Source organism: Geobacillus sp. YF-1, assembly GCF_052692335.1.
On the sequence record NZ_CP199850.1, the window covers coordinates 1,309,488 to 1,367,158 of the forward strand.

The window sequence follows — 57,671 nt, forward strand, 5'->3', positions numbered from 1 at the left end:
ATCACGAGCTGTACGAATACGTCCAACCCATACGTCCTTGTGGCGGCTGGTTTGGTGGCGAAAAAAGCGGTCGAAAAAGGCTTGCAAGTGCCGAAATACGTGAAAACGTCGCTTGCGCCGGGCTCGAAAGTCGTCACCGGCTACTTGCGTGACTCGGGTTTGCTGCCGTATCTCCAGCAGCTCGGCTTCAACATCGTCGGCTACGGTTGCACCACATGTATCGGCAACTCCGGCCCGCTTGCGCCGGAGCTGGAAAAAGCGCTCGCGGAAAGCGATTTGCTTGTCACAAGCGTTCTGTCCGGCAACCGGAACTTTGAAGGCCGCATCCATCCGCTAGTGAAAGGCAACTATTTGGCGTCGCCGCCGCTGGTCGTCGCCTATGCGCTCGCCGGCACGGTCGACATCGATCTGCTCAACGAGCCGATCGGCAAAGACAAAGACGGCAATGACGTTTACTTCCGCGACATTTGGCCGTCGATGGAAGAAGTGAAAGACGTCGTCAAACGGGCGGTCGATCCGGAACTGTTCCGCAAAGAATATGAGCGCGTGTTCGACGGCAATCCGCGCTGGAACGCCATCGAAACGACGGATGAGCCGCTTTACCAATGGGACGAAAACTCGACGTACATCCAAAATCCGCCGTTCTTTGAAGGGCTGTCCCCGGATGTGCGCCAAGTCGAACCGCTTACCGGCTTGCGCGTCGTCGGCAAATTCGGCGATTCGGTCACGACCGACCATATTTCACCAGCCGGTTCGATCGGCAAAAACACGCCAGCCGGCCAATATTTGATCTCGAAAGGCGTCGAGCCGAAAGACTTCAACTCGTACGGTTCGCGGCGCGGCAACCATGAAGTGATGATGCGCGGCACGTTCGCCAACATCCGCATCCGCAACCAAATCGCGCCGGGCACGGAAGGCGGCTACACGACGTACTGGCCGACCGGTGAAGTGATGTCGATTTATGACGCGTGCATGAAATACAAACAGGACGGCACCGGGCTTGTCGTCGTCGCCGGCAAAGACTACGGCATGGGCAGCTCGCGCGACTGGGCGGCGAAAGGGACGTTCTTGCTCGGCATCAAGACGGTCATCGCCGAAAGCTTTGAGCGCATCCACCGCTCGAACCTTGTGTTGATGGGCGTTCTGCCGCTGCAATTCAAAGAAGGCGAAAACGCGGAAACGCTCGGCTTGACGGGCAAAGAAGTGTTTGACATTCACATCGATGAAAACGTCAAACCGCGCGATCTTGTCAAAGTGACGGCGACGAACCCAGAGACGGGTGAGAAAAAAGAGTTTGACGTGATCGTCCGCTTTGACAGCGAAGTCGAAATCGACTACTACCGCCACGGCGGCATTTTGCAAATGGTGCTGCGCGAAAAACTGGCGAAAGTAAAGCAATAACGACAAAAAGCAGGCTTCCGCATCGGGAAGCCTGCTTTATTTTGTGTTCCGCTTTTTCGCCGCGTTTTCGAGCTTGCTTTTTGGATCCGGGGTGAACGTTCCGTCTTGGCCAAAGCCTTGCGGGTTGACGCCCGGCGCCTTCGAGCCGCGATTGCGGCCGCCGTTTTTGGTCATCGCTTTCACCTCCGCTCACGGATAGTATGACCGCTTTCGGCCAAACTATATGCAAAGGAGGAAAAGAGCTGTCCCGCTTTTCATACAGGACAGCGTCTGCCGCCCTTGCTATAGATGTTCCAGTTTGCCGGGTATTCAGTGAAGCGAGAAGATTTCTTCGATATGGTCCTGCTATGAGGAGATGTTCCGCTTTGCCCGCCACCGTTTCCCCCATAAGCGCACGCTAGGCAGTTCGGCAAGCACCATGCCGGCCAAAATGGCGAAGCCGCCGAGCCAAGCGGATGGCGACAGCCGTTCCCCCGCCCAAAGATACGCCGTCAAAGCGGCGAACACCGGCTCCATGGCGAAAATGAGAGCGACATGGGCGGGCGTCGTATGTTTTTGCACCGCCGTCTGGATCAAAAAAGCGGCGGTCGTTGCCAGCAGCGATGTCACGGTGAGCGCTCCCCATACTTCCGGGCGGCGGAGCACAGCAACATTCCACATCTGCGAGGCGTCTTCCAACAAAAAAGCAAACAAGAAACAAAGCAAGGCCACCGTAAAAATTTGCACCATCGTCAACACTTGGGTGGAATAGCGAGAGGAATACCGACCTGTCACAATAATGTGCATGGCAAACGAAATGGCGCACAAAAAGACGAACAGATCCCCGCGGTTGAACGACAGCTCGGCTCCGCCCGTCAACCAGTACAGTCCGAAGGCAGCAAGAACCGCTCCAACGGTCGCATTGACCGTCGGCTTTTCTTTTCCCAACACAAAGGAAAAAAGCGGCACAAGCACGACGCTCAACCCTGTAATAAACCCTGCTTTGGACGACGTCGTATAGAGAAGCCCCACCGTTTGAAAGGCGTAGCCAGCAAACAGCCAGAGGCCCATCCAAGCTCCGGCGCCGACCGCGCGCCATGACCAATTTCGCAGCAGCGGGCGAGACATGATGGCCATCCAGCCGAGCAGCAACAAGCCGGCCAAGCCGAAGCGAACCGCGTTGAACGACAACGGCTGCAAAAAAGAGATGGCGTTTTGGACGACAACGAATGTCGCTCCCCAGACGAAAGTCACGGCCAATAAACTAAGATCAGCGACGGTTTGCTGCTTCAATTGGATTCCCTCCTTATTTTTGGCTTGGCGATAAGCAATTGCTAGCCGCTAGTGTATCATAAATACGCCGAAAAAAACATACTTTTTTGGAACAGAGCGATCGAGGCGGAAAACGATGAACAGACGGGAACGAGTGTGGTAAAATAAAAAGCAGCCTCAATCATCGTGATGCGAAAGGGTGGCAGAACGTTGGAGGTGCAAATTCATTGGACGTACGTCACGCCTAACAAACAGGCGGTGCGGTTGACTTCGGAATGGCTCGAGGCGAAAGACGCGCTCGCCGTCGCGGGCGATTTTGAAAAAACCGGGCGGACGAAGGCGCTCGAGTTCATGGATCGAAACGGCACGGCATGGTCGAAAAAGGAGCTTGGCAAACTTCTTGAAGAAATCGCGGCCGAACCGCATGAAGTCGTCGTTTATTTCGACGGCGGGTTCGATCATCAAACTTCCCAAGGTGGTGTCGGCGCGGTCGTGTATTACAAGCAAAACGACCAGCGCTACCGGCTGCGCGCCAACCGCCGCCTCAGCGAAATCAAATCGAACAACGAGGCCGAATATGCGGCGTTTTGGTTTGTGATGCAGCTGCTTGAGGAGCTTGGCGTCCATCATTTGCCGGTGACGTTTCGCGGCGATTCCCACGTCGTCTTGAAGCAGCTGTCGGGCGACTGGCCTTGCTTTGAAGACGATTACAACGCTTGGCTCGACCGTATCGAGGCAAAACTGCGCGAGCTTCACATCGACCCGTTGTATGAACCGATTTCCCGCAAGCAAAATAAAGAGGCGGACGCGCTCGCCCGCCAAGCGCTTGCCGGGCAGCTGATCACAAGCCGGATGGAATTGACAGAGAAAGGGTAAGGTTCGATGGGAAAGAAGCGAAACCGACGGAAAGAAATATTGGAACAAATCGCTCAGCTTGAAGAAATGTACTGCGATGGCTGTTTTTTAAAGAGCACGTTCCGCAAAGAGTACGGAAAAACGTACGCCCAGTCGTTTTGCATTCAGCGCTGCACGGTAGGAGAACAGATGCGGCAGTACGGGGAAATGCTGCTTTCCGCCCCGCCCCGTCCGCGTCAATAGGGCGACGGAACGGCACCGCGGCCATGGCCTTGAGGACGGCTGGCGCATGCGGACCTGGCCGAACCGCGGACAAAGAAACGTTGCCCTTGATGCCCGGACGCAACAAGGAGCTGACCCAAAAGGTTGTCTGCCTTCAAGATCGGCACAACCGATCGTGCGGCAGAAGCAGTCAGCACGTATATCGAGCAACGAAAGAGGGGATCCCGCTCCTTTTGGGACCCCCATTCGATTCGGATTATGACTGCGCCTCGCGCAGCTGATGTTCGGCGCGGGCCAGCCGCTGTTCGCAGCGGGCGAGAACATCATCGTCTGTGCCCGTTGCTTCTTGGCGAGCGCGAGCTAGCTGATGGCGGGCGTTTTGCACCGCTCGTTCGGCGTGCTGAATCATCTCGGGGTCGAGCTGCATCGTGGCGTGGCCGACCATGTTTTCCGCCGTCTCCACGAACAGTTCCACTTGTTTCAAATCGTTGTAGCCTGTATGTATGTGGGCATCATGATTCGCCATATCAACACCTCCCTTTGCTATTGTTTGCCTCTTGACTGAATCTATGCATCGAAATGGAAAAAGGCACCTTGACTGTGCAAGGTGCCTTTCGTTTCCGCTCCCGTTCTTTCGTCTATGTCAACGAAGCCTTATAATTTGACAACGTTCGCTGCTTGCGGTCCGCGGTTTCCTTGGACGATCTCAAACGAAACTTCTTGGCCTTCTTCTAACGTTTTGAACCCTTCACCTTGGATGGCTGTGAAGTGTACGAATACGTCCGAACCGCCTTCCACTTCGATGAAACCGTAACCTTTTTCATTGTTAAACCATTTTACTTTACCACGTTGCATAATGCTGAATTCCTCCTAATACTTTTAGCCTGATCGGCTAACCTTGAGATTTTATCAAATAACAAAATATACTCCACAGCAACCCAAGGTGCGCCTTCATGCTGAATGCCTGAAATATATTCTGTTATGTGATGACTTAACTATACACTACCGGGCGTCACCGCGTCAAGCAAAAGAAAGGAAATTTCCGAAAAAAATTGTTTCACCATCGCCAAACAGGCATGTTGCCTAGAAGGCCGGTGAAAAACGGTTGTTTCTTTTGAGCAATGGGGGATCGTTTGAAAGGTGATCGTGATGCGACGAGGCTTTTCTATTTGAAAAACGGGTTTGATAAACGGCTTGTCCGCTTAAATCACCGGTCTCCTAGAGATCACCGTCCTTCTAAGAGGCCGGTGATTTAAGGAGAAATACTGCTCTCCGACAGTGTTCCCAAACCAAAAAACGTTGCAACGTCATCATTTCATTCCTCGTGACTTCTCCCCAATCGAGCCAATTGGTTGTTTTTCACCAGTCATCTAAGGAAAAAGTCATGAACGGGGAAAAAAAGCCATACATTGGAATAGGAACGGCGAAAAGGGGGAGAAGCGGATGTACCGCGGGAAAATCGCGGGTCAAGAAGTGATCGTCCGACTGGGCAGCCGGGTCAGCCGCCGCTATTTCAGCGACAACAAAATTTACCACATGGTTCTTTCGTATGGAGAATCAGCGTTTCGCAAAGGGCAAGACACATTTTGCATCTATCACGACCGCGTGGGCTTGATCGTGGCTGAAGTGGAGCAGCAAGAGGTTCCCGTGATCCGGATCGACTATATTATCGAAACCGAAAACGTGTACGAATAGTTGATTGACAATTGAAAGCGAATGCGGTAATCTTAAATGTAAGCGGTAACAAGAAACGTGTTCGCTTGTTTTCGCCTTGGGACAGACGTGGCCGCATCGGCGGGGGCGTCTGTTTATTTTTTCGTTTAGCTGAAACGGGCGGCGGTTTTTTTCGTAATATTGAATGTGACAAGAGAGGCAAAACGAGGTGACAACGATGCTGTTGCGCAAAATGATGTCAAAAGTCGGAGTCGGGTCGGCGCACGTCGACTTGATCTTAGATAAATCGTTATGGAGACAGGGAGATAGGATTCAAGGAATCGTCCACATTTACGGCGGAACGGTGGAACAAAGGATCGAGCGGCTCGATGTGGAGCTTGTGCAAAAAACAATCGAAAACGGCAAGGAGCTCGATGACATTGTCGCCGTCATTCCGGCCGCCGGTGCGTTTTCGATCAAGCCGAACGAGAAAAAGGAAATTCCGTTTTCTTACGTGATTCCGGAAACCTTGCCGCCATCGCGCCCCGGCCGGTCGTACCGGTTCATCACCCGCCTTCAGATCGAAGACGCGGTCGATACGCTCGACTTCGATTATGTGCAAATTTTAGCAAAAAAATAGGTTGACAGCGTTTTCAAACAATGGTATTCTCAAAGTAAGTTAATATTCTGTTGTGGCGGAGAAACGGAGACCCACACATGTTCCTCGTTGATTAGCGGGGAAGTGTGTGGGTCTTTGTGTTTTTCGCCCAACCAATCCCTTCCGGAAGGGTGGCAAAGCAGGAAATGAACCGAAACATAACGAAAGAAAAGGGGGAAGAAGACGGATGTCGGCATTTTTGGGAGAATTCGTTGGGACGGCGTTGCTGATCATTTTCGGCGCCGGCGTGTGTGCAGGGGTTAATTTGAAGAAATCGTACGCGGCCAACTCCGGTTGGATCGTCATTACGATGGGATGGGGAATGGCGGTGGCGATGGCCGCTTATGCGGTCGGCAAGTACAGCGGCGCCCATCTGAATCCGGCGTTGACGGTGGCGTTGGCGCTCAGCGGCGATTTTCCGTGGAAAGATGTCCCTGGCTATGTGTTGGCACAAGTGCTCGGCGCTATGATTGGAGCTGCCATCATCTATCTCCACTATTGGCCACATTGGAAAGAAACGGACGATCCGGGCGTCAAGCTTGGCGTGTTTGCCACCGGGCCGGCCGTGCCGAATCCGGCAGCCAATTTGTTGAGTGAAATCATCGGCACATTTGTGCTTGTGCTGGCGATTTTGGCCATTGGCGCCAACAAATTCGCCGATGGGCTCAATCCGTTTGTCGTTGGCTTTTTGATTGTGGCGATTGGGCTGTCGCTCGGCGGTACGACCGGCTACGCCATTAATCCGGCGCGCGATTTTGGTCCGCGGCTAGCTCACTTTTTGCTGCCGATTCCGGGAAAAGGGTCGTCGAACTGGTCATATGCGTGGGTGCCGATTGTCGGGCCGCTGCTTGGCGGCGCGTTAGGCAGCTTGGTGTATAAAGCCGTGTTCTTAGGAAAACCGACCGGCGCCTTATGGGGAGTGCTGGCGGCCACGGCCGTCGTGTTGGCCGGAGTGAAACTGACAGCCGGAAAGGCGTCGAACGCCGCAAGCCGCTATTCTTCTTAACCATTTTTGCTGGCGCGAAGGAAACGAAGTGGATCGAAAACGACCAAGAAAAGGGGAGGACGAGACTATGGATCAATACATTTTATCCATCGACCAAGGCACAACGAGCTCGCGCGCGATTTTGTTCAATCAAAAGGGCGAAATCGTCCATATGGCGCAAAAAGAGTTTACCCAATATTTTCCGCAACCCGGCTGGGTCGAACATAACGCGAACGAAATTTGGGGTTCGGTGCTTGCCGTCATTGCCAGCGTTTTGTCCGAGGCGCAAGTGAAGCCGGAACAAGTGGCGGCGATCGGTATTACGAACCAGCGGGAAACGACCGTTGTTTGGGAAAAAGAGAGCGGCAACCCGATTTACAACGCCATCGTCTGGCAATCGCGGCAGACGGCGGGCATTTGCGACGAGTTGAAAGCGAAAGGGTATGATCCGCTGTTTCGCGAAAAAACGGGACTGCTCATTGACGCTTATTTTTCGGGAACGAAAGTGAAATGGATTTTGGACCATGTCGAGGGGGCGCGCGAACGGGCGGAGCGCGGCGAGCTGTTGTTTGGCACGATCGATACGTGGCTCATTTGGAAGCTATCCGGCGGCCGCGCCCATGTGACCGACTACTCGAACGCGTCGCGCACCTTGATGTTCAACATTCATACGCTCGAATGGGATGACGAACTGCTGGCGATTTTAAACGTGCCCAAGGCGATGCTTCCTGAAGTGCGGCCATCCTCGCAAGTATACGCGAAAACCGTTCCATACCATTTCTTTGGCGTCGAAGTGCCGATCGCCGGAGCGGCGGGCGACCAGCAGGCGGCCTTGTTCGGCCAAGCGTGCTTTGCGGAAGGGATGGCGAAAAATACGTACGGCACCGGCTGCTTTATGTTGATGAATACGGGGGAAAAAGCGGTCCAGTCGAAACACGGGCTGCTGACGACGATCGCCTGGGGCATCGATGGCAAAGTCGAATATGCGCTTGAAGGCAGCATCTTTGTCGCCGGTTCGGCCATTCAATGGCTGCGCGACGGCTTGCGGGTGATCAAAACGGCGGCCGACAGCGAGACGTACGCGGAAAAAGTCGAGTCCACGGACGGGGTGTACGTCGTTCCAGCGTTCGTCGGCCTCGGCACGCCGTATTGGGACAGCGAGGTGCGCGGGGCGGTGTTCGGCCTCACGCGCGGCACGACGAAAGAGCATTTCATCCGCGCGACATTGGAATCGCTCGCTTACCAGACGAAAGACGTGCTCGCCGCCATGGAAGCCGATTCCGGCCTCCCGCTGACCACGCTGCGCGTTGACGGCGGGGCGGTCAAAAACAACTTGCTCATGCAGTTTCAAAGCGATTTGCTCGCTGTGCCGGTCGAGCGGCCGGTCATTAACGAGACGACGGCGCTCGGAGCGGCGTATTTGGCCGGGCTGGCGGTCGGCTATTGGGACAGCCGCGAAAAGATTACCGCTCAGTGGCAGCTCGAACGCCGCTTTGAGCCGAAGATGGACGACGCTAAGCGGACCGCGCTCTATGAGGGCTGGAAAAAAGCGGTGCGGGCGGCGATGGCGTTTAAATAAACAAACGAAAATCGGACGTAAAGGGGAGGAGCGCGGCCCGTTGGCTCCTTTCCCGCTGTTCTGTCCATTGATGAGGCGGATGGTTCCTTCACGGAGCATCCGCCTCTTGATTGTCCAACGGATGGGAGCGAACACGAACCGTTGCCTCTAGTGGCGTTGTCGATCAGGCAGAAGATTGGGAAGGTATCAAACAGGCAGAAGATTGGGAAGGTATCAAAAAAATTACTAGAAAATGTTGAATTTGCGAAAAAATATGATAGAATAATATCAAAATATTATACATAATCTAAAATTTAGCAAAACTAACTAAAGGGAGAAGGACACATTGGCAAAGCAAACGTTGTTGGAAATTGAGGGGCTGCGAGTCTCTTTTCGCATCGGTGATGACTATTATGCGGCGGTCGACGACGTTTCGCTGGCGATCGGGGAGAACGAAATCGTCGCTCTCGTCGGGGAGTCGGGGTGCGGCAAAAGCGCGCTCGCGTTGTCGATCATGGGTCTCCACCCGCCCGAAAAGACAAAAATTGAGGGGCGCCTGCACTTTAAAGGGACAAACTTGCTGTCGCTCTCCGTTGCCGAACTCAACCGCATTCGCGGCAAAGAAATCGGGATGATTTTTCAGGATCCGTTAACGGCGCTCAATCCGCTCATGACGGTCGGCCGGCAGATCGAAGAAAGCATGGACTACCATCTGCGGTTGTCAGCAGCCGAGAAAAAGAAGCGAACGATCGACTTGCTTCGCAAAGTCGGCATTCCGGAACCGGAAAAGGTGTACCACCGTTATCCGCACGAGTTGTCCGGGGGGATGCGGCAGCGGGTCGTGATTGCGATCGCCATCGCCTGCGAGCCCGCCCTGCTCATCGCCGATGAACCGACAACGGCGCTTGATGTGACGATTCAGGCGCAGATCATGGGGCTGCTCAAAGAGCTGCAGCGACAAATGAAAACGAGCGTTATTTTAATCACGCATGATTTGGGGGTGGTGGCGGAAATGGCCGACCGCGTCGCCGTCATGTACGCAGGGGAAATCGTCGAATTGGCCGATGTCGATGCCATTTTTCACCGTCCGCTCCATCCGTATACCCGCTCGTTGCTGCAGTCGATCCCGTCCGCCCAAACAAAAAAGGAACGGCTCCATGTCATCCAAGGGATCGTTCCGCCGTTGCATAAACTGCCGCGGCATGGATGTCGTTTCCAATCGCGCATCGGCTGGATCGGAGCCGACAAGCATGAGGCGGAGCCGAAACTGCGCGAAGTGGAGCCGGGCCATTGGGTGCGCTGTACATGTTATGAACATTTTTATTTCCCTGATGATCAAACGGTAGGTGGAATCGATTATGGCGCTTCTTAACATTCAGCATCTGAAGGTGTATTATCCCGTGCGCGGCGGGTTTTTTCGCCGGGTGGTCGACCACGTGCGCGCGGTCGATGATGTCAGTTTTTCGCTGCACAAAGGGGAAACGTACGGGCTCGTCGGCGAGTCCGGCTGCGGCAAGACGACGACAGGGCGCACGATCATCGGTTTGATCCGCGCCACGGCCGGGGAAGTGCTGTTTGAAGGAACGGATTTGACAAAGCTTCGCCGCCGCGAGTTTCATCCGTATCGGAAAGATATCCAGATGATTTTCCAAGATCCGTATTCTTCGCTCAATCCGCGCAAACGTGTGCTCGATATTGTCGCCGAGCCGCTTCGCAATTTTGAACGCCTGTCCCCGCAAGAGGAGCGGCAGAAGGTGCAATACGTCTTAGAGCGGGTCGGCTTGAGCGCGGAGTCGATTTACAAATATCCGCATGAATTTTCCGGCGGACAGCGCCAACGCATCGGCATTGCGCGGGCGCTCACGCTCAATCCGAAGCTCATCATCGCCGATGAGCCGGTGTCGGCGCTTGATGTGTCGGTGCAGGCGCAAGTGTTGAATTTCATGAAAGAAATCCAGCAGGAGTACGGGCTGACGTATTTGTTCATCAGCCATGATTTAGGGATCATCCGGCATATGTGTGACCGCATCGGCATTATGTACCGCGGCCGGCTCGTGGAGGAAGGGACGAGCGAGGAAATTTTCACGAATCCGCAGCATATTTATACGAAACGGCTGCTCTCCGCCATTCCGAACGCCGATCCGCGCGAACGCGGTCGGCAGGAGGCGCTTCGCCGCGAAGTGGAAAAAGAATACGAGCAGTCGTATTCGCGCTATTTTGATGAAAACGGCCGGGCTCACCCGCTCAAGCCGATTTCGCCGACGCACTCGGTGGCCATTCCGTAAAGAGGGGGACGGGAAGATGCTGAAATTTATTTTACGGCGAATCCTCATTATGATTCCGCAATTGTTTTTGCTCAGCGTCCTCATTTTCTTGCTGGCGAAGGCGATGCCTGGGGATGCGCTGACGGGGCAGCTGGCGGCCAATCCAAAAATGGACCCAAAAACACTGGCAGAAATGAAGGAAAAACTTGGATTGAATGATCCGGTACATATTCAATACATCCGTTGGGTGAAAAACATGCTGCATGGTGATCTCGGCCTTTCCTATACCCACCAGCAGCCGGTCACCGATCTGCTGGCCGGACGGATCGGGAATACAGTGTTGCTGTCGGCGGCGATTTTAATTTTGACGTACTTGATTGCCATTCCGCTCGGCATCGTGTCGGGGCGATGGACAGATACATGGGCTGATAAGCTGATCGTCGGCTACAGCTATCTCGGGTTTGCCACGCCGCTGTTCATTTTTGCTTTGATCATGCTGTTTGTTTTTGGCTTTCACCTTGGCTGGTTTCCAACCGGCGGCAGCGTGGACGTTCAGGTCGAGGAAGGGACGCTCGCTTACTATTTAAGCAAATTGAACCATCTCATGCTTCCGGCGTTGTCGGGAGCGCTGATTAACACAGTCATTACGATTCAATATTTGCGCAGCGAAATCGTCGATACGAAAGTGAAAGATTTCGTAAAAACGGCGCGGGCGAAAGGCGTGCCGGAGCGGCATATCTATTGGCGCCATATTTTGCGCAATTCGTTTTTGCCGATCGCGGCGTTTTTAGGGTATGAAATCACCGGACTTATCGGCGGTTCCGTGTTTCTGGAGTCGATCTACAGCTACCCGGGGCTTGGCCAGCTGTTTTTGCAGTCGATTATGCAGCGGGATTACAGCGTCGTGACGGCGCTCGTCATGATTTCCGGCCTGGCGACGCTCGTGGGCACGCTGTTGTCGGACATCATTTTGAGTGCGGTCGACCCGCGCATCCGGATTGAGTAGGAAAGGAGGAAGACGGCTGACATGAAAGCGGAAATCAGCGACCCAACGCCGGCTGGAGCGAACATCGAGAAAAGCCCTTCCGCCTTTTCGATCATGTGGCGGGAGGTAGTTCGGGATCGGCTCGCGCTTGGCTCGCTCATCATTTTAGGAATCCTTTTGGCGATCGTCTATGGCGTGTCACTCTTTTTGGATCAAGAGGAAATCGTGAAAGTCGATTTTCTTTCCATCTATTCTCCGCCGTCAGCGGAACACTGGCTTGGCACAGACTACGGGGGGCGCGACGTGTTTGGCCAGCTCATCATCGGCGCCCGCAACTCGTTTACGATCGGGCTGGCCATTACGCTTATTACCGGCCTCATCGGGCTGGCGATCGGGCTGATTGCTGGGTATTTTGGCGGCTGGATTGACAATGTCATTATGCGCATCATCGATTTCATTCTCGTTCTGCCGTTTTTGATGCTCGTTATTGTTTTTGTCGCCATTGTGCCTAAATATAATGTATTGACGTTCATTTTGATCATGAGCGCGTTTTTGTGGACGGGCAAAGCTCGGCTGATCCGCGCCAAAACGCTGGCCGAGCGCGAGCTGGATTATGTCAGCGCGTCAAAAACGCTCGGCACGCCGGATTGGAAAATCATTATTTTTCAAATTTTGCCTAACCTCAGTTCGATCATTATCGTCAATTTGACGTTAAATTTGGCGGGCAACATCGGCATCGAGTCTGGGCTCACGTATCTTGGCTTCGGGCTGCCGGAGAGCACGCCGAGCTTGGGCACGCTCGTCAGTTACGCGACCAATCCGGATGTGCTGCAAAACAAATGGTGGGTTTGGTTGCCTGCATCATTGCTTATTTTAGTGATGATGCTGTGCATAAATTTCATCGGCCAAGCGTTGAAACGTGCGGCTGATGCAAGACAACGATTAGGATAAGGGGGAGAAAATGTGAAGCAAAGATGGTTGGCGGCTCTCGCCGCGCTCTTGCTCGTGCTCGCCGGGTGCACGGGCAAATCCGACACAACGAGCGGAAAGGGCAACAACAACGAAAAACCGGCAGCTCAGAAGGAAGACATCAGCAAATTCCCGATGACGGTGAAAAACGACGGGAAAATCATTGACGGCGGCGTGCTGAAATACGGCCTTGTGTCCGACACGCCGTTTGAAGGGACGCTCAGCTATGCGTTCTACACGGGAACGCCCGACGCGGAGATTTTGCAATTTTTTGACGAGTCGCTTTTCCGAACGAACAGCGACTATGAGATTACGAATGACGGCGCTGCCACATACGAGTTGTCGAAAGACAAAAAGACGATGACGATCCGCATCAAAGACAACGTCAACTGGCATGACGGCCAGCCGGTGACCGCCGAAGACTTGGAGTACGCCTATTTGGTCATTGGCAGTAAAGATTACACGGGCGTCCGCTATGGCGATGCGCTCATCCAAGGCATCGTCGGGATGGAAGAATATCATAGCGGCAAAGCGAATAAAATTTCCGGCATTAAAGTCATCGACAAAAAGACGTTGACGATTACATGGAAACAGGCCAATCCGTCGGTGTTGACCGGCATTTGGGCGTATCCGCTGCCGAAGCATTACTTGAAAGACATTCCGATCAAAGACTTGGCGAAATCGGATAAAATCCGGAAAAACCCGATCGGCTTCGGACCGTTCAAAGTGAAGAAAATCGTTCCGGGCGAGTCGGTCGAGTTTGTCCGCAATGATGACTACTGGGCCGGCAAACCGAACTTGGAAGGCGTCATTTTGAAAGTCGTCAGCCCGCAAGTCGTCCTGCAAGCGCTGAAAAAAGGCGAAATTGACGTCGCCGAGTTCCCGACCGACCAATATTTGAACGCGAAAGGGACGAAAAACATTCAGTTTATCGGCAGAGTGGACCTAGCGTACAACTATATCGGCTTTAAACTCGGCCACTGGGATGCGAAAAAGCAGGAAAACGTCATGGACAATCCGAAATTCCAAAACAAAAAACTGCGCCAAGCGATGGCGTACGCCATCAACAACCAAGAGGTGGCCGACCGCCTGTATCATGGTTTGCGCTTCCCGGCGAACACGCTCATTCCGCCGTCGTTCCCGGGCTATCATGACAGTTCGATCAAAGGGTATACGTACAATCCGGAAAAAGCGAAGCAATTGTTGGATGAAGCGGGGTATAAAGATGTGGATGGCGATGGCCTCCGCGAAGACCCGAACGGCAAAAAATTCAAGATCAACTTCTTGGCGATGAGCGGCGGGGACATCGCTGAACCGTTGGCTAAATTTTATATGCAATGCTGGAAAGATGTCGGCCTCGATGTTCAGCTGGTGGACGGACGCTTGGCGGAGTTCAACTCCTTCTATGATATGGTCGAAAAAGACGATCCGAAAGTGGACGTTTACGCAGCCGCGTGGGGGACGGGCACGGACGTCGATCCATACGGATTGTATGGACGGAACGTCATGTTCAACTACTCGCGCTGGGTGAATGAGAAAAACGATGAACTGTTGGAAAAAGGCCATTCTGAACAGGCGTTTGACAAAGAATATCGCCGGAAAATTTACAGTGAATGGCAAAAATTGATGAACGAAGAAGTTCCGGTCATTCCGACGTTGTATCGTTCGGCCATTTATGCCGTCAACAACCGCGTCGCCAACTTCACGGTCGATCCGGGATCGAAACTGACGTGGAAAGATGTCGGCGTCACGTCCGAGCAGCCGGAAGTCGAACAATGACGATTGCCGCCTTTGATGATGTATGATAAGATAGAAGACAAATTGCATACGTCTTATCAAGAGTGGGCGAGAGAACGGGCTTGATGACCCCACAGCAACCTGCCGCTGGCAAGGTGCTAACACCCGCAAAGCGATGTCGCTTTGGATGATAAGAACGGCCACCCCCTTTCGCGTCATTCCGAGGCGGAAGGGGGGTTTTTGATGATGGGAGGTGAGGGGGAAGCAGTGGCCGAACGACTGTCGCTCCGCGCTTGCATGGCAGCGCATTTGCCGGCGGCGACGTTTGCCGTTCACGTCATGCGCTGCGTGCGGACGGAGCTCATCCGGTTCGATCGGCAGGCGGTGGTGCATATCGACCGCGGGGACGGATATGTCCATTTGTATGGGGAAGCGCAAGGAACGATGTTTTCCATCGTGCTGACGAACGATGAGGCGGAGGAATGGAAAGCGGAAGGACCGTATGCTCTTGACCGCTATGTATGGATGGAGCTAGGAAAAAAGGACATTTTTCCACCGCGAATGACCCCGTATTTGCGGGCTGTGTTTTCCATTGAATTGTAGAACATGAGAGAAAGGAAGAACAGCGAATGGCAGTCAAAAAATTTGAACACGTCGGCATCCAAGTGAAAGATATCGAAACATCGAAAGCATTTTATCAAAACGTCGTCGGCCTCGAGCTGCTCAGCGAGATGATTCATACGAACGGGACGATGAAACTGGCGTTTTTGGGGCTTGACGGGCAAGTCATCGTCGAACTCATCGAAGGATACAATCCGGATTTGCCGACGGAAGGAAAAGTGCATCACGTCGCATTTACGGTCGAAGGCATTGAGCAAGAGAAAGAGCGGCTCGTGTCGCTTGGCGTTCCACTCGTTTGGGAGGACATTACCGAGCTTCCGAACGGGGCGAAATATTTGTTTTTCCTCGGCCCGGACGGGGAATGGATCGAATTTTACGAGCCGGAGCGATCTGCACAATAAACACGGGCGGTCCGCTGTTTGGACCGCCTATGCATTTGCCGTCTGGCCGTTAGGGCCTCGTGCCGCGCATTCTCTCGCCAGTCTTGTCCATCACTAAGCAGCCATCTTCCTAAATAAGAGTCGTCGTTCTCTCTATTCAATGGTATACTAGAAAAAGAGAGGGGGAGATGTGTAGTGGAAGAAACGATCGTTCACGCCATTCAAGACGACTATCCGGATGAATTCGCTTGGTGCTATGGCTGCGGCCGTTTGAATGAGACGGGCCACCATTTCCGCACCGGATGGCAAGGGGACAAGACGGTGACCGTATACACGCCGCGCCCCGAACATACAGCCATCCCTGGATTTGTGTACGGCGGATTGATCGCCTCGCTCATCGACTGCCACGGCACCGGTTCAGCGGCGCTGGCGTTGCACCGGAAAAACGGCCATGAGCCGGGCAGCGGGGAGACGCCGCCGCGCTTTGTCACCGCTTCGCTGCACGTCGATTTTCTCAAACCGACGCCGCACGGGGTGCCGCTTGTGGCCATCGGCACGGTGACGGAAATTCATCCGAAAAAATGGCAAGTTGACACCGAAGTGTTCGCGAACGGTGAATTATGCGCCCGCGGGCAAGTCGTCGCCGTTGTGATGCCGAAAACGTTTGTCCGCCCTTAACAAACAGCAAAAAGCGCCGAAAAGCCGCTGTTTTTGGCAGCGCTTTCTTCGGCGCTTTGCCGCCGAGGGCGGTTAGGAACTGAGCGCCCCCTGCAGTTCGGCTCGCGCTGGCGGGCAAAGCCCATCATCATTCCCCCTGCCCGTTGTGAAGGGCCAAGGCGGCCGGAGCCGTTGTCCGAAATGCCGCTTTCTTTCCAGTAGGTTTTGAGGGGCGGTGATTTAAGGAGACAGGCCGCTTACCGGCCTCGCCTCTCAAATAGAAAAGCCCTGTCGCATCAGGAGCGTCTTTCACACGCTCCCCCATTGTTCAAAAGAAACAACCGTTTTTCACCAGCCTGTTTGGCTTTCTTTCGGAATCCTGTCCATGACCCGCTCGCACGAATGACCTTCATCGTTTTTCCATGATGAGCACGGATGACGTGGCGCTCGCCACCTCTTTGCCGTTTTGCCGCACGGTGGCGGTCACATAAACGACCGTTCGCCCGGGTTTTTCCACTAGCGCCTCGATTTCCGCTTCCCCGGCTTCCAGCGGACGATGAAACGTCGTGTGCAAGTTGATCGAAGCGTGCATTTGGTCATCGCGAAGCAAGGTCGTCACCGCATACGCCATCACGATATCGGCCGCCGCGCCGACAAACCCGCCCATAATGACGCCGTTTCCATTGAGCAGCGATTCGCTTACCTTCCATACTCCTTTCGCATAGCCGTCCCGGGCTTCTGTCAAGCGAACGCCGAGCGTTGTATCGCACGGCGGCGGCGCGCTTTGGCCGGCGATGACGTCATGCAAGTTGACGGTTGATTTCATGCTGTGTCCCCCTTTCTGTTGTCGATCTGTATTCTTTTATTCGCGGGAAAGAGGCGATTTCCTCTTTCTGCCCCTGCAAGAAGGAGAACGGCAAAGCGGCAGCGAAAGAAACAGGTAGCTGATCGTCGAAAGGAGATGGTTCGATGTATCAACAACCCGAGCAAAGCCGCTGGACGGGGAGGGTGGACAGTGTGAGCGATGAACGGGCGTTTCGCCTCCATCAGCGCATCCGCCTGTTGGATTTATCGCAGCCGTTGGCGCCGATGGAACGAGCAGCGGCTCTCATCGGCTTTGCCTGCGACGAGGGCGTGCGCCGCAACCAAGGCCGTCAAGGGGCGAAAGAGGCGCCGGCCGCTGTGAAAGCGGCGTTGGCGCGGCTGCCATGGCATCTTCCGCAAGGCGCGTCCATCTTTGATGCGGGCGATGTCGTTTGCGTGGACGGACAGCTCGAACAAAGCCAAGCCGAACTCGGCAAAGCCGTCGCCCGCCTGCTGCGAAGCGGCGCGGTGCCGGTGGTGATCGGCGGCGGCCATGAGACGGCGTATGGCCATTATTTGGGCGTCCGTGAAGCGCTTGGGCCGAACGCCCGCCTTGGCATCATCAACATTGACGCTCATTTCGATTTGCGGCCGTATGATAACGGGCCGACATCCGGGACGATGTTTCGGCAAATTTTGGATGAGGACAAACAGGTGGGGTATTGCTGCTTAGGCATTCAGAAGCTCGGCAACACGGCGGCGCTGTTTGCGGATGCACAGCGGTACGGATGCGAGTACATGCTGGAAGAACAGCTGACTGCGGGGCCGATGGAGGCAGCGTATGAACAGATCGAACGATTTGCCTCAACGTATGACGGCGTGATGTTGACCATTTGCATGGATGCGATCAGCGCTGCCGCCGCGCCGGGGGTGAGCGCGCCGTCGCCGTTTGGACTCGCGCCATCGCTGGTGCGCGCGCTCATCCGCCGCATCGTTTCTCATCCGAACACGATCAGCGTCGATCTTTGCGAAGTCAACCCGCTCGTGGATGAAGGCGGAAAAACCGTGGCGCTCGCCGCTGCTTTTTGCTTCGAAATCCTTCTTCATCTCCAATGTTGGCAAGGAGACCCCTCACTTAGGAGCAGGCACCATGGGGGCAGTTGACTTTCGACGTTTGCAAAGCAGCGCCGAGCACATTCGCTGAACATGTTGCCTGAACCATTTCATCAAGCAGCTAAGGCGGTGAGAGGATGAAATTGGTCATTGCCGAACGGGACGACAAGGAACGAGAAGCGATCCGCTGGCTCGTGTCCGCGTATTCCTTGCCGATTGAGCAAGTATATACGGCGGCTACGGTCGAGGAGATGATGGCGCTTCTTGAGCGGGAGGCGCCGGAGCTGTTGTACGTCGAATTGGATATGATTCCGTATGAACAGTGGGGGAAAGCGGCATCTTGCATCCGCCTGTTTTGCCAACGGGTGATTGCCGCAACCGCGGAGGCGACATTCGCACGGGCGAAGCAAGCCATCGACTGGCAATGCGTCGATTTGCTTGTGAAGCCGCTTGAGCCCACCAAATTGAAGCAAGCGTTGCGAACGGCGGCTTCATTTTCCGCGGGGGACGGGCGCTCTCGGCCGTCCGTCGGTGTTGGCGGCTATGATGACGATTATCGCTCGTTATTTGCCGATGACTGTGTTGACGTGTCGACCCACGTATGGCTTGTGCAGGCCGAACAACCTGCCTTCTCTTCCGAAGTGGTCCGCTTTTTAACGAACTATCCGTTTCGCCGGAGGGCGCGCGTTTTGCCGTTGACCCATATGGCGGCCTGTCTCTTTCCCGAGCTGCCGGGCGATGGAAAAGAAGAGGCATGGAAGATGTTGCGCGATTGGGAGGAGGACCATCATGAGCCATTGGCGGTCGTCATCATGCCGCCGGATGGCCGGCGATCGGTGCGTGAGCGATACCAAGCCGCCCGCCGGCTGCTCGAGACGACGTTTTTTATCGGCTACCGGCAAGTGATCGCTCCGGCGCCGGATGACGGACCGTGGCGCCACTTGGATCCGTTTCTGACGCCGGAAGAGCAGCGGCAATGGATCGAGATGCTTGAGCGGTTTGACCATGAAGCGGTCAAACGATGGCTGCAACGGGAATTTTCCGATTGGACGCCGCCGTTTCCGAGCCCGGAGATGGTGCGCACGCGGTTGACGAGCATCTTGGCGCAAATCCGCCGGTTTATGAAGACGTACCGTCTGGACCGCGGCGCGACCGAACGAGAATACATGCGCCTGTTTCAGGAAATTTTGTATAATCCGGTGCTGTATCGCATCGTTCAGGAACTGATTTTGTTTTTGCACCGGCTGCTTGACGAAGCGAGGCGAGCAGCGGAAGACGCGCGCGTCGACGCCATCGAACGGGGGCTCCGCTATATGGAAGCGCATTTTCGCGACCCGTCGCTCACGTTGGAGCAGGCCGCGGCGGCAGCCGGCCGCAGCCCTGCGTATTTCAGCCATTTGTTGTCGAAAAAGCGCGGCGTGACGTTCCGCCAATGGCTGACGAACCGGCGGCTTGAGGAGGCGAAACGGCTGCTCCGCCAAACCGACCTCTCGATTAAGGAAATCGCCGAACAGACCGGGTTTCGCACGGCCCATTATTTGACGCGCGTCTTTAAAGCCGAACTGAATCAGACGCCGACCGCCTACCGCGATGAACAACGATCGTATCGGTCATCACCGCGGTAGGCGGTTTTTTCAAAAAAAATGAACAGCCATCAAAAGAAATGGATCAATGAAGGAGAAAGAAATATGAAATTTCGAAAAAAATGACTCACCTTTAAAAGAGGCGCATCTATCTCCGTTCTCTTCCCTTCTTTACAATAAAAGCAAAGAGGGAAAAGGAGAGGATGACGATGACAGACAAGCGAACGGTGCAAGCGCTTTCTGGAACAACGCGGCGAGCGAAAGGATGGATTCAGGAAGCGGCGCTGCGCATGTTGCACAACAACTTGCATCCGGAGGTCGCCGAGCGGCCGGATGAGTTGATCGTTTACGGCGGCATCGGGAAAGCGGCGCGCAACTGGGAATGTTACGAGGCGATTGTGGACACTCTTCTTCGATTGGAAAACGATGAGACATTGCTCATTCAATCGGGCAAGCCGGTCGCGGTGTTTCGCACCCACCCGGATGCGCCGCGCGTGCTCATGGCCAACTCGAACCTCGTGCCGGCATGGGCGACATGGGACCATTTCCATGAGCTCGACAAAAAAGGGCTGATCATGTACGGACAAATGACGGCCGGCAGCTGGATTTACATCGGCAGCCAAGGGATCGTCCAAGGGACGTATGAAACGTTTGCCGAAGTGGCGCGCCAGCACTTTGGCGGCACGCTGGCAGGAACGATCACGGTAACGGCCGGCCTTGGCGGCATGGGCGGGGCGCAGCCGTTGGCGGTGACGATGAACGGCGGCGTCTGTCTCGCTGTTGAAGTCGACCCGGCCCGCATCCAGCGCCGCCTTGACACGAAATATCTTGACACGATGACCGACAGTCTGGACGCCGCGCTCGCCATGGCCAAACGGGCGAAGGAAGAGAAAACAGCGCTGTCGATCGGCCTTGTCGGCAATGCGGCCGAAGTGTTGCCGCGGCTCGTTGATATAGGTTTTGTTCCGGACGTCTTGACCGATCAAACGTCCGCCCATGATCCGTTAAACGGCTACATCCCCGCGGGGTTGACGCTTGAGGAGGCAGCTGAGCTGCGGGCGCGCGATCCGAAGCAGTACGTTGCCCGCGCCAAACAATCGATCGCTGAGCACGTACGGGCGATGTTGGCGATGCAACACCGAGGAGCGGTGACGTTTGATTACGGCAACAACATCCGCCAAGTGGCGAAAGACGAAGGAGTCGAAGATGCCTTCTCCTTCCCGGGCTTTGTGCCGGCGTACATCCGCCCGCTCTTTTGTGAAGGAAAGGGCCCGTTCCGCTGGGTGGCGCTCTCCGGCGACCCGGAAGACATTTACAAAACCGATGAAGTCATTTTGCGCGAGTTCAGCGAGAACGAACGCCTTTGCCATTGGATCCGCATGGCGCAAAAACAAATCCAATTCCAAGGTTTGCCGGCGCGCATTTGCTGGCTTGGCTACGGCGAGCGGGCGAAGTTCGGAAAACTCATCAACGACATGGTCGCCCGCGGTGAATTGAAGGCGCCGATCGTCATCGGACGCGACCATTTGGACTCGGGTTCGGTCGCCTCGCCGAACCGGGAGACGGAAGCGATGAAAGACGGAAGCGATGCCATCGCTGACTGGCCGATTTTAAACGCGCTGTTGAATGCGGTCGGCGGCGCAAGCTGGGTGTCGGTTCACCACGGCGGCGGCGTCGGCATGGGCTACTCCATTCACGCCGGCATGGTCATTGTCGCCGACGGGACGAAAGAGGCGGAAAAACGGCTGGAACGCGTGTTGACGACCGACCCCGGCCTTGGTGTCGTCCGCCACGCCGACGCCGGGTATGAGCTCGCCATTCGGACAGCGAAAGAAAAAGGCATCGATATGCCGATGCTCAAATAGAAAGGAGAACCGCCTATGCGCCCGCTCTTTGTCCGCTGCGCCCGCCAGCTCGTCACGCTGGCGGGAAGCTCCGCGGCCCCGCTTGTGGGAGAACAGATGAGCAACCTTTCCATCATGGAAAACGGCAGCGTCTGGATTGAAAACGGCACGATCACCGCCGTTGGTCCGGACGACGAACTCGTCCGCCGTTTCGCGGATCGGCTTGCCGAAGCAGAGGTGATCGACGCCCGCGGCAAAACGGTCACCCCTGGCCTTGTCGACCCGCACACCCATCTCGTTTACGCCGGCAGCCGTGAACACGAATGGACGATGCGCCTCGGCGGGGCGACGTATATGGAGATCATGAACGCCGGCGGCGGCATTCACGCGACGACAAAGGCCACCCGCGAGGCATCGGAAGAGACGCTGTATGAAGAAAGCAAGCGGCGGCTCGATCAGTTTTTGCTTCACGGCGTCACGACCGTTGAGGCGAAAAGCGGCTACGGGTTAAGCCTTGAGCATGAAATGAAGCAGCTTAACGTCGCCAAGCGGCTCGATGATACCCATCCGGTCGATGTCGTTTCCACCTTTCTTGGCGCCCACGCCGTTCCGCCGGAGTGGAAGCACGACCGGGAGGAATATATTCGTTTGATCGTCGAAGAGATGATTCCTGAAGTCAGCCGTCAGGGGTTGGCTGAGTTCAACGACGTCTTTTGCGAGCGCGGCGTGTTCACTCCTGATGAGGCGCGCCGCATCCTTGAAGCGGGCAAAGCGCACGGCTTGACGCCGAAAATCCACGCCGATGAGATCGAACCGTACGGCGGCGCCGAACTGGCCGCTGAGGTGGGGGCGATATCGGCCGACCACTTGCTTCGTGCCTCTGATGACGGCCTCCGCCGCATGGCGGAGCGCGGCGTGATCGGCGTCCTCCTGCCAGGCACAGCGTTTTTCTTACTAACCAAAGCCGCCAACGCTCGCCGCTTGCTCGACGCCGGCGTCCCGGTCGCCTTAGCGACCGACTGCAACCCCGGCTCATCGCCGACCGTCTCGCTCCCGCTGGTCATGAGCCTTGCCTGCTTGCATATGCGCATGACCCCGGCCGAGGCGCTTGCCGCCGCCACGATCAACGCCGCCCACGCCATCGGCCGCGCCCATGTGATCGGCAGCCTTGAACCAGGCAAGAAAGCGGATTTGGTTGTTTTCAACGTCCCGAACTACGTGCAAATCATGTACTATTACGGCGTCAACCATGCGGAGACGGTGATCAAGGATGGGAAGGTGGTGGTGGCGGGAGGAAAGGTGCGCGCTTGAGGGGGGATGGTCTTCCGTTGAAGCGGTTGGCGACCGGAAGTGGGATGCTTCCGGTTGTACCAGTCTTGCGTAAGAAGAACAATGGGGGTGGAGAGAAATGAAAGCGAGTCCAACCATGGCGCCATCCACGCCGACACCAACGCCGGCAAGCGGGGCATGGAAGTTTTTCGTCTTTAGCGCCATCGGCATTTTCGTATTTTTCGTCCCGGTTTCGATCGGCGGCACATCGTCAATTTTGCTCGATCATATTGTGACATGGATCCGCACCCAGTTTTCGGCACTTGTTCCTTATTATGCTCTTATCGTGATCGCTCTCGGTGCCGTTTATCCGTTTTACAAAAAAACGTGGAACAAAGATGCTGTGACAACCGTTTTTTCACTGTTGAAAGTTCTAGGACTGATCACGGCGGTCATGCTTGTGTTTCACATCGGTCCGTCGTGGCTGTTTCAACCGAATATGGGGCCGTTTTTGTATGACAAACTCGTCATTTCCGTCGGTCTCCTTGTGCCGATTGGCTCGGTTTTTCTCGCTCTTCTTGTTGGTTACGGGCTGCTTGAATTTGTCGGTGTGTGGATGCAGCCGATCATGCGGCCGATTTGGAAAACGCCGGGCCGCTCGGCCATCGATGCCGTTGCCTCCTTTGTCGGCAGCTACTCCATCGGTCTTTTGATCACGAACAAAGTGTTCAAAGAGGGCAAATATACGGTGAAAGAGGCGGCAATCATCGCTACCGGTTTTTCCACCGTATCCGTCACATTTATGGTGGTTGTCGCGAAAACGTTAGGGTTAATGTCGATATGGAATACGTATTTTTGGGTGACCTTTCTCGTCACGTTTGCCGTTACAGCGTTCACCGCTCGGATGTGGCCGCTAAGCCGCATGAGCGATGAATACTACGACGGCAAGGGGGATCCCGAGCAAAGAGTGACGGGTAACTATATGAAACAAGCTTGGTCTGAGGCGATGAAAGCGGTAGCGCAGTCAAAAGGGATTGGGACGAACATATGGGAAAACTTGCGCGATGGTTTTATCATGACGATGGGCATTTTGCCTTCCATTATGTCGGTCGGGTTGATCGGGCTGCTGCTCGCTGAATATACGCCGTTGTTTGATTGGCTGGGCTATCTGTTTTATCCGTTTACTCTTCTCTTGCAAATTCCAGAGCCGTTGTTGGCAGCGAAAGCCTCGGCCATCGAAATCGCCGAAATGTTTTTGCCGGCCTTGCTTGTCACTGAAGCACCGCTCGTAACGAAATTTATAGTTGCCGTTGTTTCCGTTTCTGCCATCTTGTTCTTTTCCGCTGTCATTCCATGCATTGTATCCACTGAGATTCCGCTCAGTTTGCCGAAACTGCTCGTCATTTGGTTCGAGCGGACGGTATTGACGCTCATCCTCACCGCACCACTGGCGTACTGGCTGCTTTGACAATGAGCGGGCGTCAAGACAAGCGGATGTTTCTTTCCCATTGGGAACGAGCGAGGAGAACTTGACTGCTTGAACTTCGGGGGAGGGGTCACCAAAACAATGATCAATGTGAAACATTGGCTAGCCATCGCAATCCTTTTTTCTTATCCGCATGCAGTATATGGGAAACGAATCGATATTGATCAGTGACGTCGTCCATCATTGACCTAGCTATATGCGGTTTGCGCCGGGAGGATCAGCGCTGGCAAAAGAACAGTATCCACCCTAGCGATTCGTTCGCTTGAGGGTGGATGATTTCCTTTGATAGAGCGGCAGGACCGAACTCCCCCGAACTTTGTGAAGCGGCCGTCCGCATCGGCACTGCCAATATGGCTTCGCCCGGCCGTGCCGCTTCGTGCTAGTAAGGATTCCAGATCACGTGAAATGGGAAGCTGATGCCGCCAAGCGTCTCCGATGGAGAGACTTGGCGGTAAAGCGACCTGCTCCTTTCATCACCGGCCTCCAGATGCTTACATCGTTTCCCGCTGCTGCTTTAACAAATCGCGAATTTCGGTGAGCAGCTCTTCTTCTTTTGTCAGCGTCGGCGCTGTTTCCTTCACTTCTTCTTGCTTTTTCACCCGTTCGTATAAGGTGTTGATCAGTTTGACAAACAGGAAAATCGAGAAGGCGATAATCAAAAAGTCGACAACCGTTTGGATAAACGCGCCGTATTTGATTTCCGCCTTGCCGACTTTCCATGATAAGCTGCTGAAATCAATGCCGCCTAGAATCAACCCGACAAGCGGCATGATGATGTCATTGACGAGCGAGGAAACGATTTTGCCAAACGCCCCGCCGATGATGACCCCAACGGCTAAATCGATGACATTGCCGCGGACGGCGAATTTTTTAAATTCGTTCCACATGACAATCTCCTCCCTCTAGAAATGTTGATTGATCAAGGATGTTCGGCCTTTCAACGGCGTCAAAAAATATGGTTCGACAACATTCATTTTTTGAACGGTCGTTTTCTGTATTATACCATACAGCGGCTTGGGAAAAACGTTTCGAGACGAAATCATAGAAAATCGATCGTATTTATAGTATTATAAGCGTGTCAACGAAAGCAAAAAGGGGGATATGCACCATGGAAATGACCGCGCAACAAGACGTTCGCGCCAAGCAGGCGGCGAACGCTCCGAAAAATCCGACGGCATGGATCATTGCAGTCTCCTGCTTCGTACTAATCGGCGGCGCGTTGTTCTTGTATAGCCGCGTGTCTTGGCAACAAGCGCTGTTGTATTTGTTGGGAGCACTCGGTGGCTTTGTGCTTTACCAGGCCCATTTCGGCTTTACCTCGGCGTGGCGGAAATTCATTTTGTACCGCCAAGGAGAAGGCATTCGGGCGCAGATGATCATGATGGCGGTGGCCAGCGCGTTGTTTTTGCCGCTATTGTTGAAAGGATCGGCGTTTGGCCATCCGGTGTCAGGGTATGTATTTGGCGTAGGGGTGTCGGTGATCGTCGGCGCCTTTCTGTTTGGCATCGGCATGCAGCTGGGGGACGGCTGCGCGTCCGGGACGTTGTATCATATTGGCGGCGGCGATGCCAATGGCATAGTGACACTCATCGGTTTTATCGCCGGATCGGTCATTGCGACGGCTCACTTTGATGTATGGGCGCAAATGCCGCAATGGGAGCCGTTCTCGTTCATTGTCCAATTCGGCGCGCTTGGCGGGTTTGGATGCCAGCTTGTTTTGTTAGGAGCGGTCTATTATATTGTGACGGTGATGGAAAAGCGGCGCCACGGCAAGCTGATGACGATGCCGCTTGCCAATCGGAACGGCTGGAAGGCCATGTACAAGGGTCCTTGGCCGCTTCTTGCTGGCGCGCTGCTGCTCGCTCTTGTCAATGCGCTTGTTTGTGCTGCTCATCAGCGGCAAACCGTGGGGCATCACGTCCGCGTTTGCCTTATGGGGCGCGAAGGCGGTGCAACTGTTTGGCATTGATCCGACCGCTTGGACATATTGGCAAGACGAGGCGAAACGGCAGGCGCTCGCCAATCCGCTCTACTACGATACAACGACGGTCATGGACATTAGCTTAATGTTCGGAGCTTTATTGGCCGCGGCGCTCGCTGGCCGCTATGCGAAGCCGGTGCAATGGAAGCGGCCGACGCGCATGACGATTGGCGCGCTCATCGGCGGATTGATGATGGGTTACGGCGCCCGACTGGCGTTCGGCTGCAACATCGGTGCGTATTTTGGCGGCATCGCTTCCTTCAGCGCTCACGGCTGGGCTTGGTTTGTCTTTGCTTTCCTTGGCAGCTTGATCGGCGTCAAGCTGCGCCCGTATTGCGCATACAAAAACTAGCAATCTTGCGCCCCGCTGTATAGGTGGGGTGCTTTTTTCATTTGTAGGCGCCGTATGATACAATAAGGAAAATAGGAAGCAAGGGCGCCGTTTTGGCAAGGATGCGCCCGAAAGGATGAAAGGCATGCGAACGAAAGCTTCCATCGTCTGCATCGCCGGGGCGAAATCGATTTTGGATTTAGGCTTGACGCTTGAGTACCTCGAGACGCACGGCGTTCCGGTTCTCGGCTATCAGACGGACGTCCTGCCAGCCTTTTACTCGCGGACAAGCCCGTTTCGCGTCGATTACCGCTTAGACAGCGCCAAAGAGATCGCCACGTTCATTGAAACCAAATGGACGCTCGGCTTAGCCGGCGGCATCGTCGTCGCCAATCCAGTTCCGCCAGAAGACGAGCTCGAGGAATCGTACATCACCACCATCATCGAACAAGCGCTCAAGGAAGCGGAAGAAAAGCGCATCACCGGCAAAGCGGTCACCCCGTTTTTGCTTGACTGGGTGAAAACATTCACCGATGGGAAAAGCTTACAAGCGAACATCGCCTTAATGAAAAACAACGCCGCCTTAGCGGCCGACCTTGCCTGTGAACTGTCTTAATGTGCGCGCCCCCGCCCTGATGGAAGAGCGGGGGCATGATGGCAGTGGAGATGTTAGATGTTATCGGGTGTGAAGCAAATGGCGGATTTTTCGATCATGCTGGGCGATTTTGACGGAGTGAAAGTCAACGGTCTCTTGTGTTTCAGCCAGTTCGACGCGGATGTGGCCGAGTTTCGCTTCGAGCCGTTCGAACCGTTCGTTCACGGTGCGCTCCAATTGGGCGATTTGCCGCTCAAACCGTCCGTCCATCTCCTCGATGCGCCCATCCATTTCTTCGATGCGCTTGTCCATCTCTCCGATCCGTTTGTCCATCTCTTCCATGCGTCTTTCCATGTCTTCCATCCGTTTGTTCATCATGTTCGTCTGTTCGTTCAGCGTTTGGACTTGTTGTTGGAGCGAGTCAAATTTCTCATAGAGCGCTTCGAACTGTTTGCGCATGTCTGTCGCATACAAATCAAGCGCTTGCAAAATTTGCGCCAATATCGTTTTTTCTTCCATAAACACTCACCTCCTTTCTCTCTAGTATATCAGACAAGCAAGCTAACGAGAAGAAAAGATAGGTTTCAAACAGGCGGGATTTTGTCAATGATTATAAAGGGGGGGCACAGCCATGACAGAAATGTCCCTGTATTCATCGTTTGGCATCTATTGGGTTGCCGATGGCCCTCGTTTCGACTGCTGTCACGGCCATCGTTTTCGTTGCGATTTTTGCGGTTGGAGTGTTAAAATGGAAAATATTCGTCATGGGACTAGCTGAACGTTGATGTCCGGCTGGCGCCAGAGACGAAGGAAGAAAAAGGTGGGTGTGATCATGTCCTTTTTAGAAACGATCGAACCGTATTTATTTTGTGAAGATCCTCTCCTCCGTCAGTTTGCCTTTTACGCAATAGAGGAGTATCCAGGTGTTCCAGCTGCGTGGGTGGAGCGTCTCATTGACGAGGCCGTCACAACTGCCGACGAGGACATGCGAAGCATGATTTTGCGCGGTGTATCGAAACAACCGCTGACCGATCGGGCGCTTGAACGGTTGTTGACCATCAAAGATGCGGCCAAGTATGTCCGCTGGTTTTTCCCGTTTTCGGTTGCGCAACTTGAAACCTACGGACAGCAGCTGCTTCGCCACTTCCCGCGGTCTTGGCAACGCGCTGTCCGGCTTGTGGCCGAGGGAGCGGAAGACGACGTATGGGATCACTACTTTTCGTTGCTTTCCCGCTTGGAACAGGAAGAGATGTTTAACCAGAACTTGTTTTCCGCTGCCAAGCAAGTCGTGCGCATTCTCGTTGAGCGCGAGTGGCTGACAAAGGAAGACGTGGGTCTCACGTGGACGAAAAATGAACAGCAGCCATGGTTTTCGTACGATGGTATTTTGGCGGTGTATGCGCTTTCGTTGCTGAGCGCCACCGAATATATTCCAAGACTAGCCTCGCTGTTGGAACAACAGGATGACGATGTGCTCCTCGATCAAGTCGTTTATGCGTTGTCGACGTTTCAAAACGGCGAAGTCATCGAAGCCGTACGCCCCTATGCGTTTCAAAAGGAAACGGCCTTTTCGGCCATTCATGTGCTCGCCAACATTAAATCAAAGCAGGCCGTCCGTGTATTGCGGGAAGTGTTTTCCGAGCTGCGCGATGATGACATGCGCGCGTTTTGCTTTGAGGCGCTTTGCCACCAGCTGGATCAAGAAGCGCTTCCGGAAGTGGAAGAATATTTAGAAAGAGTGGAAAAATGGGGACATTCCGGGCTGATCGATGTAGAACAAACCGCTTACGGATATTATACCATTCTAGGGCTCGACCATCCGAAATTAGAAAAATGGAAGGCGCTCGCCGAGCAAAGATACCGCCATTTTCAAGCGTTGTTGCAAAACCCGCCTTTGCCAAAAAACATTCCATACCGCCGGGAAGAGCCCAAAATCGGCCGCAACGACCCGTGTCCATGCGGCAGCGGGAAAAAGTATAAAAAGTGCTGCGGGAAGTAAACACACATACTTGGCCGAACCAACAGCCCGCCTCCGCGCCTGAAAGTGAGGAGCGGGCTTGTTGCTTAACAAAGATCTGTACGATGCTTCTAAGATCCGATCTGTACTTTCTCTCATTTCGTAAAACTCTTCGAGAGAAACGAAATGGTTGTTAGGCGGGTTCACAAAAACACCTTCTCCCCCTTTTTTTGTTATTTACTGTAAACCAACCGATCCACTAACACTAGAAATCAAGCGAAAAAGAGACGTGAACCGGACTGCGTAAGGAAGATGGATGTGCCAACCACTCAGGCAAGGAAGTTCATGGCTTATGGATAGAGTAGCACGGCATCAAGGAATCGACAAGTTTTCCTTAGCATGAGAAGGCCGGTAAAACACAGCCGTCACCAGCCCGTCGGAGGTATTTCGCCAAAAAACATTCATGAGAAAATGTTGCTCGCGATCTAGAAGGGTGGTGAAAAACAGCGATGGCCCCTAGCCGGCATCCGATGGCATGAAACGAGAAACCAATGGCAAAACGTTTTTAGTTTGCGAAACACGATGGTGAATTAGCATGCTTCTTAAATAGGTTTCTTGCACGACAAATTTCGACACCGTCTGGTTAATCTTTTTAGTAAAATAGAATCATGTTTCACCAAAAAAGATAAGGAGCATCGGGCTGTAATGAAACTGAAAGGAATTATTGACAATAGGCGGAACGGTTTAGTGGGCGATGTTTTAAAAACACATATGTCCAAAGGCAGCAAACTATCGATTGCGGCTGCGCATTTTACTTTATATGCGTTTGTGGAGCTAAAAAAAGAGCTGTCACAACTCGATGAATTCCGTTTTATTTTCACAGAGCCTGCCTTCGTGCGCGGAAACGGATTGTTAAAAGGGCTAATAGAGAAAAACGAAACGATCCTGTATGGAGTGGAAGAAGAGAGAAAATATAAAGTAGAGTTAAACCAGGCATACATAGCTAAAGAATTAGCGAAGTGGCTAGAGCGAAAAGCACAAATTAAATCCGTCACCAATCAGCGAATTCAAGGCGGTTTGTATCATGTCAGGAATAACGATGGAACGCAAATCGGCTTAATTGGTGGTGCGCCGTTCTCCAGCCCTGGGCTAGGCTACAGCAACTCTTCCAACATTTATATTAACCATATTGTCGACGATGAGCATGCCAGTACCCAACTGCTCCGTCAGTTTGACGCCATATGGCAAGACGAGCAGGCATTGCAAGATGTGAAGGACGAAATATTGCGGCGCTTGGAAGTGATGTATAAAGAAAACTCACCGGAGTTCATTTACTTCGTGACGCTCTACCATTTATTTAAAGGCTTCTTGCAAGATGCGAAAAACTACGAATCGCTGCAAACAAGAACGGGATTTGAAAATACGGTCATTTGGAACAAACTTTACGATTTTCAGCGCGATGGGGTCGTCGGCGCTATCAATAAAATCGAAACGTACGGGGGATGCATTATCGCCGACAGCGTCGGGCTCGGAAAAACGTTTGAGGCGTTAGCGGTCATTAAATATTACGAACTGCGCAATCATCGCGTTCTCGTGCTGGCACCAAAAAAACTAAGGGAAAACTGGGCGATTTATCGCTTAAACGATAAGCGCAACATTTTGGCGGAAGACCGCTTTTCCTATGACTTGCTCAACCATACCGATTTATCGCGCGAGCGCGGATATAGCGGTGATATTAACTTGGAACATGTGAACTGGGGAAATTATGATTTAGTTGTGATCGACGAGTCGCATAACTTTCGCAACAACGATCCGCGCAACGACCGGGTGACGAGATATTCCCGCTTGATGAACGATATCATTAAAGCAGGGGTGAAAACAAAAGTATTAATGCTTTCCGCCACCCCTGTCAATAACAAACTCGACGACTTAAAGAACCAGATTGCCTTCATTACAGAAGGAAATGATAAAGCCTTGGCGGAGACAGCGAACATCAAAAGCATCAGCCAGACGATCCGCCGCGCGCAGTCGCAGTTCAACAAATGGAGCAGTCTTCCTGAAGAAGAGCGGACCACTGAGCGGTTGTTAGATATGCTAAACTGGGATTATTTCACCTTGCTTGACTCATTAACCATTGCCCGTTCGCGCCGCCACATTGAAAAATATTACAATGTAAACGCGATCGGCTCGTTTCCGACTCGCCTGAAGCCGATCAATATGAAAGAAACGATTGACGCCAAAGATGAATTTCCGCCGCTCGAAAAAATCAATAATGACATATTGCGGTTGCGATTGGCCGTTTATTCGCCGATGCAGTATATTCTGCCACATAAAAAAGCCGTTTATAGCGAAAAGTACGATACGAAAGTGGCAAACGGTAGGATTTTTAAACAAACCGACCGAGAAAATAATCTTGTCTATTTAATGAAGTCCAACTTGTTGAAGCGACTGGAAAGCAGCATTCATTCCTTTTCTTTAACATTGGAAAACATCATCCATCAGATCGATTCGCACATTCAAAAAATCGATCACTATGACCCGAAAAACGAAACGGTCGGAGAGATTAACGATATCGATATGGAAGATCCTGACTTGGAAGACGCGTTAATCGGCTCGAAAGTGAAAATTTTCATCAAAGATATGGACCTAATCCGCTGGAAGCAAGACTTATTATATGACCGCGAAATTTTGACGAAGCTGCTTGCCCAAGCGCGAAAAGTAACACCGGAGCGCGATCAAAAACTATTGGCCTTGAAAAAAGTCATTCAAAACAAAATCGAGAACCCCATTAACAGCCAAAACAAGAAATTGCTCATTTTTACCGCGTTTGCGGATACGGCGAACTATTTATATGAAAACTTGCATGAATGGATTTATCGCCATTTTGGCCTGCACTCCGCTGTTGTTACAGGTTCAGATCATCCGAAAACGACATTAAAAATGAAAAAAGTCGACTTTAATAATGTCTTAGTGAACTTTTCACCTATTTCGAAGGAACGGGCAAAAGTAATGCCTGAGATGAAAGAGGAAATTGACATACTGATCGCTACCGACTGTATTTCCGAAGGGCAAAACTTGCAAGACTGCGATTATCTCGTTAACTATGATATCCATTGGAATCCGGTTCGCATTATCCAGCGTTTCGGTCGTATCGATCGGATTGGCAGCAAAAACGAGCGCATTCAACTCGTTACCTTTTGGCCGTCGATGGAACTCGATGAATATATTAATCTCGTCAACAGGGTAAAAGACCGAATGACCATTCTTGATATTTCTTCCACCGGAGAAGAAAACGTCATTGCCGACAACAGCAATGAAATGAAAGATTTGGAATACCGTCGCAAACAGCTTGAGAAACTCCAAAACGAAGTCATTGATCTAGAGGACATTTCTGGGAACATTTCGCTAACCGATTTTACGCTAGATGACTTCCGCATGGATTTACTCAATTTCATGAAGGAACATAAAGAAGCGGTGGAAAAAGCGCCGCTAGGATTGTTTAGCGTGACCGTGAATCAAAACGAAAAACTAAAGGCCGAAATTCAACCCGGGGTTATTTTCTGTCTGAAACAAGTGAACAACGTCACATCATCAAACGAACAAAACGCGCTCCATCCGTATTACTTAGTGTACGTGCGGGAAGACGGCAAGGTGTTGTATAACCATGTCCACGTAAAAAAAATTTTGGACTTCTACCGTTCACTATGCAACGGAAAAAAAGAAGTGGAGTGGGAGTTATACGAAACGTTTTACCAAGAAACGAAAAACGGAAAAGACATGGGACAATATAAGGCGCTGCTGGAAAAAGCGGTGGAAGATATCGTTGGCAAATTTGATCAGCAAATCACGCTGAACATATTTAGCCTCGGCAACTTGGACAGCTTGGTGACGAACGCGAATACGAGTTTGCAAGATTTTGAAATCATCTCTTATCTTATCATTAAAGGGTGAGAGCGGTGGCTGGATTCACATTTTATGCTAGAATAGGGCTGGACGATCAAGTCCGCCCTTTACATAAGAAGTTGGATAAAAAAATGTTTTACGATTTCGCCGATTTAACAAAAAAGGAAAAAGACTATATTACGAAATACGTTGATCGGATTGAGCTAACGTATTTACTGACGCCGAGTGTGGTGAATATCCAGCCATTCATCAATGAGGAGTACCATTACGAAGGAGTTATGTTTATCACGATTCGATTAAGAAATGAAACAAAAGACGCTCACCTTTCTGTCATTGGAGAGATGATTCAAGGGGCGTTGCCAAACCCTGTCGTCATCGTATTTGAAAAAGAAAGAAACGTTCAGGTTGGTACGTGTTTAAAACGATTAAACAAAGTCGATCAAACACAAGTCGTTTTGGAGGAATTTGCGTATACGCCGTGGTTTGCATCCGACAGCGACGATGAAGCGGTTCAGCAATTTATCAATGCGGTTCATATCACAGCGTTATCTTTTTCTCACTTCTTCCGATTTTATCAAGATATTCATATCGCGGTACAGGCGTTTCAGCACGCGAAAGCGGTCGGCGCGTTTTACATCGCTACCGATGAAGAATCGCGTAAACTGATTGCGCAAATTGAACAGGCAGAAACCGAAATTGCGAAATGGAAAAACAAAATGAAAAAAGAAACGCAGTTTAACCGAAAAGTAGAGTACAACATGAACATTCAACAACTAACAAAGCAAATCGAGCAGTGGAAACAACAACTGCACAGAAAGGAGTAGCACGATGGAAAAGCTGGATGGAAAATCGATGGATCTCGTTCAAATGAACATCGAAGCGCTAAAACAGTTATTTCCGGAAGTAGTCACCGAAGGAAAAATCGATTTTGAAAAACTAAAGCTCGTTCTCGGTGAAGAGATCGAAACACGCAATGAAAAATATGAGTTCACATGGCACGGCAAAACACAGGCGATGAAACTCGCGCAAACGCCGTCCACCGGCACGCTGCGGCCAGACAAAGCCTCCAGCAAAAACTGGGATACGACCGAAAACCTTTATATTGAAGGCGACAACCTCGAAGTATTGAAGCTGTTGCAAAAATCGTATTTCGGCAAGATTAAAATGATCTATATCGACCCGCCGTATAATACGGGGAAAGATTTTGTGTACAAAGACGATTTTCGGGACAACATTAAAAACTACAAAGAAATTACGCAACAAACGACAAAGGCGAATACGGAGACAAACGGGCGATATCATACGGATTGGTTGAATATGATGTATCCGAGATTAAAGTTGGCGAGGAATTTATTGAGGGAGGATGGGGTTATTTTAGTATCCATTGATGATGTTGAATATGCAAATTTAAAAAAGATTTTGGACGAAGTATTTGGACAAGAAAATTTTATAGGTAGTTTTATTTGGAGTGCAGGAAGAAAAAATGATTCTAAACTGTAGATGAGCATTTTTCATTACAATAATTTCCATGCCCTAAGAGACAAACAGGGGACCCCTTAGGCGACATGGAGCTGTTTTTTGATCACATCAATGGGAATATCTTGCTTCGCGGCATCGTAGATGAACTCGACGACGCTGTGCCCTTTCCGAGACCGAAGAAGCTCCAGGCCGGAAGAGAGGTCTTGCTGAGATTCGGCGATGCTGTATACGCAGGCGAACAGCACCACGGCCCAATACCGTTTCACCGCCCGAATGTGACGAACACGGTACCCATCGAGCTTCAGCTGGTCTTTGGCCTGCCGGAAAAAGCATTCGATCGTCCAGCGCTGGGCATAATAACGCAAGATCTCTTCATCGCCTAGCTCCCGGTCGGTGCTCAAGACGACATGGAGATGATCTGGCGTCATCGGTTCATCCGCCTTCCAAGCCAGCAGCACCACCGCGTCATCGAGGCCATGGATCGCTCCCTCGTAGCGATACACGCGGTAACGCTCCTTCCCCACCGTGACGAGGTGGGTGTCGTTGGGCTCGATATAGCGGGCGAACTTCTTCGCTTGGATGGCGATACCTTTCGGATAGAGAATCCGGTTCGTCTTGAGCATGGCGATGACATGGAATCCTTGTTTCAGGCAGGCTTCGATGAGCGCTTGGGACGGATACCACGAATCCATGAGCACATACACCGGCTGAGCCCGTTTCCCCTTGAGCGAGGAAAGCATCTCGATCGCTAGGTCGATCTTGCTTCTTCCCGCCGTCTTGTCATACAGACGAAAGGCGAACGGGAACGCTTGCGAGAAAGTATGCACCATCAGCCAAACGAGCGAATGCCCCCAAACGGATTGATGATCTTTGTGCGAGTAGTGCCAATCACACCCTTGAATGGCGCGGGCAGCCCGTGACGAAGGCTTCGTTTTTTGGCAAATCGTATCATCAATCGAAACAAAAAGGGGTTGATTCTCCTGTTTGGCGATTCGCTGGATGCGATGAAGGATCCATTGCTGGAGTTTGCGAAGCAACGTCTCTTCATCCCAAGGGCTTTTCGTGAAAAAATGGCTGAGCGTGGTTCGATGATTGGGATGAAAACTCCAGTGATGGACATCGGTCAATGTTCCCGAAAATCCCTTGGTAGTCAAGGCATCCACAATATGAACGAGATGCTTGATGACCGGTTTCGAGAAATAAAGCGCCAATCCCAGCGTCATGAAAAACTTGTGGATTCCTTGATGATGTGCTAATCTATTCATGAGACATGAACCTCCTTGTGGGTAGTTTGAGCACATCTATTTTACTCAAGGAGCTGGGTTCATGTCTCCTTTTTTGTTTAGCTGTCAATTTATGTTAGCAAATTTGCTCATCTACAGTTCTAAATATATATCAATCTCACATGAATATATTCTTTGTTATTTTAAAAATATGGGATTTGTAAGAGAACGTGAAATTGTATGGAGAGAGAAAAAAGAAGGGCTGCAAGAAATATATGATACTGCTCAAAAGCTACTAAAGGAATGTAATGAAGATTATAAATTAGCTTCTAGATTATTAAAGGAATGGTATAATTCGCTACCAGATAATCATCCTTCCAAACAACATAAACATTATAATTGTATTGATGAGAGAGGCGTGTATTTTCCTTCAGACTTGTCTAAACCAGAAGCAAACGGTGCAAGATATGAAATTTTACATCCTGTTACTAATAAGCCTGTTAAGCAGCCAGCAGGTGGCTGGAGATATATGAATAAAGAAAAAATGTTAGAGTTAATAAATAACAACCGTATTCATTTCGGCGAGGATGAAACCACTATACCATGTTACAAACGTTACCTATTTGAAAGTGAGCACCAAGTTCCGTACAGTGTTTTTTATCAGGATAATAGAAGCGCTTCAAAGAGATTGAAAGATTTATTTGGAAAAAAAGTGTTCGATTTCCCTAAAGATGAAAATATAATAAAAAAATTAGTTAGTATCGTTTCATATGTCCAAGAAGGTGCTAATAATTTGACTAATGATATCATTTTAGACTTCTTCTCCGGCTCTGCTACCACCGCCCACGCGGTAATGCAGTTAAACGCCGAAGACGGCGGTAATCGCAAGTTTATTATGGTGCAGCTGCCTGAGAAAACAGATGAACAATCAGAGGCGTATAAAGCGGGATATAAAAACATTTGCGAAATCGGGAAAGAACGCATCCGCCGCGCTGGTGAAAAGATCGTTGAGGAAACCGGAAAAACGGATTTGGATATCGGCTTTAAAGTGTTTAAGCTCGATTCTTCCAATATCAAAGAGTGGGATCCGGACTTTGATAACCTCGAGCAAACCCTTTTCGATTTGCAGGATCACATTAAAGAAGACCGCACGAAAGAAGATTTGTTGTATGAGATTTTACTGAAAATCGGCCTGCCGCTCACTGTGCCGATTGCAGAAATTGATTATAACGGCAAAACGATTTACAATGTCGCCTATGGTTCTGTGTTGGTTTGCCTAGAAGACGAGATTGATCTTGATCTTGTTCACGAGATGTTAAACCATCGTTCCGAGCATATGTCGCCGAAAGTTATTTTTAAAGAGTCCGGTTTTATGAGCGACGCGGTGAAAACGAATGCCTTGCAAACGTTGAAAAAGCACGGCATTACGGATGTGAGGAGTGTATAGCCGATGAAGCTGAAGTTTAATGCGGATTTGGACTACCAACGACGCGCGATTGAATCGGTGGTACATATTTTCAAAGGACAGGAACTAAGTCAGTCCAATTTCACCGTTTCGTACGGACCGGATGCCGGGATGATTCAGACGGACTTAGGGGTAGGAAATCGGCTTGACCTGACGCCTGAAGAAATTTTAAAAAACGTGCAGGATATTCAAATGAAAAACGGCTTGCCGCGCAGCGAAAAGTTGGACGGCATGCATTTTACCGTTGAAATGGAAACGGGGACGGGGAAGACATACGTCTATTTACGGACGATTTACGAGTTGCATAAACATTACGGGTTTACCAAATTTGTCATCGTCGTTCCGTCCGTGGCGATTCGCGAAGGGGTATACAAGTCGCTGCAAATTACGCGGGACCATTTCAATGAACTGTATGACCATACGCCAGTAGAGTACTTTATTTACGATTCGCAAAAACTCGATCAAGTCCGTAATTTTGCGACAGCGACTACGATTCAAATTATGATCATTAATATCGACGCGTTCCGCAAAAGCTTTGAAGATCCGGAAAAAGAAGATAAAGCGAACGTCATCCACCGTCCGAACGATCGTTTAAACGGGTATCGCCCCATCGAATTTATTCAACAGACGAACCCGATTGTCATTATCGACGAACCGCAAAGCGTCGATACGACGCCGAAATCGAAAGAAGCGATCGCTTCGCTCCAGCCGCTTTGCACGCTGCGCTATTCGGCGACGCATGTGGAAAAATATAATATGGTGTATCGCCTCGATGCGGTCGACGCGTATAATCAAAAACTCGTCAAAAAAATTGAAGTCATGTCTGTTCGCTCTGAACCGTCGTTTAACGTACCGTATATCAAACTAATCGAGGTAAAGGAAGGAAAAGCGAAGATCGAACTGGACGTCGAATCGCGCGGAAAGGTGAAGCGGGCGAAGAAAACGGTGAGATACGGAGATGATTTATACGATATTTCCGGGGAACGGGAATGGTATCGCGGTTATATTGTCGAGCAAATTGATTGGACGACAGGAAACGAAGCGATCGAAATTAACGGCTACCGCTTGCGAGTCGGGGAAGCGATCGGCGATTTGGATGACGATGCGATTAGGCGATATCAAATCCGCAAAACGATCGAAGAGCATTTAAATAAAGAATTGTGGCTCCGCCCCCGCGGGATTAAAGTGCTCAGCTTATTCTTTATCGACAAAGTTGCCCATTACCGCGATTATGATAAAGACAGCAATCCAATTAAAGGAAAATATGCGTTGATGTTTGAGGAAGAATATAAGAATTTGATGCAAAAACCGAAATACCGCCCGCTCTGGGACGACCCAGGCATTGATCCAGACGTGGAAAAAGCGCACAACGGGTATTTCGCACAAGATAAAAAGGGCCGCCTGAGAGATACAAAAGGAAATACGGAAGCGGACACGGATGTGTACAACCTGATTATGAAAGACAAAGAACGGCTGCTCAGCCTCCATGAGCCGCTTCGCTTCATTTTCTCCCATTCGGCGCTTCGCGAAGGATGGGACAACCCGAACGTCTTTCAGATTTGCACGTTGAAAGACTCCGCGGGAACGTATGTATCAAGACGCCAAGAAATCGGGCGCGGATTGCGTCTGGCCGTCAATCAAAACGGGGAGCGGGTATATGACGATCATATCAACACGCTAACGGTCATGGCGACCGAATCGTACGAAGAGTTTGCGGCGACGCTGCAAAAAGAAATCGAAGAAGAAACGGGAATCAAATTTGGCAAAATCGAAAAACATCTATTTGCCCAACTCGTCTTTATCGATGAGAAGACGGAAGAGCCGGTGCAAATGGGGTATGATTTGTCAGTGAAGCTGTATGAGGAATTAAAGCAAAACGGCTATATTGACAACCAGGACAAAGTAACCGAAAAACTCAAACAAGCGATCGAAGATTATGATCTCCGTTTGAGCGACACATTCCAACCATGGCTGCCGGCGATCGTCAAAAAAATCAAACCCCACTTGCAGGGATTGCCGATCAAAGACGCAACCAAAAAGCAAAGAGTGAAATTAAATATGTCGGTATTCAATCAGGAGGAATTCAGACAGTTATGGGATAAAATTAAATATAAAACGGTCTATTCCGTCGATTTTGATAGCGAACAATTGATTCAAAAGTGCATCGAAGGCATTCAAGCGATGCCGCCCATTGAGAAGATTCGTGTTTTAAGCCGAAAGGGAAAAATTGAAATCGACCGTGTGACAGGAGTACAGGCGCAAACAGTAAGCGAAAGCGTCGAAGATTACGTCAGCTTACACCATACGCTTCCAGACGTCATTACGGAGCTGCAAAACCGTACCAATTTAACAAGAAAAACCATTGTTCGTATTTTAACCGGGTGCAAGCGGCTCGATGATTTCAAAAACCATCCGCAGAAGTTTATTGAGGAAGTCGCTAATATCATCCAGCGGCAAATGAGGCAGCTGCTGAAAGACGGCGTGAAGTATCATAAAATTGGCGATGGTGTCTATTATGCGGTTGAGTTGTTCCAAAATGAGGAACTTCTAGCTTATCTGAACGATAATTCCATCCCAAGCCAAAAATCGCTGTTTGACCATATCATTTACGATTCCGATATAGAAGAGCGATTTGCTAGGCGCTTTGAAAACGACGAACACGTCAAAGTGTATGTGAAACTGCCGAGCTGGTTCAAAATCGATACCCCGATCGGTTCTTACAATCCGGATTGGGCGCTTGTCGTTGAAAAAGATGGGGAGGAAAAACTATACTTCGTCCTCGAGACGAAGGGAGAAGAATGGGAAGACGAGCTGCGTCCTGGCGAATCAGCAAAAATCGCGTTTGCCCGCAAGCACTTTCAGGCCATTGGCACCGATATCGAGTTTATCGGACCAGAGAACGACGTGGAGCGGTTTATGTTGCGAGCTTTGAGCCGTTAAAAGTAGGAACAAAACAAAAAGATGCAACGGCTTCTGTTTATTGGTGAAAATGTGAATGGCCCGCGTAAATGCTTGGCGAAATCGATGCAGTTATTACGGTTGTGCCAGTATAGTTGAATGTTGCGAAAGTGGGAGGGGAGCAAGGTGGCTGTCATTCGCAAAGCTGATTATTATTATGGCTCATTGCTTTCGGTGTTGGTCAATGGCGGGTTAGCTCCGGCTCTATTCGAAAAGGAAAACGACAACCGTCAAATTTATGAAGTGACGACGAATAAAGGCGCGTATCTCATTTATACGAAATACAATACGACCCCATCAGGCTCAAAAGATTTCACTTGGTCGTTTTCGTTCAGTGACAATGAGATCAAGGAAATTAACAAACTTCATGCAGAAACCAACCAAGAGAAAGAGATTATTTTTGCTTTTATCTGCGCGCAGAGACAGTTGAACGATTCTAATCAAGTCATTGCGATTGTGCATTGGGATGAGTTTCTCGAATGTGTGGATATCCAAAAACAACAAACTCGGGGAACGTCGCGGCTCTCCATCAAAGCGGTCAAAGGATCTCCCAAGTTGCGCCTTTACGGCAGCAAACGTGCAGATGTATTGGATGGAAAGGATAATACAATCAAGATTGAAAGAAACCGATTGAACAGCTTATAGCTAAAACGTAGAGAATGGTGTGTAACGACCTGAACGGATGGTGTAAACTCTATCACTCTATGTTTTGATGAATTGCAAAAAATGAACGGATCGCAGGTGCAGGTTGTGAGCGGGCTAGTGAAAAAGCATGGTCGTCAATGGACGCGGTTAGAAATGTGAAGCCAAACATTTACCACCTTCCTGTTCAAAACAGCTTTGTTCTTTCGCCGTAAAATTGTCGGTCATGCGGTTTCCTAAAATGAGGAAGCTGCATGATCGACTCTATGGCTTGCCAAGCTGAGAGATATGGACAAGCGACTGAGTAGAGCCGGACAAAGAGAGCGATGGAAGAATAAAAGAGAGCTTGCCACCATAGCAAAAAACCGTTATAATACAGGCTGTACGTCTCATAGACGGTATGTCGGCAGCCAGATGCGGTCTCCCCGCTGTAAACGAGAGAGCGGAGTCGCCGACGTTGAGTGCACACACGGCGTCAAAAGGGAAAGGGGAAACCGTGCTGCTCGTGCTCTCTGTAGGAGCGATGCTTCTTGACTTTCATTCACTCTCCCGCCGCAACAGTTTCAGGAGCCCGCCTATTTATCCGTCCAATGCCGAATGCAGAGCCAACACGGCCCCGTAGCTCAGTGGATAGAGCGTCGGTTTCCTAAACCGTGCGTCGGAGGTTCGAATCCTCTCGGGGCCGCCATCTACATACGATCGGCTCGGATTGAAGTTGCTGAAACCCTTGATATGACCGCGTTTGCGGTCATTTTTCATTTTTTGGGAATCCCGAAAAAAACGATAGAATCCGAACAAATTTTGCACGAATTTTGTAGGCATGAGAAGTGCGTTGCCCATATAAAAATGATTTTGGAAAGTAGGTGAATAAAATGATCATCGCCAACAATGATACAGAAATCAACGATCATTTTGATTTCACGGATAGTATTATAACGGATATGAAATGGAACAATCCGTTAGATTTTTCTATCACGATCGACTATTATTGGGATACACAGGAAAACAGGGAAGAAAACAGAATAGTGGCGTTGCATTTTAAGGATTGCCTGGCTGTGGAGTACAAACTAAAAAAAGAGATACTAGAAATGGCAAGGGATGATATCCATTTTGATAGCTTGTTCACTATTATTCGCTTCGAAAATGTAGAGGCAAATTTACGTGGGTTTCACCATTTTCATATTTATACCTTTGATTATAAAGAGCCATTGCTAAAAATTATTTGTAAGCAGGTTCAGTTGGAGGAAGTATAGGTCGGTGTTTGAAAACAACGGAAGAAGAAAAGAAGGCCGATCGCTCGGCCTTTTTGCCTAGAAGGCTGGTGAAAAACCGCTGATTTCTTTCATCAATGGAAGAATGATTGAAAAGCAGGCACGATACAACAAGGTTTTTCTAGTTGAGAAATGGCATTGTAAAGCCGTATCCGCGAGTAAATCACCAGTCTCCTAGGATAGCAGCTGAAAATCATTTTGCATGGGATAAACGAGCGCGCCCATTCGTCCTCCTTTAGAGGGGACTTATCATAGCCCCCGCCTGTTTGAGTATACTTTTGACTGTTTTTTGGTAATTTTTTTCACTGGTGAGGGCTGGCCATTCGTCCGGATGTACGGGGATGTGTAAACGGATGATGGCCGCCCTAAAAAATTTTTTGTTTTTTGCTCGAGATGGTGGCGAAATATTCAACGATTTTGTAAAATTGATGTAAAGGAAGTTCGTTGCTTTTTGTTGTTGAAACCGCTGTAAAGCAGGGGGTTGCTCATTATATTAATATATTTTCTTCTTGCTTAATCATAATGTTATACTATTTAGCTATTGTGTTATAATGATTTTGTAACCGCACCCAAAATGAACGGGTGTCAACGGAATTGTTTCGAGCGAGCGCTCGATGTTCTTGACTATTTTACGGATAGGGATGGTAATGATGGGCAACAAACAAGCAAAAACTGATGTGATCTTAATCGGCGCTGGCATTATGAGTGCGACATTGGGGACGCTGTTGAAGGAATTGGCGCCGGAGTGGGAGATCACGGTGTTTGAAAGGTTGGAAGAAGCCGGCGTGGAAAGCTCGAATGAGTGGAATAACGCCGGGACGGGGCATGCGGCGCTTTGTGAACTGAACTATACGGTGGAGAAGCCGGACGGGTCGATCGACATTAGCAAAGCCATTAAAATCAATGAACAGTTTTATGTTTCCTTACAGTTTTGGGCTCATTTGGTGAACAGCGGAGTGCTTCGCGATCCGAAAACGTTCATTCGCCCGCTGCCGCACATGAGCTTCGTGCAAGGCGCGGACAATGTGGCGTTTTTGAAAAAGCGGTATGAAACGATGGCGGCCAATCCGCTGTTTAAAGGTATGGAATTTTCCGATGACCCGAAAAAGCTGGCCGAATGGGTGCCGCTCATGATGGAAGATCGGACAGTGACGGAGCCGCTGGCGGCGACGCGAATCGAATCAGGGACGGATGTGAACTTTGGAGCGTTGACGCGTGAGCTGTTTGAACATTTAAAACGGAAAAACGTGGAGATTCATTACCGCCACCATGTGGAAGATATCAAACGGACAAGTGATGGTTTGTGGGAGCTGAAAGTGCGGAATTTAGACAGCGGCGTTGTCGAACGGCATGCAGCGAAGTTCGTTTTCATCGGGGCCGGGGGAGGCAGCCTTCACTTGTTGCAAAAGTCCGGCATTCCAGAAGGAAAAGGCATTGGCGGCTTTCCGGTCAGCGGGCTGTTTATGGTGTGCAACAACCCGGAAGTGGTGGAAAAGCATCACGCGAAAGTGTACGGCAAAGCGAAAGTCGGCGCGCCGCCGATGTCGGTTCCGCATTTGGACACACGGTTTATCGACAATCAGAAGATGTTGCTGTTCGGGCCGTTTGCCGGTTTTTCGCCGAAGTTTTTGAAAAACGGCTCGATGCTCGACCTGTTTACTTCGGTCAAGCCGCATAACGTGTTGACGATGGTAGCGGCGGGCGTGAAAAATATGGCTTTGACGAGCTATTTGATCCAGCAAGTGCTGTTGTCCAAAGAACAGCGCATGCAAGAGCTGCGCGAATTTGTGCCGACCGCGCAAAGCGACGAGTGGGAGATCATCGTGGCCGGACAACGAGTGCAGGTGATCAAAGACACGGAATCCGGCGGCAAAGGGACATTGCAGTTCGGCACCGAGGTCGTCCATGCGGCTGACGGTTCGATCGCGGCGCTGCTTGGCGCGTCGCCGGGCGCATCGACGGCGGTTCATGTGATGTTGGAAGTCATTGAAAAATGCTTCCCCGATCGGATGAGCGAGTGGGGGCGGAAAGTGAAGGAGATGATTCCTTCCTACGGCCAATCGCTGATGAACAATGAACCGCTGCTGCGGCAAGTGCAGGCGTCTGCCGCCGAAGCGCTCGGGCTGAACGGTCATTTTGCGCTCCAGCTTGCGTAAGCTTTCGGCTGGTCCGTCTGTCGGACCGATGGAAAGGGACGCAAAGGGGCGGTCGATTCGAGCGAAACATGGAGACGAAGCTGGCGTTGATCTGTCGTAGTGAAGGGGGCGTCTCATCGCGTTTGAGACACCCTTGTTTTCATCATGGCGAAGGAACGAGGCTGAAGGGAGGCGAACGGGGGGGGGATGCCAAATCGAATGGCCTCGTTTCGTCTCGTGAGAATGAATGGGAACGGCCCAAAGCTGAGCTGGCCTTTTTCCCATTTTCATAGGCGAGGCACGGTCGGAATGAGGCGTGTGGCTGCCGATCAAAGGTCAGCGGAAAGGGGTGGGGCGATGAGATGGGTGTCGCCGCTAGAAAAGCGCCGTTTTTTGACATCGTTTTTGCAAACGCATCGGTTAAAGCATCCTGACGCCCGCTTTGTGCTTCGTTATTTGTTGCAGCACCCCCATTTGCTTGAGAATATGCATTTTACCGAAACGGACCAAAGGCAGGCGCGGTGGCTCGTTGTTTCCAGTGCAGCGGTCGAGGAGGAAGGGCTAGTCTTTTATCGGCGCGGCCAAAAAAGCACGAGCCTAGCGTCGATTATGGGCGATTTGGCGCTGCATCCAAATGAACCGCTCTATGTAACGCTTCACTTTCCAGGGAAGCTGCGAAACGTTTCTTATCTCCGATTGATTGACCATCAAGCGTTTGAAAATGTGAGGCGGCATGAACGCCATGAGAAAATGGCGAAAGCGGCAGGGCAGGTGCTCGATGAGGCGTTGAAGCGCCATGAAGTCGCGCGTTTGAAGCTGCAAATCGATCAAGCGTTGGATCGCAAGGACATGGAGCTGTTTTACAAGCTGACAGAACAGCTGAAACAATACGAAGGGCAAAGCTGAATTTCGTCGCTTCGCTTTGCCCTGCGGTTTGTCGGCCGAAACGGTTGGCCGCGCTTCGGGCCGTGAGAGCACGAGCACATCGAGCGCCGGCAGATCGGCATGTTCCTGATCAAACCGGTCAGGGACGGCGCGGCACGATGGCGGTCGACACTTCGTAGTCGTTCGGGTCGAGTTCAGTCGGCAGGCCGAGAACAAGGTTGGCCAGTTCCTTGCCGACATAAGGGCCGACGGTGAGGCCTGACGAGCCTAGTCCATTGCCGATATACAGTCCAGATAGCCCCGGAAGCGCCCCAAAGACGGGGAGAAAGCCCGGTGTGCGCGGTCGGAATCCGACTCGTGTCTCGACATAAGTAAACGTGGAGAGGCCTGGTGCAAGCGCAAGCGCTTGGTTCAACAATTCGTGCATTCCTCCGGCCGTAGGGCGGGCGTCCCATCCTGCCTCGTCTTCGTGCGTCGTTCCGATCACCATTCGCCCTTTTGGGAAAGCGAGCATATAGTGATGGTTCGGCGGCATGACCACCGGCCACTCGGAAGTGTCCTGATTCGGATGTTCCAAATGGATCAGCTGCCCTTTTTGCGGAGTGACGAGCAGCTCGATGCCGAGAGGGCGAAGCAGCTCGCAGGCCCACACGCCGGCTGTGACGATGACGGCTTCAGCCGCATAGGTCGTACCGTCAGCGTCGACGCCAATGACGCGTGCCCCTTGATGGAGCAGGCGAGCGTTGGCGCGGACGTAGGCGGCGCCGAGCTTGCGTGCCGCGTTGATGAGCGCGTCGCGCAATGCCCGGCCGTTGACGCGGGCAGCTCCGCTGACATAAATCGCATCGAATGTTTCGGCTAACGGTGGAAACAGCCTTTTCGCCTCGTTCGGCCCAAGTCGCACGATGTCCCCGATTTCTGGTGCCTCTTCGCGCCGTTTGCGCGCGCGCTCCGCCATTTGTTCCAGCTTTTGTTCATCGGTATGCAAGCAGAGGGCACCGACACGAGCATAACCGGTTTCTGTTTCCCCGTAAGATTGCAGCTCTTCGATAAGGGAAGGGTAAAACGCCGCCCCATTTTTCGCTAGCCGATACCATTTTTGGTTGCGGCGCTGCGACAGCCAAGGGCAGACGATCCCCGCCGCCGCATCGGTCGCTTGTCCTTTGTCATGGCGGTCGATGATCGTGACCGCTGCTCCTTCTTTGGCTAAGTGGTAAGCCGTCGCCGCCCCTAAAATACCAGCTCCGACAACAACGTACGATCCCATATTCACACCTTTTCTTTTTTGGCTCATCACCCCAACAAGGACTTGCCAGACGGTACCTTTCTTTGAACAAGTGTATGCAAAAAATCGTTTCTTTCTTGGCTGCATAAGTAAGGTACGTGATGAAAAATCAAGTCCAGCTTTTGGTGAAGAGCCTCTTTTTTCTACTAGCATATCATACGCCGGGCGAACGGAGAAGCCAGAGGCGCAGCTCAGGTTTGCGACCGTGGGCATAGGAGGCAGCGGTCATATCGGTGCGAGCGGGTCGGTCTGTTTTCTAAAAAAGGAAAAAGGGCAGCGGGAAAGGGGAGCTGCCCTAAAAGGTTGGTGAAAAACGGCTGTTTGCCTTGATGCTGTTTTTCGCCAGCCTTCTCAGCGTTTGACGGCGGCAAGCAAGGGGCGGCTTCAGCTGGCCTGCTGCTTCGCTTGGTAGTGCCGAATGACGGAACGGATGATATGAAGCGAGTCCCACTCTCCACCGGAAAAAAAGACGATCGGATATTTTTTCGGAAACAGGAGCGCTTGCATTTGTTTGGGCGGCATTCCGTTTTTGTACAGGTCGATGATCGTATCCTGTAGTTCAAGCAAGTAGTCGAGCTTCCGCTGCAGCGCCTCACGCCCGTTCGGAAGGTAGCCGGCGTGGGCGCAGAAGACGTCGCCGAAGTCGTGCGCCAACACGCGTTGCAACGAGGCGATGATCGTCGGGATGTCTTCTTCGCGCAGGATGACTTTCGTTTTCTCTTGGCAGTATAAGTCGCCGCTAAACAGCTGGCCCGTTTCGCGATTCAAAAAGACGACATGGTCCACGGCATGGCCCGGTGTCGGAATCACCTCCCATGTGGCGTTTCGCGAGGAAAACGCAGCGCCGATGGGTTCGGCGGCAAACGGGTCGCGCTTTCCCCAAAAGATTTTCCGATACAGCGGATAATCCGCCTTTTGTCGGCAATACTCGATCATCGGTTCATTCATATAGATGGGCAATCCCATCGTTTGTTGCAAAAACGTCGCACAACCGGTATGGTCTTCATGGTAATGGGTGATGACGACTTGATCGATGTCGTGCTGCTGAAAAAACGAGGCGAACTCGCTTTCCATCGATTTGGCTCCGGTATCAATGAGAACGCCGTCTGCGATGAAGCAGCGGACCGTAAGCCGAACGCCTTGAAACGAAGCGGTCGCTTTGGCGATGTGCACGTTGTTGACCGTTTCGGCTTCAAATCGTTTTTTGATGATTTTATGGATCCACATGGCGAGCGTTCCTCCCTTTGTGTGCAAATACTGCCACCATTATACCACAAAGAATGAATGTTCATTCATTTTTTCGTTGTTGAATGCGCCGATGCTTGAGGAGAGCGGTGGGTAAGAAAAAGTCGGCGGCTCCGGATTCGATCAGATCCGTTTTCCGTTCCTGTCGGGCGCCCCGGGCAGAGCGAAAAGGCGTTTTCCCTTGCCTTTTAGGATGGGAGGGGATACATGCAATCAAGTAGTCGGTGATCCTGGTGTTTTTCACCTGCCTTTTAGGACGGGGCGCAACGTCAAAAGAAAGCCTGCTATCGTTAAGCTTACTCCAATGGCGACTTGGTGAGTATCCCTTCTTTTGAGGGGATTGTGCATCTGTTCAAAAGAAACCGCCCGGAAAAAGGACGGGGTCACGATTTTTCAAATCATCCAGCCTTCTAGAACCGTCATTTCTATGAATGGCCTAAACCGCTGGCGGTTGGCTCATCAATATGGTAAAATGATGTAAACCACCGTTAGTTGGGCTGTTGTCTCTCAACGAATGGACGGTTAGTGTTTGTTTGCGGGAGGTGAGGACCGATGAAAACGATGTGGCAAGCGTTTATGTTTTCAGCCGTCGCTCATATGATGTATTTTGCCGCAACGATTGGTTGGGGGTACTGGAAAACAACGATGTATCAACCTGACATCGCCAACGCTTGGGAGAGCGTCGGCCAGCTGCAAAACGAAGTGGTGTTCAGTCAAACAAGTTCACCGATTGTGTATGTATGGTCATTGATCGGTGTGACGGTGATTAGTGCGATCGTGCTCCATATGTATAAAGCGGCTCGGCAATAAAGGAACAGCAACGAATCAAACTGTTTATGAGCGAGCGGGAGGGGATTGCTTGTGATTGTGACAACGACCAGTACCATTCAAGGAAAAGAAATCGAGGAATACTTAGGCATTGTCGCGGGAGAGGTCATTTTGGGCGCCAATGTTATCCGCGATTTTCTTGCCAGCATTACCGATATTATCGGCGGGCGAAGCGGAACGTATGAAAGCAAGCTGGCTGAAGGGCGGGAGATGGCGATCAAGGAGATGGTCAATCAGGCGAGAAGCCTTGGCGCCAACGCTGTGATCGGGGTGGATCTCGACTTTGAAACACTGCGCGATGGCATGATGATGTGCATTGCCACGGGGACGGCGGTGCGGCTGAAACCGTAATGGGCGAGAGAGCATTGCAAAAGGGGAGACCGCTTGTTCTACACATCTTTCCGGTTCGTTCTATATGTTGTGTCTATGTGGAAGGCAGGCCGACTTTTGGGTCAGGCCTTTTTTTGTTTGGGTGCGGCGGTGGAAATGTCGGTCAGCGGCAGTTTGTAGCGGGGCAAACGAGTTGACAATGAAAAAAAGGTCGGTTATGATTCACATATATGAACAAATGCTCATATATTAAAATGTGGGGGAACAGCCATGAACGCAGAGGATCATTCGTTTTTAGATCCACGTGTAATTGAGGAAGTGGCACGGATTTTTAAAGCGTTAGCCGATCCGACACGGATTAAAATTTTGTATTTGCTTTCCCAAGAAGAATGCCATGTTGGCCATATGGCGGAAGTGCTCGGCATGTCGCAATCGGCGGTTTCCCATCAGTTGGCGCTGCTGCGGACGTTGCGGCTTGTCAAATATCGTCGTGAGGGGAAAATGTTGGTGTACTCGTGCGATGACGAACATGTCATTTCGTTGCTCAAGCAGGCGATTGATCACGCTCAACATTCATGAGGGGGAGAGAATGGATGCATCATCATGCGCATGGCCATTGCGATCACCATCACGGGCATCATCAAAGCAGAGAGGGAAATCAAAAAGGGTTGGCGATCGCCTTTGCCGTAACGGTCGGGATTATGGTGCTCGAGTTTGTCGGCGGGCTTGTGACGAACAGCTTGGCTCTTCTTTCCGATTCGGGGCATATGCTGAGTGATGCGGCTTCGCTTCTGTTAAGCTTGGTGGCAGTGTGGCTGGCATCGAGGCCCGCGTCGCCGAAGAGAACGTATGGATTTTACCGGTTTGAGATTTTAGCGGCGCTCGTAAACGGGGTCACGCTGGTCGGGATTGCGGCTTGGATTATTTGGGAAGCGGCAGGCAGGCTGGTGAATCCTCCTGATGTCGCGAGCGGGACGATGATGGCCGTGGCGGCTGTCGGGTTGGTGGCCAATCTCGTCAGCGCGTGGGTGTTGTTGCGCCAAGGAGACGTCAAAGAAAACGTCAATGTCCGCAGCGCGTATCTTCATGTCCTCGGCGATGCGCTAGGTTCGGTCGGCGCGATCGTGGCGGGGCTTGTCATGTGGCTGTTTGGCTGGTATGCGGCCGATCCGCTCATCTCCATCTTGGTCGCCGTTTTGATTTTGCGAGGGGCCTTCGCCGTCGTTCGGCAGACGGTGCACATTTTAATGGAAGGAACGCCTGTGGCTATTGATCAAGCAGAAGTCAAAACGGCGCTTTCCGGCATTGACGGGGTGGTCGATGTCCATGATTTGCATATTTGGACGATCACTTCCGGACTCGATTCGTTAAGCTGCCACTTGCTTATTGAAGATGGCCGCGATGCGCAGGCGATTTTGCAGCAGGCGATTGATTTAGTGGAAACCCGTTTTCACATTCGCCATGCGACCATTCAAATCGAAATGCCGCACATCCGCCATAGCGAAATGGAAGTGTAAGGGCGGGCCGTTCGTGGCCCCGCCCTCTCTTAGTTGCCCGGCATATGTCTGCTGCCTTAGGCGGCCGTGAACCGTTGATCCGATGGAGGCGATGGGGATGTGCCCGAGACAAAGACCGTGCGGAAAACGCCTTCGTCGTTTAACGGTTTTGCAATCTGTCAAGAAAAATGCGCACGGTTTGTTTGTTTTCCATCACCGGAGAATAGATGTAGGAAAACATCCGGTAAAACGGCGGGTGCTTCAAGCGGATGACTGACAGATGGCCGTGCTCGATGTCGCGGGCGACAACGCTGCGCGACAGCAAGGACAGGGCGTTGCCGTTGATTAACATTTCTTTGATGCCTTGGTTGCTGCTGATGATCATGAGTGATTTCACCTTTAATCCGTTGGAACGGATGAAGTGGTTGAAATATTCCCTTGTCCCTGATCCGACTTCGCGCGCCACCCATGCTTCATTTTGTAAATCGGTGATCGCCACTTCCTCTTTTTGTGCCAATTCGTGGCGGTTGGAAGCGACGATGACAAGTTCGTCCTGCATGAACGGATGAACGGACAGCTCTTTTTCGTTCGTTTGCCCTTCGATCAAGCCGATATCCACTTGGTATGAGCGGACGAGTTCGACGATTTCTTTTGTGTTGCCGATCATTACCTCAAGTTCGAGTTCCGGGTAGCGCTGTTGGAAGTCGAGCAAAAACGGCGGCAAAATATACTCCCCGATCGTAAAGCTGGCGCCGATTTTTAATTCGCCTTTTACCGAGTGGTGATGCTCTAAAATATCTTGCTTCGTCTGTTCATAAAGCGCCATCATTTGTTTGGCGCGGTCATACAGGAGTTCACCGGTCGGCGTCATTCGCAGCTGCTTCGGGGAACGGATGAACAGTTTCGTTTGAAACTCTTTTTCCAAGTTTTTAATATGCAAGCTGACACTCGGCTGGGAGAGGTGGAGAATCTCCGCTGTTTTTGTGAAATTTTTCACTTCTGCCAGCGTAATGAACGTTTTTAGTTCATCGTAGTACATCAGTGATTCCTCCATCTGTGGTTGAATCGGGCTGTCGGCTTCCTGCCCTATTTTGGTGGAACGGGTTTTGTGCCGACTGTCGCTGGCTACCACCGGCCATGAGGATCGAGGCAAACCCCATTTCGCAATTAGAGAAACTTAGCGGTACCGGTGCGGCGTATTGATTGACGGAAACCGCTGTTTTTCACTCGCCTGCTAGGCGAGTTTGGACGTTCATGGCTGGGAGGCGAACACCGTTCAATCATGGGTTGTTCATGGCTGGGAAGCAAGCATCGTTCTTAATCATCATGGCCGGGGAGCGAGCGCTGTGAAATCATGGATGCGCCAGGGGTAGAAAATGTTTCCTGTTCAAACAGCAGGCTGGCGCTTTTTTGGTTGGATTTATTAGAAATATTAATCATGTTAATAATTTATATTTATTTTACTAATGTTCTGTTTTAGGGTAAAGTGTAAATATGATCTATATTTAAAGTCTACTTGTTTTATAGGAATAATGGATATTTGGCGCTGGTGCTTGAATAGGAGGCGACCATAGCGCCATCGTTCCATGCGACTTTTCGATTGAGGGGTGGACACCGTTGCAGCTGCAAGTAACCAACAGTCCGTTTACTCAGGAGCAAATCGAGCTTCTGAACCGTTTGTTGCCGACGCTGACGCCGTCGCAAAAGCTTTGGCTGAGCGGGTATTTGGCCGCGGCCGAGGCGGCGGTCACCGTGTTGGACGCCAATGCACCGGCGCTGTTTGCCGGAGGCGGCAAGCCGGTTTCGAAAGAAGTGACCGTTCTTTACGGCTCGCAAACCGGCAACGCGCAAAAATTGGCGGAAAAAGCGGGCAAGGCGCTCAAGGAGCGCGGCTTTGAGGCGAAAGTGTCGTCGATGCTTGATTTTAAGCCGAACGAATTAAAGAAAGTGGAGACGCTGCTCATTGTCGTGAGCACGCATGGGGAAGGCGATCCGCCGGACAATGCGGTGTCGTTTTACGAATTCCTCCACAGCAAACGGGCGCCAAAACTGGATCATCTCCGTTTCTCCGTCCTCGCGCTCGGCGATACGTCGTACGAGCAGTTTTGCCAGACGGGGAAAGATTTCGACAAGCGGCTCGAGGAGCTGGGCGGAACGCGGTTTTATCCGCGCGTCGATTGCGATGTCGATTACGAGGAAGCGGCGGCGAAATGGCTTGACGGCGTGCTTGGCGAGTTGAGCAAAGAGGCAAACGCCAGCGGTGGGGCAACTCCGCTCTTGTCGGCAGTGGCTGCGGCGCCGAAAGCGGAGCCGGCTGTCGTCTATTCGCGGAAAAATCCGTTCCCGGCCGAGGTGTTGGAAAACATCAACTTAAACGGCCGCGGATCGAATAAAGAAACGCGCCATTTAGAATTGTCGCTGGAAGGATCGGGCTTGAAATATGAGCCGGGCGATGCGCTTGGCATTTTCCCGAAAAACGATCCGGAGCTTGTTGACCTCATCATCCAAGAAATGAAATGGAATCCGGAAGAAACGGTGACGATCGATAAAGATGGCGAAGTGCGGTCGCTGAAAGAAGCGCTCACGTCCCATTTTGAAATCACCGTTTTGACGAAAGCGCTGCTGCAAAAACTGGCGCCGCTATCGAAAAACAGCGCGCTTCAAGAGCTTGTGGCGCCGGGCAATGAGGCGAAGCTGAAAGAATACGCCAAAGGCCGCGACTTGCTCGATGCCTTGCGCGATTTCGGCCCGTGGGACGCTGCGCCGCAACAACTCATTTCCATCCTGCGGAAAATGCCGCCGCGCCTGTATTCGATCGCGAGCAGCTTGGCCGCGTATCCGGACGAGGTGCATTTGACGATCGGGGCGGTTCGCTATGAGTCTTACGGCCGCCTGCGCAAAGGGGTATGCTCAACCTTTTGCGCCGAGCGCGTCCCAATCGGCGACACCTTGCCGGTCTTTGTGCAGCCGAACCCGAATTTTAAGCTGCCGAAGGATCCGGACACGCCGATCATCATGATTGGTCCAGGAACCGGGGTGGCGCCGTTCCGCGCCTTTATGCAAGAGCGCGAGGCGACAGGCGCGAGCGGAAAATCGTGGCTGTTCTTTGGCGACCAACATTTTATGACCGATTTCTTATACCAGACGGAATGGCTCGCGTGGCTGAAAAGCGGCGTACTGACCAAAATGGATGTCGCCTTCTCGCGCGATACGGAGAAAAAAGTGTACGTCCAGCACCGGATGCTCGAACGAAGCAAGGAGCTGTTCGGCTGGCTTGAGGAAGGCGCCGTCGTCTACGTATGCGGCGACAAGCAGCACATGGCGCGCGACGTCCATCAGACGCTCATCGATATTATCGAAAAAGAAGGCGGTATGAGCCGCGAACAGGCAGAAGCGTATGTCACTGAGATGCAAAAGCAAAAACGGTACCAACGCGATGTTTATTAATCGAAAAAAGGAGTGGGAAGGAAAATGGCGAAAGTCATCTTAACGGCGCCGGACGGACCGCCAAGCGATGTCGAGCGCATCAAGCAGGAAAGCCGTTATTTGCGCGGCACGCTCGCTGAAACGATGGAAGACCCGCTCAGCGCGGGCATTCCCGATGATGACAACCGGCTGATGAAGTTCCACGGCAGCTACTTGCAAGACGACCGGGATGTCCGCACCGAGCGGCAAAAACAAAAGCTTGAGCCGGCGTATCAGTTTATGATTCGCGTCCGCACGCCGGGTGGGGTGGCGACGCCGGAGCAGTGGCTGGTCATGGATGAAATCGCCCGCAAATACGCCAACGGCACGTTGAAACTGACGACGCGTCAAGCGTTTCAATTGCATGGCGTCTTGAAATGGAACGTGAAAAAGACGATGCAAGCCATCAACAGCGCTTTGATGACGACGCTTGCCGCTTGCGGCGATGTCAATCGGAACGTGATGTGCAACCCGAACCCATACCAATCGGAAGTGCACGCGGAAGTGTACGAATGGGCGAAGCTGATCAGCGACCATTTGTTGCCGCGGACACGGGCGTATTATGAAATTTGGCTGGATGATGAAAAAGTGGCGGGGACGCCTTCAGTCGACGGCGAGGAAGAACCGATTTACGGCCCGACCTATTTGCCGCGGAAATTTAAAATCGGCATCGCCGTTCCGCCGTCGAACGATGTCGATGTGTTCTCGCAAGACATTGGGTTCATCGCGATTGTCGAGGACGGCAAGCTCGCCGGGTTTAACGTTGCCATCGGCGGCGGCATGGGGATGACCCACGGCGACAAAACAACCTATCCGCAGCTCGCCAAAGTGATCGGCTTCTGCCGTCCGGATCAAGTCGTGAACGTGGCGGAAAAAATTATGACCGTGCAGCGCGACTACGGCAACCGCTCGTCACGCAAACACGCCCGCTTCAAATACACGATCGACCGGCTTGGTTTGGAAGCGGTCAAAGAGGAAATTGAGCGCCGGTTGGGCTGGAAGTTTGAGGAAGCGCGTCCATACCATTTTGAACATAGCGGCGACCGCTACGGCTGGGTTGAGGGCGTCAACGGAACGTGGCATTTCACCCTCTTTGTCGAAGGCGGCCGCGTCAAAGATTACGACGATTACAAGCTGATGACCGGCTTGCGCGAAATCGCCACCGTTCATACCGGCGATTTTCGGCTGACGCCGAACCAAAATTTAGTCATCGCCAATGTGACGAGCGAGAAAAAACCGGAAATCGAGGCGCTGATCGCCAAGTACGGCTTGACCGACGGACGCCGGTACACCGCCTTGCGCCGCAACGCGCTCGCCTGTGTCGCCCTGCCGACATGCGGCCTCGCGATGGCGGAAGCGGAGCGGTACTTGCCGAAACTGCTCGATAAAATTGAGGAAATCATCGATGAAAACGGCTTGCGCGACGAAGAAATCACGATCCGCATGACGGGCTGTCCGAACGGCTGCGCCCGCCACGTGCTCGCTGAAATCGCCTTCGTCGGCAAAGCGGTCGGCAAATACAACATGTACCTCGGCGCCGCCTTCAACGGCACGCGCCTTGGCAAACTGTACCGCGAAAACATCGGCGAAGAAGACATTTTGCGCGAACTGCGCGTCCTTTTGTCCCGCTACGCGAAAGAGCGGCTTGACGGCGAACGTTTTGGCGACTTCGTCATTCGCGCCGGTATTGTCAAAGAAGTCACAGACGGAACGAATTTCCATGATTAAGATGATGCGGATTCATTTTGGCCGGGGCAGACCTAAAAAGTTGTCTGTCTTCAAGATCAGCATTCAGTGCACATATAGCGATGGAAGAAGGTGTCCCGATCCTTTTGGGGCACCTTCTGTTTTTTGATCGGCAACGCCATGGCCGAACATCCGCATATTCACGCGATCACCTTCACCGGTTCCAATGACGTCGGCAAAACGATCGCCCGCGAGGAAATTTTCGGGCCGGTGCTCGCCTTACTCAAAGTGGAGACGTTTGAGGAAGCATTGGCGTTAGCCAATGACACGCCGTTTGGATTGAGCGCCTCCATTTTCACTCAAAACATAGGAAAAATGTTAACGTTTATCCAAGATATTGAAGCCGGGCTCGTTCGCATCAATGAAGAAAGCGCCGGCGTCGAACTGCAAGCGCCGTTTGGCGGCATGAAGCAGTCCAGCTCCCACTCGCGGGAACAAGGGCGGGCAGCCATTGAGTTTTTCACGGCGATCAAGACGGTGTTTGTCAAAGGATAAGACGTTGATGAAAGTGCGCTGCCGGTTAGGCAGGGCGCTTTTTTTGTGCGAGGGAGAAAAGGAGAAGGGGATCTCGTTTTTGTTGGTCGATGAAAAAAGGATAAGAAATTGATGAAAAAGTGATGAAAAACATTGACAATGATAATTTTTATCAATTAAAATATGAAATGTGAAAATGATAATCTTTCTCTTTGAGAAATTGCCAAGAAGATTGGCAGAAGGCGGCGATAGTCGTAAGCAGGAGGGGGTTGATTTGAAAAGCATACAGAGTTGACGGGAGAGGCCGATTGTCATAGCAGCGCCGCCTGCTTGGAAACAAACTCTCTATTAATAAAGACGATCACTATATCCTGATTGTTTTGTGAAAATGGTTCATGCCGTCCCGTTGGGGGTATGGGACAGAATGGAAAACGAGATGAGGAAAAATGAAAAAGTGGATATTGTTGCTTGTTGTCCTATCCATGGGTTCGCTGTTTGTCGGCGTTCATGATTTATCGCCCAGCGCGCTGCTTTCCGGTGACCAAGCGGCTTGGGAAATTTTCTTGATTAGCCGCTTGCCTCGGCTGATCAGCATTCTTCTTGCCGGGTCAAGCGTCAGCATTTGCGGCTTGATTATGCAGCAGTTGAGCCAAAACAAATTCGTGTCGCCGACAACCGCGGGAACGATGGATTGGGCGCGGCTCGGCTTGCTGGTGTCCATGATTTTGTTCGCTTCGGCGGCTCCGCTGGTCAAAGCCGCTATAGCTGTTGTGTTTGCGTTTGTCGGAACGCTGCTGTTCATGACGATGTTAGATCGCATCAAATATAAAGATTCCGTGTTCATACCGCTTGTCGGTTTGATGTTCGGCAACATCATCGGTTCAGTGACGATGTTTTTGGCCTATAGGTACGATTTGATTCAATCGCTTTCCGCTTGGCTGCACGGCGACTTTTCCGTGATGATGGAGGGGCGCTACGAGACGTTGTATGTAAGCGTCCCGCTGATGGGTCTTGCCTATGCATACGCCAATCGTTTTACGATCGCGGGAATGGGAGAGGAGATGGCAACGAATTTAGGGCTTCGCTATCGATCGGTTGTGTATGCGGGGCTGCTCATTGTCGCGGTCGTTTCAGCGATTGAAGTGCTGACGGTGGGGACGCTGCCGTTTTTGGGCTTGGTCGTTCCGAATCTTGTAACGATGTATTACGGTGATCATTTGCGCAAAGTATTGCCGCTGACAGCGGTGTTTGGCGCGCTGTTTGTGTTGCTTTGTGATGTATTGGGGCGCGTGGTCATCTATCCGTATGAAATTCCGATTGGGTTGACGGTCGGGGTGATAGGGAGCGGCATTTTTCTATATTTGCTGGCAAGGAGAACAAAGCGGTATGTCTAAGCGGATGAAAGTAGCGGTGCTTGTCGTTTTGGTTCTTGTACTAGCCGTTTTGTTTTTGTTTACGCATTTGCGCGGCGATCTTGAATATGTGTTGCGTTCGCGCGGTGAAAAAATCATGGCGATGGTGTTTGTCGGTTGGGCAGGGGCAGTGTCGACCGTTTTATTTCAAACGATGACGCACAACCGAATCTTAACGCCGAGCATCATCGGCTTGGACGCGGTTTACATGCTGGTGCAAACCGTTGTTGTGTTTTTTTTCGGTTCGACGACGTTAACGATGATGAGCGA

47 protein-coding genes, 1 tRNA gene, 5 pseudogenes and 1 riboswitch (2 of these 54 cut by a window edge) are annotated in these 57,671 nt (G+C 51.7%); of the genes and pseudogenes, 42 read left to right on the forward strand and 11 right to left on the reverse strand.

From position 1 onward, the window contains the following. Window positions 1–1,401, forward strand: the 3' portion of a protein-coding gene (gene acnA / locus ACTVIM_RS06605) for an aconitate hydratase AcnA (RefSeq protein WP_033022436.1). The gene continues 1,320 nt to the left of window position 1, outside the view; 1,401 of the gene's 2,721 nt are visible here — the last part of the coding sequence; the start codon falls outside the window, past its left edge; its stop codon occupies window positions 1,399–1,401. 36 nt (window positions 1,402–1,437) lie between these two features. On the opposite strand, the gene sspL is transcribed toward acnA, so the two are convergent. Together sspL and ACTVIM_RS06615 are read right to left on the reverse strand one after the other, a co-directional pair. Beyond that, entirely contained in the window at window positions 1,438–1,575 is a 138-nt protein-coding gene (sspL, locus tag ACTVIM_RS06610; protein ID WP_033022435.1) for a small, acid-soluble spore protein L, read from the reverse strand. Window positions 1,576–1,746: 171 nt separating this feature from the next. After that, window positions 1,747–2,673: a DMT family transporter gene (locus ACTVIM_RS06615; RefSeq protein ID WP_445613992.1), complete on the reverse strand. Its 927-nt coding sequence runs from the start codon at window positions 2,671–2,673 to the stop codon at window positions 1,747–1,749. Window positions 2,674–2,862: 189 nt separating this feature from the next. Between ACTVIM_RS06615 and ACTVIM_RS06620 the strand changes: the two genes are divergently transcribed. Continuing rightward, window positions 2,863–3,528: a ribonuclease H family protein gene (locus ACTVIM_RS06620; RefSeq protein ID WP_144973902.1), complete on the forward strand. Its 666-nt coding sequence runs from the start codon at window positions 2,863–2,865 to the stop codon at window positions 3,526–3,528. Between the two features lie 6 nt (window positions 3,529–3,534). Further along, on the forward strand, window positions 3,535–3,750 hold the full coding sequence (locus ACTVIM_RS06625) for a zinc-finger domain-containing protein (RefSeq protein ID WP_033022432.1): 216 nt from the start codon (window positions 3,535–3,537) through the stop codon (window positions 3,748–3,750). Between the two features lie 235 nt (window positions 3,751–3,985). Here ACTVIM_RS06625 and ACTVIM_RS06630 read toward each other — a convergent pair whose 3' ends face one another. Together ACTVIM_RS06630 and cspD are read right to left on the reverse strand one after the other, a co-directional pair. Then, the gene (locus tag ACTVIM_RS06630; RefSeq protein WP_033022030.1) at window positions 3,986–4,255 is read right to left on the reverse strand and encodes a DUF2564 family protein; all 270 of its coding nucleotides are present in this window, start codon (window positions 4,253–4,255) and stop codon (window positions 3,986–3,988) included. Window positions 4,256–4,383: 128 nt separating this feature from the next. Continuing rightward, window positions 4,384–4,584: a cold-shock protein CspD gene (cspD, locus tag ACTVIM_RS06635; protein WP_003251474.1), complete on the reverse strand. Its 201-nt coding sequence runs from the start codon at window positions 4,582–4,584 to the stop codon at window positions 4,384–4,386. Window positions 4,585–5,172: 588 nt separating this feature from the next. Here cspD and ACTVIM_RS06640 point away from each other — a divergent pair. From ACTVIM_RS06640 to ACTVIM_RS06695, 12 genes are all read left to right on the forward strand, one after another. Beyond that, the gene (locus ACTVIM_RS06640; protein ID WP_033022033.1) at window positions 5,173–5,424 is read left to right on the forward strand and encodes a hypothetical protein; all 252 of its coding nucleotides are present in this window, start codon (window positions 5,173–5,175) and stop codon (window positions 5,422–5,424) included. A 196-nt stretch (window positions 5,425–5,620) separates the two neighbouring features. Continuing rightward, the gene (locus ACTVIM_RS06645; protein WP_445614319.1) at window positions 5,621–6,022 is read left to right on the forward strand and encodes a sporulation protein; all 402 of its coding nucleotides are present in this window, start codon (window positions 5,621–5,623) and stop codon (window positions 6,020–6,022) included. A 205-nt stretch (window positions 6,023–6,227) separates the two neighbouring features. Further along, window positions 6,228–7,046: an MIP/aquaporin family protein gene (locus ACTVIM_RS06650; RefSeq protein WP_445613994.1), complete on the forward strand. Its 819-nt coding sequence runs from the start codon at window positions 6,228–6,230 to the stop codon at window positions 7,044–7,046. A 67-nt stretch (window positions 7,047–7,113) separates the two neighbouring features. Next, window positions 7,114–8,604: a glycerol kinase GlpK gene (gene glpK / locus ACTVIM_RS06655; protein ID WP_445613995.1), complete on the forward strand. Its 1,491-nt coding sequence runs from the start codon at window positions 7,114–7,116 to the stop codon at window positions 8,602–8,604. A gap of 325 nt (window positions 8,605–8,929) precedes the next feature. Continuing rightward, window positions 8,930–9,955: an ABC transporter ATP-binding protein gene (locus tag ACTVIM_RS06660; RefSeq protein ID WP_445613996.1), complete on the forward strand. Its 1,026-nt coding sequence runs from the start codon at window positions 8,930–8,932 to the stop codon at window positions 9,953–9,955. After that, complete coding sequence (locus ACTVIM_RS06665) at window positions 9,942–10,868, forward strand: ABC transporter ATP-binding protein (RefSeq protein ID WP_144973912.1); 927 nt, start codon at window positions 9,942–9,944, stop codon at window positions 10,866–10,868. The genes ACTVIM_RS06660 and ACTVIM_RS06665 overlap by 14 nt, the downstream gene beginning before the upstream one ends. Before the next feature lie 16 nt (window positions 10,869–10,884). Beyond that, the gene (gene opp4B / locus ACTVIM_RS06670) at window positions 10,885–11,853 is read left to right on the forward strand and encodes an oligopeptide ABC transporter permease (RefSeq protein WP_445613997.1); all 969 of its coding nucleotides are present in this window, start codon (window positions 10,885–10,887) and stop codon (window positions 11,851–11,853) included. Window positions 11,854–11,874: 21 nt separating this feature from the next. Then, entirely contained in the window at window positions 11,875–12,783 is a 909-nt protein-coding gene (locus ACTVIM_RS06675; protein ID WP_445613998.1) for an ABC transporter permease, read from the forward strand. Window positions 12,784–12,795: 12 nt separating this feature from the next. Next, on the forward strand, window positions 12,796–14,580 hold the full coding sequence (gene opp4A, locus ACTVIM_RS06680; RefSeq protein ID WP_445613999.1) for an oligopeptide ABC transporter substrate-binding protein: 1,785 nt from the start codon (window positions 12,796–12,798) through the stop codon (window positions 14,578–14,580). Between the two features lie 50 nt (window positions 14,581–14,630). Then, window positions 14,631–14,735, forward strand: a riboswitch (SAM riboswitch). A gap of 49 nt (window positions 14,736–14,784) precedes the next feature. Then, entirely contained in the window at window positions 14,785–15,141 is a 357-nt protein-coding gene (locus ACTVIM_RS06685) for a hypothetical protein (protein WP_445614320.1), read from the forward strand. 26 nt (window positions 15,142–15,167) lie between these two features. Beyond that, window positions 15,168–15,560, forward strand: coding sequence for a VOC family protein (locus ACTVIM_RS06690; protein WP_445614000.1), 393 nt, complete (start codon window positions 15,168–15,170; stop codon window positions 15,558–15,560). Between the two features lie 174 nt (window positions 15,561–15,734). Next, window positions 15,735–16,217, forward strand: a complete 483-nt coding sequence (locus tag ACTVIM_RS06695; RefSeq protein ID WP_445614002.1) for a PaaI family thioesterase — start codon at window positions 15,735–15,737, stop codon at window positions 16,215–16,217. Window positions 16,218–16,605: 388 nt separating this feature from the next. Here the strand turns inward: ACTVIM_RS06695 and ACTVIM_RS06700 are convergent, their stop codons facing one another. Further along, window positions 16,606–17,022, reverse strand: coding sequence for a PaaI family thioesterase (locus ACTVIM_RS06700; protein WP_445614003.1), 417 nt, complete (start codon window positions 17,020–17,022; stop codon window positions 16,606–16,608). Window positions 17,023–17,165: 143 nt separating this feature from the next. Between ACTVIM_RS06700 and hutG the strand changes: the two genes are divergently transcribed. From hutG to ACTVIM_RS06725, 5 genes are all read left to right on the forward strand, one after another. Continuing rightward, a complete protein-coding gene (gene hutG, locus ACTVIM_RS06705; RefSeq protein ID WP_445614004.1) occupies window positions 17,166–18,164 on the forward strand; it encodes a formimidoylglutamase in 999 nt (332 codons plus the stop codon). Window positions 18,165–18,250: 86 nt separating this feature from the next. Then, complete coding sequence (locus tag ACTVIM_RS06710) at window positions 18,251–19,738, forward strand: helix-turn-helix domain-containing protein (RefSeq protein ID WP_445614005.1); 1,488 nt, start codon at window positions 18,251–18,253, stop codon at window positions 19,736–19,738. A 167-nt stretch (window positions 19,739–19,905) separates the two neighbouring features. Then, window positions 19,906–21,561: a urocanate hydratase gene (gene hutU, locus ACTVIM_RS06715; RefSeq protein ID WP_445614006.1), complete on the forward strand. Its 1,656-nt coding sequence runs from the start codon at window positions 19,906–19,908 to the stop codon at window positions 21,559–21,561. A 15-nt stretch (window positions 21,562–21,576) separates the two neighbouring features. Next, window positions 21,577–22,851: an imidazolonepropionase gene (hutI, locus tag ACTVIM_RS06720; RefSeq protein WP_445614007.1), complete on the forward strand. Its 1,275-nt coding sequence runs from the start codon at window positions 21,577–21,579 to the stop codon at window positions 22,849–22,851. Between the two features lie 97 nt (window positions 22,852–22,948). Beyond that, entirely contained in the window at window positions 22,949–24,277 is a 1,329-nt protein-coding gene (locus ACTVIM_RS06725) for a YjiH family protein (protein ID WP_445614008.1), read from the forward strand. Between the two features lie 509 nt (window positions 24,278–24,786). Here ACTVIM_RS06725 and mscL read toward each other — a convergent pair. Continuing rightward, the gene (mscL, locus tag ACTVIM_RS06730; protein ID WP_445614009.1) at window positions 24,787–25,182 is read right to left on the reverse strand and encodes a large conductance mechanosensitive channel protein MscL; all 396 of its coding nucleotides are present in this window, start codon (window positions 25,180–25,182) and stop codon (window positions 24,787–24,789) included. Between the two features lie 221 nt (window positions 25,183–25,403). Here mscL and ACTVIM_RS06735 point away from each other — a divergent pair. Together ACTVIM_RS06735 and ACTVIM_RS06740 are read left to right on the forward strand one after the other, a co-directional pair. Next, window positions 25,404–26,628 (forward strand): annotated as a pseudogene (locus tag ACTVIM_RS06735) (YeeE/YedE family protein). 154 nt (window positions 26,629–26,782) lie between these two features. Next, window positions 26,783–27,223: pseudogene (locus ACTVIM_RS06740) on the forward strand (pseudouridine-5'-phosphate glycosidase); the annotation flags it as partial. A 60-nt stretch (window positions 27,224–27,283) separates the two neighbouring features. Here the strand turns inward: ACTVIM_RS06740 and ACTVIM_RS06745 are convergent. Beyond that, window positions 27,284–27,721: a hypothetical protein gene (locus ACTVIM_RS06745; RefSeq protein ID WP_445614010.1), complete on the reverse strand. Its 438-nt coding sequence runs from the start codon at window positions 27,719–27,721 to the stop codon at window positions 27,284–27,286. A 313-nt stretch (window positions 27,722–28,034) separates the two neighbouring features. Here ACTVIM_RS06745 and ACTVIM_RS06750 point away from each other — a divergent pair, with 313 nt between their 5' ends. The 4 genes and pseudogenes from ACTVIM_RS06750 to ACTVIM_RS06765 form a co-directional block, all read left to right on the forward strand. After that, window positions 28,035–29,201, forward strand: coding sequence for an SEC-C metal-binding domain-containing protein (locus ACTVIM_RS06750; RefSeq protein ID WP_445614011.1), 1,167 nt, complete (start codon window positions 28,035–28,037; stop codon window positions 29,199–29,201). Between the two features lie 663 nt (window positions 29,202–29,864). After that, window positions 29,865–33,110 (forward strand): helicase-related protein, encoded by a 3,246-nt coding sequence (locus ACTVIM_RS06755; protein ID WP_445614012.1) that lies wholly within the window; start codon window positions 29,865–29,867, stop codon window positions 33,108–33,110. 5 nt (window positions 33,111–33,115) lie between these two features. Further along, complete coding sequence (locus ACTVIM_RS06760; RefSeq protein ID WP_445614013.1) at window positions 33,116–33,886, forward strand: DUF4391 domain-containing protein; 771 nt, start codon at window positions 33,116–33,118, stop codon at window positions 33,884–33,886. Window positions 33,887–33,890: 4 nt separating this feature from the next. After that, window positions 33,891–34,556: pseudogene (locus ACTVIM_RS06765) on the forward strand (site-specific DNA-methyltransferase); the annotation flags it as partial. Between the two features lie 62 nt (window positions 34,557–34,618). Here the strand turns inward: ACTVIM_RS06765 and ACTVIM_RS06770 are convergent. Further along, window positions 34,619–35,806, reverse strand: a complete 1,188-nt coding sequence (locus ACTVIM_RS06770) for an IS701 family transposase (protein ID WP_445612376.1) — start codon at window positions 35,804–35,806, stop codon at window positions 34,619–34,621. Between the two features lie 118 nt (window positions 35,807–35,924). Here ACTVIM_RS06770 and ACTVIM_RS06775 point away from each other — a divergent pair. The 7 genes and pseudogenes from ACTVIM_RS06775 to ACTVIM_RS06805 form a co-directional block, all read left to right on the forward strand. Further along, window positions 35,925–37,211 (forward strand): annotated as a pseudogene (locus tag ACTVIM_RS06775) (site-specific DNA-methyltransferase); the annotation flags it as partial. A gap of 3 nt (window positions 37,212–37,214) precedes the next feature. After that, window positions 37,215–40,169 (forward strand): type III restriction-modification system endonuclease, encoded by a 2,955-nt coding sequence (locus ACTVIM_RS06780; protein WP_445614014.1) that lies wholly within the window; start codon window positions 37,215–37,217, stop codon window positions 40,167–40,169. Between the two features lie 144 nt (window positions 40,170–40,313). After that, window positions 40,314–40,832 carry a hypothetical protein gene (locus ACTVIM_RS06785; RefSeq protein ID WP_445614015.1) on the forward strand — a complete coding sequence of 173 codons (519 nt, stop codon included), beginning with the start codon at window positions 40,314–40,316 and terminating at the stop codon, window positions 40,830–40,832. A gap of 609 nt (window positions 40,833–41,441) precedes the next feature. Continuing rightward, window positions 41,442–41,517: transfer RNA gene (locus tag ACTVIM_RS06790), tRNA-Arg, on the forward strand. A 184-nt stretch (window positions 41,518–41,701) separates the two neighbouring features. Then, window positions 41,702–42,082 (forward strand): hypothetical protein, encoded by a 381-nt coding sequence (locus ACTVIM_RS06795; RefSeq protein ID WP_445614016.1) that lies wholly within the window; start codon window positions 41,702–41,704, stop codon window positions 42,080–42,082. A gap of 668 nt (window positions 42,083–42,750) precedes the next feature. Then, entirely contained in the window at window positions 42,751–44,256 is a 1,506-nt protein-coding gene (locus ACTVIM_RS06800) for a malate:quinone oxidoreductase (protein WP_445614017.1), read from the forward strand. A gap of 336 nt (window positions 44,257–44,592) precedes the next feature. Continuing rightward, a complete protein-coding gene (locus ACTVIM_RS06805) occupies window positions 44,593–45,141 on the forward strand; it encodes a YpiB family protein (RefSeq protein ID WP_144973970.1) in 549 nt (182 codons plus the stop codon). Window positions 45,142–45,259: 118 nt separating this feature from the next. On the opposite strand, the gene ACTVIM_RS06810 is transcribed toward ACTVIM_RS06805, so the two are convergent. Both ACTVIM_RS06810 and ACTVIM_RS06815 read right to left on the reverse strand, forming a co-directional pair. Further along, the gene (locus tag ACTVIM_RS06810; RefSeq protein WP_445614019.1) at window positions 45,260–46,387 is read right to left on the reverse strand and encodes an NAD(P)/FAD-dependent oxidoreductase; all 1,128 of its coding nucleotides are present in this window, start codon (window positions 46,385–46,387) and stop codon (window positions 45,260–45,262) included. 402 nt (window positions 46,388–46,789) lie between these two features. Further along, a complete protein-coding gene (locus ACTVIM_RS06815; RefSeq protein ID WP_445614020.1) occupies window positions 46,790–47,632 on the reverse strand; it encodes an MBL fold metallo-hydrolase in 843 nt (280 codons plus the stop codon). Window positions 47,633–48,202: 570 nt separating this feature from the next. Between ACTVIM_RS06815 and ACTVIM_RS06820 the strand changes: the two genes are divergently transcribed. From ACTVIM_RS06820 to ACTVIM_RS06835, 4 genes are all read left to right on the forward strand, one after another. Continuing rightward, entirely contained in the window at window positions 48,203–48,460 is a 258-nt protein-coding gene (locus tag ACTVIM_RS06820) for a hypothetical protein (protein WP_445614022.1), read from the forward strand. 51 nt (window positions 48,461–48,511) lie between these two features. Further along, complete coding sequence (locus ACTVIM_RS06825; protein WP_445614023.1) at window positions 48,512–48,829, forward strand: YbjQ family protein; 318 nt, start codon at window positions 48,512–48,514, stop codon at window positions 48,827–48,829. Window positions 48,830–49,078: 249 nt separating this feature from the next. Further along, window positions 49,079–49,387 carry an ArsR/SmtB family transcription factor gene (locus ACTVIM_RS06830; protein ID WP_445614024.1) on the forward strand — a complete coding sequence of 103 codons (309 nt, stop codon included), beginning with the start codon at window positions 49,079–49,081 and terminating at the stop codon, window positions 49,385–49,387. Between the two features lie 14 nt (window positions 49,388–49,401). After that, window positions 49,402–50,325: a cation diffusion facilitator family transporter gene (locus ACTVIM_RS06835; RefSeq protein WP_445614025.1), complete on the forward strand. Its 924-nt coding sequence runs from the start codon at window positions 49,402–49,404 to the stop codon at window positions 50,323–50,325. Between the two features lie 139 nt (window positions 50,326–50,464). On the opposite strand, the gene ACTVIM_RS06840 is transcribed toward ACTVIM_RS06835, so the two are convergent. After that, the gene (locus ACTVIM_RS06840; protein ID WP_033021264.1) at window positions 50,465–51,343 is read right to left on the reverse strand and encodes a LysR family transcriptional regulator; all 879 of its coding nucleotides are present in this window, start codon (window positions 51,341–51,343) and stop codon (window positions 50,465–50,467) included. A gap of 578 nt (window positions 51,344–51,921) precedes the next feature. Between ACTVIM_RS06840 and ACTVIM_RS06845 the strand changes: the two genes are divergently transcribed. The 5 genes and pseudogenes from ACTVIM_RS06845 to ACTVIM_RS06865 all read left to right on the forward strand — a co-directional run. Further along, entirely contained in the window at window positions 51,922–53,751 is a 1,830-nt protein-coding gene (locus tag ACTVIM_RS06845; RefSeq protein WP_445614026.1) for an assimilatory sulfite reductase (NADPH) flavoprotein subunit, read from the forward strand. A gap of 24 nt (window positions 53,752–53,775) precedes the next feature. Next, window positions 53,776–55,497 carry an assimilatory sulfite reductase (NADPH) hemoprotein subunit gene (gene cysI / locus ACTVIM_RS06850; RefSeq protein ID WP_445614027.1) on the forward strand — a complete coding sequence of 574 codons (1,722 nt, stop codon included), beginning with the start codon at window positions 53,776–53,778 and terminating at the stop codon, window positions 55,495–55,497. A gap of 135 nt (window positions 55,498–55,632) precedes the next feature. Continuing rightward, window positions 55,633–56,010, forward strand: a pseudogene (locus tag ACTVIM_RS06855) (aldehyde dehydrogenase family protein); the annotation flags it as partial. A gap of 425 nt (window positions 56,011–56,435) precedes the next feature. Then, window positions 56,436–57,383 (forward strand): ABC transporter permease, encoded by a 948-nt coding sequence (locus tag ACTVIM_RS06860; RefSeq protein WP_033022688.1) that lies wholly within the window; start codon window positions 56,436–56,438, stop codon window positions 57,381–57,383. Beyond that, a protein-coding gene (locus ACTVIM_RS06865) for an iron chelate uptake ABC transporter family permease subunit (RefSeq protein ID WP_033022685.1) crosses the window boundary here: on the forward strand, window positions 57,376–57,671 show its start. It continues 655 nt past the right edge of the window; 296 of the gene's 951 nt are visible here — the first part of the coding sequence; its start codon is at window positions 57,376–57,378; the stop codon falls past the right edge of the window. The genes ACTVIM_RS06860 and ACTVIM_RS06865 overlap by 8 nt, the downstream gene beginning before the upstream one ends.

What these genes read in the sequence shown, in the direction of transcription:
- ACTVIM_RS06700 (WP_445614003.1), bottom strand. Translation starts at nt 17,022, where the DNA reads ATGAAATCAACCGTCAACTTGCATGACGTCATCGCCGGCCAAAGCGCG.
- ACTVIM_RS06640 (WP_033022033.1), top strand. Translation starts at nt 5,173, where the DNA reads ATGTACCGCGGGAAAATCGCGGGTCAAGAAGTGATCGTCCGACTGGGC.
- ACTVIM_RS06755 (WP_445614012.1), top strand. Translation starts at nt 29,865, where the DNA reads ATGAAACTGAAAGGAATTATTGACAATAGGCGGAACGGTTTAGTGGGC.
- ACTVIM_RS06665 (WP_144973912.1), top strand. Translation starts at nt 9,942, where the DNA reads ATGGCGCTTCTTAACATTCAGCATCTGAAGGTGTATTATCCCGTGCGC.
- ACTVIM_RS06745 (WP_445614010.1), bottom strand. Translation starts at nt 27,721, where the DNA reads ATGGAAGAAAAAACGATATTGGCGCAAATTTTGCAAGCGCTTGATTTG.
- ACTVIM_RS06675 (WP_445613998.1), top strand. Translation starts at nt 11,875, where the DNA reads ATGAAAGCGGAAATCAGCGACCCAACGCCGGCTGGAGCGAACATCGAG.
- ACTVIM_RS06630 (WP_033022030.1), bottom strand. Translation starts at nt 4,255, where the DNA reads ATGGCGAATCATGATGCCCACATACATACAGGCTACAACGATTTGAAA.
- ACTVIM_RS06860 (WP_033022688.1), top strand. Translation starts at nt 56,436, where the DNA reads ATGAAAAAGTGGATATTGTTGCTTGTTGTCCTATCCATGGGTTCGCTG.
- ACTVIM_RS06815 (WP_445614020.1), bottom strand. Translation starts at nt 47,632, where the DNA reads ATGTGGATCCATAAAATCATCAAAAAACGATTTGAAGCCGAAACGGTC.
- ACTVIM_RS06780 (WP_445614014.1), top strand. Translation starts at nt 37,215, where the DNA reads ATGAAGCTGAAGTTTAATGCGGATTTGGACTACCAACGACGCGCGATT.
- hutI (WP_445614007.1), top strand. Translation starts at nt 21,577, where the DNA reads ATGCGCCCGCTCTTTGTCCGCTGCGCCCGCCAGCTCGTCACGCTGGCG.
- ACTVIM_RS06770 (WP_445612376.1), bottom strand. Translation starts at nt 35,806, where the DNA reads ATGAATAGATTAGCACATCATCAAGGAATCCACAAGTTTTTCATGACG.
- ACTVIM_RS06805 (WP_144973970.1), top strand. Translation starts at nt 44,593, where the DNA reads ATGAGATGGGTGTCGCCGCTAGAAAAGCGCCGTTTTTTGACATCGTTT.
- ACTVIM_RS06810 (WP_445614019.1), bottom strand. Translation starts at nt 46,387, where the DNA reads ATGGGATCGTACGTTGTTGTCGGAGCTGGTATTTTAGGGGCGGCGACG.
- ACTVIM_RS06645 (WP_445614319.1), top strand. Translation starts at nt 5,621, where the DNA reads ATGCTGTTGCGCAAAATGATGTCAAAAGTCGGAGTCGGGTCGGCGCAC.
- ACTVIM_RS06750 (WP_445614011.1), top strand. Translation starts at nt 28,035, where the DNA reads ATGTCCTTTTTAGAAACGATCGAACCGTATTTATTTTGTGAAGATCCT.
- ACTVIM_RS06685 (WP_445614320.1), top strand. Translation starts at nt 14,785, where the DNA reads ATGGGAGGTGAGGGGGAAGCAGTGGCCGAACGACTGTCGCTCCGCGCT.
- ACTVIM_RS06840 (WP_033021264.1), bottom strand. Translation starts at nt 51,343, where the DNA reads ATGTACTACGATGAACTAAAAACGTTCATTACGCTGGCAGAAGTGAAA.
- ACTVIM_RS06625 (WP_033022432.1), top strand. Translation starts at nt 3,535, where the DNA reads ATGGGAAAGAAGCGAAACCGACGGAAAGAAATATTGGAACAAATCGCT.
- ACTVIM_RS06835 (WP_445614025.1), top strand. Translation starts at nt 49,402, where the DNA reads ATGCATCATCATGCGCATGGCCATTGCGATCACCATCACGGGCATCAT.
- cspD (WP_003251474.1), bottom strand. Translation starts at nt 4,584, where the DNA reads ATGCAACGTGGTAAAGTAAAATGGTTTAACAATGAAAAAGGTTACGGT.
- ACTVIM_RS06725 (WP_445614008.1), top strand. Translation starts at nt 22,949, where the DNA reads ATGAAAGCGAGTCCAACCATGGCGCCATCCACGCCGACACCAACGCCG.
- cysI (WP_445614027.1), top strand. Translation starts at nt 53,776, where the DNA reads ATGGCGAAAGTCATCTTAACGGCGCCGGACGGACCGCCAAGCGATGTC.
- ACTVIM_RS06795 (WP_445614016.1), top strand. Translation starts at nt 41,702, where the DNA reads ATGATCATCGCCAACAATGATACAGAAATCAACGATCATTTTGATTTC.
- ACTVIM_RS06690 (WP_445614000.1), top strand. Translation starts at nt 15,168, where the DNA reads ATGGCAGTCAAAAAATTTGAACACGTCGGCATCCAAGTGAAAGATATC.
- hutG (WP_445614004.1), top strand. Translation starts at nt 17,166, where the DNA reads ATGTATCAACAACCCGAGCAAAGCCGCTGGACGGGGAGGGTGGACAGT.
- ACTVIM_RS06710 (WP_445614005.1), top strand. Translation starts at nt 18,251, where the DNA reads ATGAAATTGGTCATTGCCGAACGGGACGACAAGGAACGAGAAGCGATC.
- glpK (WP_445613995.1), top strand. Translation starts at nt 7,114, where the DNA reads ATGGATCAATACATTTTATCCATCGACCAAGGCACAACGAGCTCGCGC.
- ACTVIM_RS06820 (WP_445614022.1), top strand. Translation starts at nt 48,203, where the DNA reads ATGAAAACGATGTGGCAAGCGTTTATGTTTTCAGCCGTCGCTCATATG.
- ACTVIM_RS06830 (WP_445614024.1), top strand. Translation starts at nt 49,079, where the DNA reads ATGAACGCAGAGGATCATTCGTTTTTAGATCCACGTGTAATTGAGGAA.
- sspL (WP_033022435.1), bottom strand. Translation starts at nt 1,575, where the DNA reads ATGACCAAAAACGGCGGCCGCAATCGCGGCTCGAAGGCGCCGGGCGTC.
- hutU (WP_445614006.1), top strand. Translation starts at nt 19,906, where the DNA reads ATGACAGACAAGCGAACGGTGCAAGCGCTTTCTGGAACAACGCGGCGA.
- opp4B (WP_445613997.1), top strand. Translation starts at nt 10,885, where the DNA reads ATGCTGAAATTTATTTTACGGCGAATCCTCATTATGATTCCGCAATTG.
- mscL (WP_445614009.1), bottom strand. Translation starts at nt 25,182, where the DNA reads ATGTGGAACGAATTTAAAAAATTCGCCGTCCGCGGCAATGTCATCGAT.
- ACTVIM_RS06650 (WP_445613994.1), top strand. Translation starts at nt 6,228, where the DNA reads ATGTCGGCATTTTTGGGAGAATTCGTTGGGACGGCGTTGCTGATCATT.
- ACTVIM_RS06800 (WP_445614017.1), top strand. Translation starts at nt 42,751, where the DNA reads ATGGGCAACAAACAAGCAAAAACTGATGTGATCTTAATCGGCGCTGGC.